Origin of the sequence: Peribacillus sp. NPDC101480 (assembly GCF_050277335.1) — a bacterium.
In the GTDB taxonomy this organism is placed as follows: domain Bacteria; phylum Bacillota; class Bacilli; order Bacillales; family DSM-1321; genus Peribacillus.
In genome coordinates this window covers 692,058-749,728 of record NZ_JBNNSB010000002.1, presented here as the reverse complement: position 1 = coordinate 749,728, position 57,671 = coordinate 692,058, and the positions used below count along the sequence as shown (strand labels likewise).

Here is a 57,671-nt window from a genome sequence, read left to right as displayed (position 1 = left end):
GAATTGGGTACAGAGTCTGCTGCGAAAACCATTAGCTATTTCGGTGCGTGGTGACTGGGACTGTAAATCATGTATAATAGGTAGTAAATAATAAATTTTGACGGATAAGGATGAATCTAATATGAATTTAAATCCTTCAACCCCCCAGCCACTATATATGCAAATAAGGCAAATGTTGAAGAATGATATTCAGAACGGTAAATACAAACCAGATGAACAAATCCCAACCGAAGCAGAGCTTTGTGAAACTTATAACGTTAGCCGCATCACCATTCGAAAAGCAATCGAGGAATTGGTGAAGGAAGGAACACTGACACGTATTCCGCGCAGGGGTACCTTTGTTGCATCTAATAAGTTTCATAATGAGTTGTTATCCATAAGTGGATTCTCAGAGTTTAGTCATCAGCTTGGGAAGATACCGAATTCCCGGATTTTAAGAAGTGAGGTCATAGCCGCACCAAAAGATGTTGCAGGTCATCTCCTCATTGAAGAAGGAAGCCCCGTTCTCGAACTAGAGCGACTCATGTATGTAGATGAGCGTCCGCTTTTCTACGATACCGCTCATTATTCGTTACTTCGTTTTCCGGATTTGGAAAAGAAGATTGCAAGGGATGAATCAACTTATAAGATCCTATTGGAAGATTACCATACCGAAATAGTCAGTAACGATAAAATTATAGACGTGATTGGTGCTACAAAAATCTATGCTAAATATTTAGAATGCGATATTGGCGCAAATTTATTTAGAATAGTGAAGATTGCTTTCGATGCAAACGACCAGCCTGTGCACCTCTCAACGTTCATGTGTGAAACCAACAAGGTCAATCTGACTGTTCATCGGGCAAAATAGGTCATGCCATTAATTTGGCATGACCTATTTAAACATCTAGTTTTGATTTTCCTCCTCCAATCTTTCTTCTTCGGTCATCGCATTTAAAATATCCTTACAATTAAAACATAAGATTTTCTTGTTATTTAACAGAATGCCGTTCAGGAAACCTGCCGTACAATATACATCACGTGCACAGCGAACACAAGAGCCAACTAGTTCATCCATCGATACATCCCCCTATTCAGGAAATGGTATATAGTTTGGTGTTCTATTTTGTATAAAGGTAAAGGCCAAAATCTTGCATAACGGAAGTGTGCCCCATTTGCCGTAACATGGTAGCTATATTGCCACGATGATATGATCCGTGAGTGACAACGTGTAATACCGATTCGGAAATGGTAGTTTCAAGCGACCCAGCATATGGGTTATCCACAACCATTACCTTTTCCATATCGACTGTACTCAGAAGTGCTTTGTTTCTTTCGTACATGTCCATAAATGTTTTTTTCATTTCCTCAATACTTTTCTTTTCCACCTCTTCTTTTAATTCACTAGAAGATGCCATTGCTTCATCCATACTTATACCAGAGATAATATCAAACCACGCGTAATCTGTGAGATAAATGTGAGACAACACTTTTGATACCGACGAAAAACCACTCTGAATTTCCTTATGGTAAACGTGTTCTGGAAGTTCATTTAACCGATCGATGATGACTCCATTTGCCCATGCGTGATAGTTATACATTTCTAATACTGGCTCGGGGTGATTCATTAAAAAACCTCCATATACACTAGTTTTTTCGGATTGGACAATTTATGCAGTAAGAACAAAGTATTCAGGTTTATTCAATGCAGTATATTCATTAATATGCTGTTCTATAATTTATATAACAATTCCTCCTTATGATTCTACGGGTATATGTGCTCCTTAAATGTAATACATATAAAATAAGAGGTTTTGAGATAATACGAACTACGAACATTCAGGTCATAAAATGAATAATAGTGGAGCATCACATATAGGCATTTTTTCTTGCAGGAAAATAGCTCCCTATATCGAACTGATAGTAAAGGAGATGGTAATATGAATCTGAGGATCAAATATAGGCTTTATATCCATGTAGACGGAAAACTTATCCCAGAACAGTATGACCGATACGAGATACTAAACGTCAGAGAAGGTATAGATCCAAATGATACTAAGGATTACCAAGAGCTTACTAAAAAATTGAGTAAGTCGATTAATCGGCCTTTAAATGAATTTGAAATAAAAAACTATGAAACAATGTAAGTGCATCCCCTCTGGAGGGAAACGAATATTTCATTTTCGAATTTTTTCTCCTTCATTAGAACAAAAATCAAAATATAAAAGTGAAAAACTGATTTTAAAAATGTAACGTGCTAAAGGCCCTCCCTCCTTAAATTTATAAGGAGGGAGAAGGTGTAATAGTAACCGAAAAAGAAAATCTTTGCTTTAAAAGATCAGCAATATAATTGAGCTCCGTTCAATGCAGAAGCACTGCCTGATAAACCTCTAAAAATATGTAATAAATCCAGCATACCCAAATAACGCCGGTTGTATAGAATTGCTGGGGGAGAGGCCAAGAAGACACAGACATGATTGAAGTGCATGATATATAACGCCAATTAAGCGCCCCATTTCTTGGAGCGCTTAATTGGCGTTTGCTCATTAAAGTCAGATATCCGACGAAAATAACAGATTTACAGCTTAGTTATTGAGAAATTGTTTCTGATTTTTTGAATAGTCGTTGAATCGCTTCATCCGGCTAGCATTTATATTTCAGAGATCTTAAAAATAAACAAAAATCTCCTTATTAACCTTGACTTTGTAATATTTATTTCATATTATAATTTATAATGAAATGTTTATTTTAATAATGAGAAAATTTACTATTGGTTAGAACAGGAAGTGTGAGAAGTTGGAAATGATGTTGGCCGAGGCAGTTTCTAGTGTGTACCTTGTCTGTCCTTCATCTTCTTAAAGTATGGTTGTTTAATCAATGCTATTTAAATGAAAATAATAATTTTTTAAAGGGGAAATTAATTATGATCCTGAAAAACAACTCTTTATTATCAGAAAAAACAAATAAATCAGCTGAACTATTTGAAAAAGCCTGTGAAGTGATTCCAGGCGGTGTTACAGCACATATTAAATACTTCCCGCCACATCCACTAATGATGGAAAAAGGAAAAGGCAGTAAGTTATATGATGTAGATGGTAATGAATATATCGATTATTTATTATGTTATGGAGCTCTTATTTTAGGTCATGGTCATCAACAGGTATTTGATGCTGTGACAAAACAAATGATAGAGTCTGGAACTACCATATTCGGTACGCCTCACAAGATGGAAACAACAATGGCGGAAAAATTGGTAGAGTTATATCCTGGTATTGAAATGGTTCGTTATACGAATTCGGGCTTGGAAGCTACACTTCTCGCAATTCGTACCGCGGTGGCTTATACCGGAAAACCGAAATTGGCGAAGTTTGAAGGACATTATCATGGAGGATATGATCAAGTATTAGTGAGTGTTAACCCTGATATGGATCAAGCAGGAAACGCAACAGCTCCTAAAGCGGTAGGAGAATCAAGAGGAATGCCAGATTACTATATTGAAAATACCATCATTCTTCCATTCAATGATTTAGAATCCACCGAAAAGATTTTACGTGCCTATGCTCATGAATTAGCAGGTGTTATTTTAGAGCCAATTCAAGGAGGGTTCATTCCTGCTGAACAAGAGTTTATGGAAGGACTTCGTAGAATAACAGAAGAACTTAATATAGTGCTTATTTTCGATGAAGTAAAAACAGGATTCAGGATATCAATTGGGGGAGCTCAAAAAGTATATGGCATTAAACCGGATATTACTACCTTAGGAAAAGTACTGGGAGGCGGATTCCCAGTAGGGGCCATCGGCGGTAAAAAAGAAATAATGATGATTACCTCAGCTAGAGGCGGACGGGATATTTTAACAGCTGGTGCAGATAATACAAATAAACAAAATCCTTTATATCATAGTGGAACATACAATGGTCATCCAACCATATTGGCTGCCGGTTTAGCAACTATTGACTTATTAGAACAAGAAGGAATAATGGAAGATTTGTTTGCTAAGACGCAAACTTTACGTAAGGAACTTGAGAATGTGTATAAAAAACATGGCTTAAACATGCAAACAGTCGGTATGGGCAGTATCTTTAACATTATCTTAGCCGAAGGTCCGATTAAAAATTATCGTGATATGAGCAGGGCAAATACGAAATTAAGAAAAGAAATTGACTATGAGTTATTAAAATTAGGTATTTATACTAAGCCGCTTAATCGTTATTCGATGTCTGTTGTACACACGGATGAAGATATACTTCGAACTGTGGAAGTACATGACGAAGCTATTGGACGGATCCTGAAATAATTCAGCTTAACTAAGTCCTAGATGAAAAGTAAATTATACAAGGCCTGATCAAAGCGATTTTTATTGATCTGGTCTTTTTTTATCCCACGATAATACTTGCAATTAACTTGACAACAAAGGATGAAAAAACCTATTGTTAAAATATAAAACATACAGAAAAGGAATACTCGATACTCCTGCAATACATAAATATAAATAAAGGGGCGCTCTTTTTAATGTCAAACGTCTATCAAAACATCGCTGGACAAATAGGGGAAATGAGCAAGTCCCACGTGAAAATAGCTACATATATATTAGAGAATCAAACGACCGTTCCTTTTTTTACAGTTGGAAAATTAGCAAAAATGGCAGGGGTCAGTGATGCCACTGTTGTGCGATTTGCAACCTCGCTTGGCTATTCAGGCTATCCAGAGATGCAGCAGTATATGCAGAATTCCGTTAAGCAGCAGCTGACAACGACAGAGCGATTAAAGATGTCCCAAAAGGTTTACAATAAAGAGTCTTCAGGGGTATACGAAGTTTTCCAAGATGACATCGCTAACATAAAATCCACTATGGAGAAATTGGATGAAGATGCATTCCATGATGCAGTGAAATGCTTATTACAAGCGAGAAGAGTATATGTTATCGCAAACCGCAGTGCGACCTCACTGGGTGTGTTTTTGGAGTATTATCTTCAAATAGTTCTCAATAATGTGGAACTCCTACAGTCATTAGAGAATTCATCGGAAAAGTTATATAATTTAAGTGAAAAAGATGTAGTTATTGGTGTCAGTTTTGATCGTTATACGAAAAGTACCATTCAAATGTTTTCATTTGCAAAGGAAAAAAATGCGACAACAATTGCCATTACTGATAATTTACTCTCACCGCTTATTCCTCATGCGGACATTCCGTTGACAGCATCCAGTCAGATGCCCAGTTTTATTGACTCTTTTGTTGCACCATTAAGCTTGATTAATGCTTTAATAATGTTTGTTGGAAAAGAAAAGCAGGAAGATATTCACGATCGATTGGAAGTTTTAGAAGACATCTGGAGTCATTTTGATGTTTTTCAAAAAAAGAAAATGCAATAGAAAAAAGCCTTACTTTTCCACACTTGGAAAAGTAAGGCTTTTTATTTAAGGCTCTTTTCGTAAAGATTGTTGTTTTTAAAAGAAACTATTTAAGGTTGATTGGAGCGGAAGTGCGAGACTCCTGCGGGAGCAGCGGGACAGGTGAGACCCCACAGGCGTTTACGCCGAGGAGGCTCACCGCCCGCCCCGCGGAAAGCGAGCATCTGGAGGGGAAATCAACCACACTGCACTACTTGGTAAATAGCAACAAAGTATGCGAAAACAGCCTTATTTAATCACAAAATGATCTGCCTTAGCTTATTTCAATGGAGGCAAATTACTGGATAGTTTACTTGACTCCTCTGTGCTACTGATGTTCTTTTTCCCGAAAAAATGAGTCAACACAATGATTACCACAGTTAGTAGAAGTGTTGAATATAGTTGGCTTCTAGTAGAATCGATAAAAGCCATGGAAATTAAAATGATGGAAATCCCCAAGATCGTCGCATATGTCAAATATGGGAACAACCACATCTTCACTTTCAGAGCATCAGGATTCTCTCTTTCTAATCTATTTCTCATCCTCAACTGAGAAATGGAAATAACCAAATAAACTAGTAATATAATCGCTCCTGATGAATTAACGAGAAACAGAAAAACTAATTCAGGCGAAACATAACTCATCACTACAGCAATATAAGAAAATATGGTAGCTGCAAAAACAGCTCTGGCAGGTACGCCATTATTATTCAACTTACTGAAATATTGAGGGGCATCCCCTTTTTTAGCTAAAGAGAAAAGCATTCGGGATGTTGTATATAATCCAGCATTTAGACATGATAAAACAGCAGTTAATACGATGAAATTCATGAGGTGAGCTGCAAAAGGAATGCCTAGATTTTCTAAAACAGCAACAAATGGACTCTGTAATACATTGGCAGAATTCCAAGGAAGTAATGTCACAACTACGGCTATTGAGCCTACATAAAAGATCAAGACACGCCAAATTGTACTATTAATAGCTTTAGAGACAGACTTAACAGGATCCTTTGATTCAGCTGCTGCAATGGTTGCTACTTCTGTACCGGCAAAAGAGAAAAATACAGTGATGACTCCCACGAAGACGGAACTTACACCATTAGGGAAAAATCCCCCGTTTTGTACGAGGTTAGATATTCCAACCGTCGATTCTCCTGAAAATCCGAATATATAAGATACGCCTAAAATCAAAAAGGCGATGATGCTCGCCACTTTAATCATGGCAAACCAATATTCAAATTCTCCAAAGGATTTCACTGAATAGATATTTGTTAAAGTCAAAGCGATTGTCAAGGCCAAAGCAAGAAACCATAAAGGAATACCTGGGTACCACATATTGATGATGGCTGCACCTGCAATGGCTTCAATGGCAATAACGACAACCCATTGAAACCAATAAAGCCACCCAACTGTTGTACCTGCCCAAGGGCCAATTGCGTCCCGGGCATATTCTGAAAATGAACCACTTGATGGATTCGAAGTGGCCATTTCACCAAGGCTCTTCATAATCAAGAACACTAAAACACCGGCAATTACATAAGAAACCAAGATGCCAGGCCCGACCTTATGTATGGCAGCGCCACTACCAACAAAAAGACCTGCACCAATGACGCCTCCGATAGCGATCATTGACATGTGACGAGAACTGAGTGATTGTTCTAAATCATTCTGTTGTTTTTTCATGTAAGACCTCCCTGAAAAATTTTGTGTAAAAGTTTACAATTACCCTAACCGAAACTGGATTGATTATAGTTTACACAATTTTTAGATTTTTTGAAATAAAAAATTCAAAATTAAACACTAAAAGAAATAATCATTGCTTAATTAAATGAAATAAAATATTATTAAATTAAACACAGGTTTCTAAAAAATCTGATAATTTTCATTTGCAGAAAAGGATGTGCTTTTGTTGATTAAGGTTGCTGCAGTTCAATTACAAGCGTTCCCTGGAGAAAGGGATAAAAATATTAAAAATTGTATGGAAATGGTTGTAGAGGCGGCTAAACAGGGAGCTGAATTAATCGTATTACCTGAACTTTGGGTGAGTGGTTACTATTTATCGAAGGAGCAATTCCAATCACTGCAAGAGGTTTCGACTGGAGAGACTGTTTCATTATTTCAAAAGCTCGCTAAAGAGTTAAAAGTAATACTCATCGTACCTTTTGTTGAGGGGGAAAATGGAAACCTTTACATATCCTTAGCTGTAATTGAGTCAACAGGGGAAGTCATTGCCACTTATCGAAAATCATTTTTATGGGGAAGAGAGAAGGAAATATTTACTCCTGGTGAGAAAGTCTATAATGCAATAGAAACATCGAAAGGAAAAATAGGTGTTCTTATTTGTGCAGATATTGAATTTCCTGAACCAAGCCGAATTCTAGCTCTTCAAGGTGCAGAACTTATTATTGTTCCTTCAGTATGGAGTTACGGAGCTGAAACAAGATGGGATATTCAACTTCCGGCGCGTGCGCTTGATAATACGGTTTATATTCTTGGCGTAAACACGGTTAATGAGGGAAGTTGTGGAAAGAGTAAACTTGTTGCTCCGACCGGTGAGGTCCTATGTGAAGCTTCAAGAACAGAGCAGAGTATTCTAATTCATGATGTGGATTTTTCAATTATATCCGAGGTCCGAAAAGAGGTACCTTATCTGGATGATTTAGACAAGAAATTGTGGCCAAATGCTTCGTTATTTGAATGGGAAAAATAGATTTTTCTCCATAATTCATTAAACGAATTATATGGGTCCATACTAGAATCTTATAAAAGTTTATTAAAGTCCATTTTTCAGTATTAAATGAAAAATGGACTTTTTTGTTTTATTAGGAATTATAAGCAAAATGATTTTTGAACCATGAATCGGTTTTCTCGAATTAACGTTAAGAACATATTAGATTACAATATTTCCAGTCTAAAGGTCAATGTGTTGATTCCTGTATAACTCCTTTAATCACAATTTTAGTTATTCAACCAAAAAATCAGAAAATTATTGTTTTTCTGAAATATACGTTTTATAATTTACCTAATAAACGTTAGGTGGGGATGAATTGAAAAGGCAAGAATTAATAGATGCAGCTCTTTTGCATTATTCATTACATGGATATCAAGGAGCTACCATGAAGAAAATTGCGGATGAAGTGCGAATAAAACCAGCATCCATTTATTTTTTTTATAAAAACAAAGAGGAATTATTTATCGCTGCATTTCAACATTTACTTGATAACCATTTAGCTGAAATGAAACGAATTTTAGCTGAAACAAGTTCACGATCTGTTGATCGGATATTTAGTGAAATGCTTCATGGGATCGTTAAATACCACAAAGATGATGAGCAAGGGACTATGGCATATATATCGTTGGTTACGTCACCCATTCCGGAAATTAAATTATATTTACAAAAGTATTTGTTACATTTTAATGATTGGATGGTCAGTTCACTTGAGGATCTCTTGAGGCAGAGTTATCCGAGTCTTTCTACTAACGAAGTGGACCAAATCATTAAGCAATTTGTTTTACTCGGGAATGGATTATTCTGGGGTATAAACTTGTATGAGGGACAGGATTTAATGGAACAAGTTCAGATTGCAGATCGATTCATCAGTTCCATGTTTAGAGATATAGAGAGGAAATATGGGCCACTGTCCAAAAGTGAATAGCCAAAAAGGAAGTGAATGTCTAAGGGGAACATATGAAAGTCTTTAAAACATGATTTCTAAAGATGGAAAAAGTAAGAAGATATCCACGGTTTGAAATAATATGAAGTAAAACAGTGGCAGAAACGGAATGGTTGCCTAAAAGGGGGTGATATAAATAATAAAATCATGACAAAGAAATAAAATTGGTTTAGCAGGTCTAATAAAAATAAAGGAGTGTATTCCAATTAAAATTAAAGTAATCATGCCGGTTATATCGGACATTTTTAATGAAGAAATTAGAAGAGAGATTAAATCTTATGTTTCCGAAAACACTGAAGTAGGAGTTTGCAATCTTGATTATGGACCTGAATCAATTGAAAGCGAATATGATGAAGCACTATGTATACCTAATTTCCTGGAAAAAGCAAAGCAGGCTGAAGAAGAGGGGTATCAGGGTGTAATTAGTGATTGTTTTGGAGATCCAGGTGTGAAGCCTGCAAGAGAAATATTGGATATCCCAGTTGTTGGACCGTGTGAGTCTTCCATGCTTGTTGCGAGCTCATTAGCAAAATCCTTTTCTATTGTAACGGTGCTGCCCAATGTTGTGCCTATGATTGAAAATATAAGCAAAACTCTTGGTGTAGATGGGAATGTCGCTTCTATTAGATATGTAAATATTCCTGTTCTGGAAGTTCAAGACAAGGAAAAGTTAAAAAATGCATTGATTGACGAAATGATAAAAGCGATTGAACAGGATAATGCCCATGCTTTAGTGTTAGGATGTACAGGCTTTATGGGGGTTGCAGCGGAGCTTCAGGAACGATTATCGCAAAAAGGTTATGATGTTCCAGTTATCGATCCCGCATTTGCAGCCACAAAGATGCTTGAAAGTTTAATTGCTATGGGAGTTAAACAAAGCCGCTTGACCTACATGACGCCACCTTCTAAACAGAGAGTAAAACGTTCATAGACTTTTAAGAGGATACTAAAAAGGTTTTATTCATATGAAAATAATTAACTGAATATTCAAATAAAAAACTGTATCCATCATACAAAAGAGCATTAAAAAGCAGGGAAATCTCCAAGTTGATTGATAAAGCTGAGGAGTAAATCATAGGGGGTGAATTTTATGGAAAATCATACAAAGTTGGGAGACGATTACTCTCTATCAAGAGTTCCGCAAAATGCGAGATTGCCAATGTGGGATATCATGATTGTCAGGGTTGGTGCCCTAGCTACACTTTCCCAATTTATGCTGGGTGCGGCATTAGGATACGGAATGACCTTTTGGCAGGCATTTTGGGCGATGATGTTTGGAAGTGTCATTTTACAGGTTATAAGTTTTCTAATCGGTTATGCCGGTGCACGTGAAGGCCTTTCAACTAGTCTTTTGTCACGTTGGACAGGATTCGGCAGGTATGGTTCGAGTATCATTGGCGCGGTCATCGCTTTTTGTACAATAGGCTGGTTTGGAGTGCAGAACACTGTTTTTGCTAATGGTTTGGTGGAAGCTGCCGGCGGCAAATTGACCCTCCCAATTGCAGCTGCCATAACCGGATTAGGCGTAACTGTACTGGTTATATTTGGTTTTAAACTATTGAGCATGACAGCCAAAATTACCGTTCCTGCCTTTCTATTAGTGGTAGGGATTGGCATCTATCAAGTTCTCGGTGATCATTCCATTTTCAGTTTAATGGGCACGCCACCTCCGGGAGAAAGTCTTTCTCTTGGCGTTGGTGCAACAATGGTTGCTGGAGGATTCATTATTGGTGCCGTAATCACACCTGACTTCAGTCGGTTTGCCCGAAACGGCAAGGATGTTTTTTGGATGACTACCATTGGTACATTAGTGGGTGAACTTGGGGTAGGAATGATCGCTGTGTTAATGGCCCATGCAGCAAAAACGAGCGATGTTGTCAGCATCATGCTGCAAACGTCTGGCTGGCTTGGCGCTGCAGTTGTCGTTTTTTCCACAGTGAAAATTAATAACGTAAACTTATATTCCTCTTCTCTTGGCTTTACTAATATTTTCGATTCTGTTTTTAAGATCAAGATGAATCGAGGACTCGTAACACTTGTAATTGGTGCTATCGGTACTTTGCTTTCCATTATGGGCATTCTCGATAGATTTGTAGACTTCCTTGTTTTACTTGGAATCATGATACCTCCAATAGCCGGAATTATGGTGGTTGATTATTTCGTGCTGAAAACGTATCGAAAAGCTCTTGATGAAAGCAGAGAGAAAGGAACATTGCCATCTGAGCCCGAAAAACTGAATCCAGTTACATTAGTTGCCTGGGCAGCAGGATTTGCAAGCGGCTATTATATTACAGTTGGCATACCATCTATCAATTCCCTTTTAATAAGCGGCATTATCTATTACGCAGGTGTGTTATTAATAAAATCTATCAAAGGGAAAAAAGAGAATAGGGATCATATCGCATCATAATTTTTGAAAATCGGGGGTTTGGGGAAATGAGGAAATTAGGTAAACAGGAAATTGAAGATATAGCAGTAGGTGCGGCTTTACTTGGAACAGGCGGAGGAGGTGATCCTTACATTGGTAAACTAATGGCTTTGCAGGCAATTGAAGAATACGGGGAAATCACATTGTTGGATGTGGATGAAGTTCCTGATGACGCATTAGTGGTTCCTTCCGCGATGATGGGAGCACCGACGGTAATGTTGGAAAAAGCTCCAAGTGGTGAAGAAGCAACAGCAGCTTTCGAAAACCTCGAATCTTATTTGGGAAAAAAGATTTTTGCAACGATGCCGATTGAAGCAGGCGGAGTGAATTCGATGGTGCCCCTTGCACTTGCTGCAAAGCTTGGCTTGCCTGTGGTGGATGTTGATGGGATGGGGAGAGCATTTCCGGAATTGCAAATGGTCACTTTTTATTTGGACGGAATTGCTGCTACTCCGATGGTGCTTGCGGATGAGAAAGGAAATACTTCACTGCTCTCAACCATAAACAATGTCTGGACAGAGAGGATTGCCCGTGCCGCAACGATTGAAATGGGCGGTTCCACAATGACAGCGATTTATCCAATGACAGGAAAGAATATTAAGGAAAGCGGAATTAAAAATATACTGACCTTAGAAGAACAAATCGGCAAAACGATCAGGCTTGCAAAGCAAAATAATGTTGATCCAATAAAAGAAGTGTTGAATAAGGCAGACGGGTTTGAATTGTTCCGTGGAAAAGTGAGTGACATCAACCGCAAGACAGAGTCGGGATTTGCTAGAGGTGTGGCAACATTTGAGGGAATCAATGAGTATAAGGGAGAAAAACTCGAGGTGCGATTCCAAAACGAACATTTAATTGCACAGACAGAAGAACGCTTGCTATGTGTCACTCCAGATTTGATTGCCGTGCTTGATGCAGAAACAGGCTTGCCGATCACTACTGAAGGGATCAGATATGGAGCAAGATGCGTGGTAATCGGAATGCCATGCCATCCAAAGTGGCGAACGGAAAAGGGAATTGAAGCAGTTGGTCCAAAATACTTTGGCTATGAAGTCGGTTATGTACCTGTTGAAGAATTAATGAAAAAAGGAGGGCTAGTATAATGGGCGTTTATCGAATAGGAATTGATGTCGGGGGAACCCATACAGATGCAGTACTTTTAGATCAATATAATCAGGTCATTTCGGAAACGAAATCACCGACAACGGAGGATGTTTCCATAGGCATCTATACAGCAATGAGAAAAATAATCGATGACGCAAAGGTTCCGAGGGAGCAAATTAAATATGCAATGCTGGGTACGACCCATTGTACAAATGCTATTGTTGAACGAAAGAGATTAAACAATATCGCCATAATCCGTATTGGTGCTCCGGCTACTTTAGCAGTTAAACCGCTTATCGGAGTACCTGATGACCTTCGCGCAGTCCTCGGAAAATACGTATACCTAATCCGCGGCGGACATGAATTTGATGGCCGGGAGATTGTTGAATTAGATGAAGCCCATTTGTATCAAATTGCCGAAGAAATCAAGGGGAAAGTGGATTCCATCGCGATAACTTCCGTCTTTTCACCTGTATCGCAAACACACGAACAAAGAGCAAGTGAAATTTTCAAAGAAGTACTCGGAGAAGCAATCTCAATTTCTTTATCTTCAGAAATTGGTTCAGTCGGTTTACTGGAAAGGGAAAATGCTACGATTCTTAATGCTGCTGTCGTGAATGTTGCTAAAACGACTGCGGACGGATTCATCAATGCACTGAAGAATGAAGGAATTGAGGCAAAAGTATTCTTTTGCCAAAATGATGGGACATTAATGTCAATTGAATATGCAGTTAAATACCCTATTTTCACTGTTGCTTGCGGTCCGACTAACTCTTTAAGGGGAGCATCCTATTTGAGTGAATTATCCGATGCAATCGTTTTAGATGTTGGGGGAACAACTACGGATATCGGTGTTCTCGTTCAATCGTTTCCAAGGGAATCTTCTTTGGCAGTAGAGATTGGAGGAGCCAGAACAAACTTCCGGATGCCTGATTTAATCTCGATTGGTCTTGGAGGAGGCACAATAATCCGCATAGGAGAAAATGGAGAGTTCACGATTGGACCAGACAGTGTCGGTTACCGACTGCCAGAAAAAGCCTTGATTTTCGGAGGTGATACTTTAACAACAACGGATGTTGCTGTGGCTCTTGGAAAAGTGGAACTTGGGGATGCTTCAAAAGTTGCTCACCTTGATAAGGAACTATTAAATAGTATCTATTTAAGCATGGTCAATCTGGTTGAAGAAGCTATCGATAAGATGAAAACAAGTGCTGCACCAGTGCCTGTCATTCTCGTTGGGGGTGGAAGCATCCTCTTACCTGAGGAATTAAAAGGTGCATCTGAAGTCATACGCCCATTACATTCAGGAGTAGCAAATGCCATTGGGTCGGCCATCTCCCAGGTTAGCGGGCAGATTGAAAAAGTATATGCACTAGCTGAAATAGGAAGGGAAACAGCATTGGAACAGGCAAAGGAAATAGCGATGTCAGAAGCGATCAGTGCTGGAGCCGATCCTCAATCGCTTGTTATTGTCGACATAGAAGATGTACCTTTAGCATATATGCCTGGGAATGCAACCCGTATTCGTGTGAAAGCCGCTGGTGATTTAGCCCAGTCTGAAATGAATGAAATGGTGTAGTCTAGGCAGAGGGGAAGGAGCTTTTCATTGTACGGAGGAAGCTTCCCTTTAGTTAAATAAGTGGAAAAAGAAAAGCGCTAAGGATAGTGGAATTGACGAATTATTGTACGAAAGTTAATGGGATTTCTACAAGAAAAGGTAAAAAAGGGCTTCCTCAGCTAATGCACTAGGTATAGTGCTCGGAACAGTAATTGGGCTTTTGAAAGAAGAATTCCAGATCATATGAAATAAACGGTGATAGTTGTAATTGTTGTGGCTGTTATAATTCATAGTCTCGACATGGCTTTGAAGATTAAAGACTTTTATATTGTAATTGTCAGTTTAGTAGTGTGCGCTATAATTGGGGAATGGATGAGGCATAAAAACTCCGCCCAGAACAATTATTATATAGCCACATTGATAATTCTATCTGTTTAATAAGATCTATGTAAAACTCTCTTGTATCAAGAGAGTTTTTTTGTATGAAAAGGTATTTAGCTAATATGGAGTTTTGTTAACGGCGAGCTAAAAAGAAGGGGAAAAGGATGATATGTTTTTAATGGAAATTTTTCACATTCTCTTTTATAGACTTGCCTTTACTTGGTCCTGTTTGCGGACTGTTGTTAATGCTTATGAAGATAAAAGCTGATGAGTAGGAGAAATTAGAGCTGATTTACAAAATCTTAACATTTGGTTTATGTGGAATTAATGTTTACTGATTATGATTAAACCGTAATAAACAGTAATGAACATTAAAGATTCCACACTAAATGGAGGTACTTTTTATGAATCGCACATTCAAGAAGAATTGTTACAAGTCTATTCAAGCTTTGATGTTAGGGGTGAGTGTACTGGGATTAGCTGCTTGTGGAGCTACTAATGAGGAGGCTGCTCCAGTGGTTAAGGATCCAAGTTCGTTAACCTTGAAAGAAATTGAAACAAAGGCAAAAGAAGAGGGAACCATTAATAGTGTCGGTATGCCTGATTCATGGGCTAACTGGGGCGAATCTTGGAATGAAGTGATGAAAAAATATACATTGGAACACAATGATACAGATTTGTCCAGTGCCGAAGAGATTGCCAAAATGGAATCTGAAGGAGAGAATGCAACAGCCGATATCGGCGATGTAGGGATGTCCTTTGGGCCAATCGCGGAACAAAAAGAATTAACGATGCCATATAAAACTTCCTATTGGGACGAGGTACCTGAGTGGGCAAAAGATGACAATGGAGATTGGGTTGTTGGCTACCAAGGAACGATTGCATTCTTTACTAATAAAGAATTAGTAGATAACCCGCCTAAATCTTGGGATGACATATTAAAAGGGGATTATAAAGTAACAGTTGGAGATGTTCAGCGTGGTACACAGAATCAAATGGCCGTACTTGCTGCCGCTATCGCTAACGGAGGTGATGAAACAAATCTCCAACCAGGAATTGACTATTTTGCTAAGCTTGCCAAGCAAGGCCGCCTCAGCTTGACTGATGCCAAGCCGGCTAACATCGAAAAAGGGGAAGTGGAAGTTGCACTTGTTTGGGATTTCAATGCTCTTGGTTACGCTGACCAAATTAACCGCGATCAATTTGAAGTGACCATTCCAAGTGAAGGTTCAGTCGTAAGCGGCTACGCAACCATTATTAACAAATTTGCAAAGCATCCGCATGCGGCGATGGCAACTAGAGAATATATCTTAAGCGATGAAGGACAAATTAATTTAGCTAAAGGATTTGCCCGTCCAATTCGCGATGTAGAACTTCCGAAAGAAGTAGCTGAAAAAATGGTTCCAGAAGAACAGTACAAAAATGCAAAACCAATTGAAGATTACAAAGCTTGGGAAGAAACGGCTAAAAATTTACCTCAGATTTGGCAAGAAGAGGTGTTAGTCCATGTCAAATAAAGTAATAGCAATTGTTGTTGATGGTATGAGATACGATAAAGCATGCGAAGCGCTGGGATTTATTCAGCATTTAGTCGAAACGAATCAAGCGTCACTTTACAAAGTTAAGTCGGAGCTTCCAAGTCTTTCCCGTCCATTATATGAAGTGTTGTTAACAGGTACGCCGGCTTCAATAAATGGGATTACGTCCAATCAAGCCGTTCGTTTATCTACTGAGAAAAGTCTCTTTCATCTTACGAAAGAAAACGGGTTAAGAAACGGAACAGTGTCCTATTACTGGGTAAGTGAACTTTATAATCGTGCGCCATTCCATTTTATTGAAGACCGTGAGCAAGAAGATGAATCCAATCCAATTCAATACGGAAAATTTTATTGGGACGATGACTATCCAGATAGCCATGTGTTAATGGATGCAGAAGCTTTACGCAGAAAGTATGACCCTCACTTTTTATATATTCATCCGCTCGGTGTAGATGTAAAAGGAGAAATTTTTGGCTCGGAATCAAAAGAATATCGTGAGCAAATCCTAAAAATGGGAAGCTTGTTGGCACAACTATTGCCAATTTGGATCAAAGAAGGTTACCACATATTAATTACATCGGATCATGGCATGAGTGAATATGGCAACCATGGCGGCATAACTGATGGTGAACGTGATGTACCGCTCTTTATCATTAGTCCAAAAGTTGAGCCTGGCATTTATGGTGAAGTGGTTCCGCAATTAGCTTTTGCACCGCTCGTTTGTGAACTATTAAATATTAAGCCGTCCGATAAAATGATTTCATATCAATTTCCAGGTTTGAAAGGAAAAGTCACCCTGTAAAAACATTAATTGATGATTCAAGATTGACTGGAATTGGTTTAACGAATGTACTGTTAGACCAATTCCCAAATTGTTAGAGAACATAGAGGAGCGAGAAGTCTTGCGAAAAATAAAAAAACAAAAAATTTACTTATTAGCTCTTTTACTGCCATTTATTATGTTTGTGATTGGATTTGAGATAGGACCATTAGTGGCAATGATTAAAAACAGTTTTTATGCAGATGATGGAATTCAAGTTACGATTGATCAATACTTAACCATATTCAAAAGTGAATTTTACTTACAAGCCATTAAAAATAGCCTGGTCATTTCCTTGTTTTCTGCTATAACTTCTGTGATTGTAGCAGTCATTGCAGCCTATTCGTTTACAAAGTTCTCTCAAAAAATACAAAACCGACTACTGATGGTTACCAATATGACGTCGAACTTTGAAGGGATTCCCCTTTCATTTTCATATATTATCTTACTTGGAAACAATGGGTTGTTTACGTTGCTATTTGCCAAGATTGGTTGGGACCTGTTTGCAGATTTTAATTTATATTCCTGGACAGGCCTCATTCTTGTTTATATTTATTTTCAAATTCCGCTTGCCGTTATGCTCATTTACCCGTCTTATCAAGGAATTAGGCAACAATGGAAAGAAGCATCTTCATTATTAGGAGGGTCAACATTTTCATTTTGGCTTCGGATAGGGGTTCCAGTTCTTTTACCTAGTATTGTAGGTACATTCAGTATTTTGTTTGCTAATGCGATGGGAGCCTACGCAACAGCCTATGCATTGGTGGGCAGCAACTATAACATATTGTCATTGCAAATTGCTTCTCTAGTTGCTAGTGATGTTGCATTAAAGCCACAGCTAGGTAGTGCATTGGGAGTCCTTCTAGCAACGACCATGATAGGGGCGATGTGGTTCAATGAACGAATGATGCGTAGAGTTAGGAGGGATTTACGATGAAGTCTTCATTGACATTTCATAAATTGTTTGTTGGATTACTAGTTATATATTTATTAATTCCGCTTGTAGGAACACTTTTATTCTCGATTGCTGGTAAATGGGATCATACGATTTTACCTGAGAGTTATACGCTGAAATGGTATATTGAATTGTTTCAAGATGAACGGTTTTATGATGCTTTCCGACGAACACTGTTTTTAATTGTCATGTCTGTAGGTCTTAGTGTTGTTATTATGCTTCCGACAATTTTTATTATCACGGTATATTTCAGTAAATGGGAAGGATTGCTCCAAGCCGCAGCCATGCTTCCTTATGGAGTTCCTCCGATTGTTGGAGCCGTTGGATTAATCAAGCTATATTCTGCTGGACCGATTCAAATTGCCGGAACACCTTGGATTTTAATTGGTGCTTATTTCATAACCATTCTACCATTTATGTATCAAGGAATTCGTAACAGCCTTCGTACGCTTAATGCTGTACAACTTGTTGATGCAGCTGAATTACTCGGTGCCACAAAATTCCAAGCCTTTCGTACGGTGGTGTTTCCAAATATTATATCTGGAATTTTAGTGTCTACCTTATTATCTGTCTCTCTTTTATTTAGTGAGTTTGCTTTTGCCAATTTGCTTGTCGGGGGCCGATTCGAAACCCTTCAAATTTATCTGTCCGACAAACTAAACAGCAGTGGTCACTTAACAAGTGCAATTGTTATTACCTATTATTCAATGATTTTACTTTTAACGGGGACTGTATTAAAGCTTACGTTTAGAAACAAAAGAAATCCTGTCGGGTCAAAATAAGAAGCGAATTCCTTCATTTTTTTAAGAAAAATACCGTCATAAAATACTACTTTAGAAGGTGAAAATTAATGAGCTATGTAACCATCGAACAAGTGACTAAGGGATATGACAATCAATTAGTTTTAAATAATATTTCTTTAACATTAAAAAAAGGTGAATTTGCTACACTTCTTGGGCAAAGCGGGTGCGGAAAAAGTACATTATTACGTTCCATTGCGGGACTTGAAGACGTTGATGTAGGAAGAATCTTAATTGATGGAAAAGATATTACTGATTTATCACCGCGTCAGCGTGAAGTCGGAATGGTGTTTCAGTCTTATGCGCTTTTCCCGAATATGAATGTTTTTGATAATATCGCTTACGGCCTTAAAATGAAAAAGGTGAAAAATCTTAAGTCAAAAGTGAAAAATATGATTGATATGGTTGATTTAATAGGAAAAGAAGAGTCTTATCCTCATCAATTATCTGGTGGACAACAGCAGAGGGTTGCTCTTGCCCGTGCGCTTGTCATGGAGCCAAAAGTACTGCTTCTGGATGAGCCGTTAAGCGCATTAGATGCTAAAATTAGAAAAAGTTTGCAAAAAGAATTAAAGAGAATACAGAAAGAATTAGATATCACAACTATTTTTGTTACACATGATCAGGAAGAAGCAATGACGATGTCTGATCGAATTTTTGTCATGAATAAAGGACAAGTTGTTCAATCCGGTTCTCCTTCAGAAATTTATACTTCTCCAGTCAATACATTTGTTGCAAAATTTATCGGGAATTATAATGTCTGTAATATGGAAGTTTTCCGAAAACTTGTTCGTACCAAAGAATTAAAAGGGAATGAAGTTGCCATTCGTCCAGAAGTTTTACAATTAGTTTCTGTTGGTGTGGACAGCTTGGACTTACAAGGGAATTGGGGGATTAAAGGATTTATTAAAGATGTTTCCATGGCAGGTAATGTTTTAAGATATGAAGTAGAAACAGAGGAGTGCGCTTTTCATGTAGACTATCTTCACCACCGTGGGGAAATGTTTGAGCAAGGAGCACGCGTTCAAATTCTTGTACCGAAGAAAGAATGCATTATGTTATAAAGTATTGATGATTTAGGGGGAGAAATATGTCTGTTTTGCCTGAAGAAAGAAAGAATGAAATTTTAAAAGAACTTAACAAAATGGGAAAAGTAAAAGTAATAGAATTAGTTGATCAATTTAATGTTTCAGAGGAAACGATTCGACGCGATTTGATGATATTAGAGGAAAAAGGACTGTTAAAGAGGGTTTACGGTGGAGCGATTAAAACAGTCTTTGAATTTGAGGAGCCTCCATTTACACAGCGTACAACGGTGAATCAAGAAGCGAAAATCAAGGTTGGGAAAAAAGCGGTGGAACTCATTTCCAACGGAGATGTGATTGCCATTGATGTAGGTACAACCATGCTTGAATTTGCCCAGTGTATTGAAAATAAAAAAGACATTACGATTTTAACCAATTCTCTTCCTGTGTCGTCTGTGTTGACTGAATTGCTCAATCAAAATAAGTTTACAGGACAAATTCTATTACTGGGAGGACAAATTGATCCAAAGCATCAATCTATATGTGGGGGTCTCACTGAACAAATGTTAAATCAATTTAATATCGATAAAGCGTTCATTTCAGCTGGCGGTGTTTCCATTCAAAGTGGTGTTAGTAATTATCATTTACGTGAAACATTAGTTTCACGCAAAATGGTCGAGGTATCAAAGCAAGTCATATTGCTAACGGATTACTCTAAAATTGGTGTCGACACCTTTTGTAAAGTTTGTCCTCTAGAAAAAGTAGATGTGATTGTCTGCGAGCAGCCATTTCCAGAGGAATGGAGAAATGATTCAAAATTAGAGGAAGTCAATTGGATTCAAGCATAGCCCATAAAAGAGATGGAAGAGGGAGTACTCTCTTTTTTTGATAGCAGCAAAAAAAGCTAGAAAGAAAATTTAATAGATAGAATGAAAAGGAGCTATATAGCATGAGTTTCATTGCGATAGACTTAGACGGAACATTATTAAACGACCAGAATGAAATTAGTGAAGAAAATATAAAGGCGATTCAATATGCCCAAAATAGAGGCTTTGAAGTAGTTATTTCAACAGGACGGGCTTATTTTGACGTTCAAACAATATGTGAAAAAGCCGGGATATCCCCATTTGTAATCGGGACAAATGGAGCAACCATTCATTCAAAAAGCGCAAAGTGCATTTCTTCTATTACGATAACTAAAGATCGTGTTGAATCCATTCTCCAATGGTTAGATGAACGGAATTATTATTACGAAGTGTTCACTGATAAAGCCATCTATACTCTTAAAAAAGGAAGAGAACATTTCCATAACGAGATTAAAAGTTTGAAAAGCGCAGATTTGAATCCAGATATGAAAGAATTAGTTGAAATAGCGGAAAGGCAATTTGACCAGTTTGGATATGTTTTAGTTGAAAACTATCATGATATCTTAAAACAGGAGGAAGAATTCTATAACATTTTAGCATGTTCTTTTGATGAAAATAAATTAGAGGAAGCCTGGAACCAATTCAAAAAGTTTGATGAGTTGATGGTCGTTTCATCTGCTGATCATAACATTGAAATTACCAGTAAAAGAGCTTCAAAAGGAATAGCCCTTGAAAAATTGGCTTACTTGATGAATGGCTCATTAGATAAGGCAATGGCAATCGGGGACAGCAACAATGATTTATCCATGTTCCAGAAAGTTGGATACAGCGTAGCGATGGGAAATGCAAAAGATGTCATAAAAACTGTTTGTACAAAGACAACCCTTAATAATGATGAAAATGGGGTAGCTTATGCAATTTATCGATATATGGAGAACTTCGTGGTTCAAAAATAAGTGTCAATGCCAAAGGAGAGAGCGATAAAATGGCATGGATATATATCATAATGGCAGGACTTTTGGAAATTGTCTGGGTGATTGGTCTTAAACATTCATACGGATTCACCAAAATTATACCTAGTATATTTACGGTAGTTATTATAATCTTTAGTTTCTTTTTACTTTCAAAAGCTTTACATTCAATACCCTTAGGAACTGGTTACGCCATTTTCACTGGATTGGGAACGGTTGGAACTGTAGTGATTGGGATGCTTTTTTGGGGTGAGACGATTAATCCACTGAAAGTATTTTTTATGGTTTTAATTTTATTAGGAATAATTGGAATAAAAGTAAATCCAGCAGAGCCTAAACATTAAAGGAAATGAACTGATATACAAGGTTAGGGGATGATTCAATGGCTTGGTTTTTTCTTATTATTGCCGGATTTGCCGAGATTGGTAGTGTTATTAGCCTGAAGCGTGCAGACGGCTTTAAAAAATTGCTCCCCTCTGTAGCGTGTCTTTTTTTGGGTAGTTTAAGCTTTTATTTTCTATCCTTGTCATTAACTTCACTTCCAGTGGGTACTGCCTATGCAATATGGACCAGTATCGGCTCAGTTGGGAGTGTTTTAGCAGGAATGATCTTCTTTAATGAACCTAGAAGTTTAAGATTAAACCTATTCATTATTTGTATCATTGTAGGCGCTATAGGTATTAAAATGACTTCTGGACATTAATCGAAAAAGACTTTTTGAAACAGCTAGATAAAATCGTAAACAAGAAAAAAGAAAATCAACAAAAAAATTAAATAATTAATTGAAGGTGGGGAAAAAATGAAAATTGGATTAGAAACAGAAAGCTATCACTTGCAATTTATTACAGGGCGAATGGATATTTTCGGTTTTATCAGAAAAACAGCTGAATTGGGATTAGACGGAGTCATGATCAATATTGTTCCATGGCCAGGGTTGTCAGGATGGGGCACTTTAGAATCATTTGAACCGGAATATTTAGAGAGAGTAAGAAAAGAAATTCAAAAGTATGGATTTTTCGCTGAAATAGACACAAATGGAAGCGATCCGGAACATCTAAAAGAAGTCATTAAGGCAGCACATAGAATGGGAGCGGATGTGATTCGTACGTATACATGCTTGGGAGAGTATGATCCGGAAAGATTGAAAAAAGCACCAGGAGATATAAAAAAAATTGTACCACTATTGGAGAAATACAGGATAAAACTAGCTGTGGAAAATCATGAGGAAGAGTTAACAAATGAGGTTATCCAAATAATAAATGAAGTAAACAGCCCTTGGGTTAGTGCTCATTGTGATGTGGGAAACGGAATGATGGCATGGGAGGATCCGGTTGAAGCTGTAAGAAAATTAGCGCCATATGCATTCACAACCCATTTTAAAGATCATATTATCATTCATGATGGCGAGGATTATAGGGTATGTGGTGTACCAGTAGGGACAGGCAATATTGATACAGAAGAGTGTTTTAAAATACTTGTTGAGAAATCTACCCTAACTAGAATCAACGTTGAAATGTGTTTTCCATATGCTGTTAATTTTAAGAGAGAGCTTGGTGCTGGCGGAGTCTTTGCGGTTGGAGAAGGAGCTTTCAAAGTCGAACAACCTCCATATGATTTAAGTGTCATTAAACCATTGGATTACTATTATCCTCCAAAAGAACTTTTAGAACAAATGATTGAAGATCAAGAAAAAGGTACAGTACAATCGGTTAAGTATACCCTTGCCTTACGGGATAAATATTGCCGATAAATAATATGTAGAAGCAGGGGTGTTGTATAATTCTGTTCATATAATAAAAATTATTACAGCAGTACTTGCTATTGGGTTGATAGAGAGCCACTTTTGATTGCCAACATTACTGTCACTTTGCTTTACGAATTCCGACACACGGTTATTTAATAAGTGTCGCTTGTCTTGTTATAGTAACGGATACGTAGTTCATTATGACATTAAAAAGCCCCTCTCAATTAAGAGAGGGGCTTTATCTAATTCTTTAGTGAATTTTTGGCTATTTCTACACTTTTACTGATTCAGTATTATACTTATGATGTTTCATCCTGCCGTGAATTTTTTTGTAAAAGATCACGGATTTCCTTTAAATATTGCTCGGATGCCGGTACCGCATCCAATACCTCTTCCTCGTTCGCTTGTTTTTTTCTAATAAGAGAATTCGCTATCTTCATAAACATGAAAATCGCAAATGAAATGATCAAGAAATCAATCACAGCTTGGACAAATTTACCGTATTGAACAACAGCTTTTCCAACTGTGATAGATAACGAAGAAAAATTGACCCCACCTAATAAAATTCCAATTAGCGGTGTGATAATATTATCTACTAGTGATGAAACGATCTTTCCAAAAGCAGCACCCATTACTACAGCTATCGCAAGATCGAGAACGTTTCCTTTGGTAATAAATTCCCTGAATTCCTTTAACATTGTAACTACACCTTTCTTATTTCAATTGATAAAAGCATATCAGAAACATGGTGAAAATTAAATAGTGTAAGAGGCATCCATAATTCAAAAGATAGGACCATCCATCCGTTTAATCCGTTAATATAATGCCAATCACGACACTCCGATCAAAGGAGATAAAACGCTATTTTCCATTCGAAACCATTAAAGAGCCGCTATAATAAAACGTCTTATTGAAGAAGGATTTAAGAAAGGTCTTGGAACAAAGCAAAAAAGTAATGGAAGGGCAGAGTGGGAACGACTAAGGCGTCAATTTTCAATGTCACGTAAGGCCGTTTTCACCAACTTGAGGAAGGGGGTGAATATAAATGTTTTCGTTTGGCGATAATTATATTATTGTACTACCCCCTAAGTGGTACTCCTCCATTGTTAAAAGCCCTTCTCTTAATGAGAGGGCTTTTTTGTTTTGGGATTTGTTAAATGGTATTTGTTAATATGAGGTATTTGGACTGAACTTAGATCGATTTGGATTTTTTATACTTCTTTCCAACCAACAATATCAGAGGGGAACCTATAATGCTTGGAAGAAACCAAAAAATTAATGGGTTCCATTCATTGAAGATAGTTATATTGGATACATTTACTACAAGAATTGCTGTACAAATAGCGATATAGGAACCGAGCATCCCGCTAATATGAGATACAGTCCAGTTTTTCCATTTCTTCTTACCAGCTACATAGCCTATAAATGCGAAAGAATATGAAAATATTCCAATGAAAAATAGATATGCGCTGCTTTCCCAATTCAATATTGCCATAGTCAGGGATGTGACAAAGACTACAACATATGCACTGTGATAAATTTCACCACAAATTGTATGCATACCTCTTTTTTTCTTTGAAGACATAGCACCTATTCCACTAATAAGACATATTGCTCCAGCGCAAATGTGAATGAACAGAATGGTCTTAAAGATAAGCAATCTTCCCTTCGTTAAATAATCTTTATCAAAATGTAACAGATTATATATTTATTTTATTATAATACAAATATTTACCAAAAATATGAATGTTAATTTTCAAAGAAAAAATCAATTCAGTTATGGCAGATGAGTTTCTATACAATGAAGCATCCTTTGCAAAACGGTCAGGCGCTGTATTTGTTGCGGAAAATCGTCAGTGAATCTGGTTTTTATGTGTTAATTTCTATATTTGGAATAAAGGGTCAGTGCAGTACTCAAAAGGGAAGTGTGTATCGTCCTTTTTGAAGATAAAGCAGGATTTTACGTTTCTTTTGAAGAATGTTTTGACGAATGGGGGTGGAATAAATGCGACAAGAGATTGAACAGGATTTAACTAAAGAAGATATTTTTAGAATGATTGTTAAGCACCTTGATGTATTTCCGTTGACTAGTCTAGAGGCTATCAGAGAAGTGATCAGGAGTTCATTAAATCAAAGAGGCTTGATAGGGGGGATGACCACACAAACAGGAGCCGCTACATATAACCGGAAAATATCAGACCAGGATATCCAATTAATAAATGATTGTATTTGTGACCTCTTAAATAGCCGCGTTATCCAACCTGGTATTAATGAAGTCAATCAGGATTTACCATGGATTTCTGTATCTGATAAAGAGAAACTTGAAACATTAGTGAATTCCCTGTCTTAACTTTTTACATATAAAAGCCCTTCTCTAAATCGAGAGGGGCCTATTTTCTTTATCCGGCAATTTTCCATATCCTTCATACTCAATTAATTGTATTTTTTAACCTGTAAGATGGGATTCAAACATATCGATGATTTCAAGGAAACGTTCGGCCTCACGGAAAACGTGATCAGCCAATAGTGGATGAATGATGCTCTTGATTTTACATTCTTCGATTAAATCCCTGGCGGTTTTCTTAAAGTCTCGAAGTGATACGACGGACACACGGTTCTGATCTAGAAATTGATCCAGAAGAGGGGCCGTTTGAGATTGCGGTTTCATGGACTCTAAGTCTACGGCTTGAAAGACTAATTGATCAAAATCGTTACTAAAGTTTCGCGCCATATCCACCAGCTTTCTTTCCGATGGATCAAGGAGATGTCCAATGAATTTTGCATGATCCGCCATTATTCTTAAAAAGAATACATTTTCCTTGATGATGGCATCTGCAAGTGGTTTCAATTTACCTTCATTTAATTCTATTAATCGTTTTCTAAAATAATTGGCTTCTCTGCTTGTATGGTCGACTAGAAGTGGGAAGTTGTTTGCACCAGGCAGTTTACAGGTGAGTATTAATCCTAATACCTTCCTTTTAAACAAAAATATGCCTGTGGCAGCTTGTTGCACCTCCGCGTTAAATCTTCTGATTTGTTCTGGATCAGCTTGATTTGTAAATGAATGGGATTGCTGTTCTATCCGTTCAAATAAAAGATAAAACTGATTAGCTTCCTCAATTAACTGTGTATCTTCACATCTAAAACCTAGTCTTAGAAATAAAGAGTGTTCCTTCATTATTCTTGACCAAAAACGAATCTCATCTAAGGAGCGTTCAACAAACATTCCAGAGTTATTCCTCATAGCTTCCTGTGCGTTCTCACTCATAACTAAGGCCCCCTCTTAAAACATAACCATCATTCAATCTTATTAACAAGGGGACAATAGTATTCTGCTCAATTTGCAAATTGTATCATTACGGATATCCTTATAGCACCTCAAATCAATTGGTTCTTGATGTTCAAGGTGTGTAAAAATTCCTGAACGATCGGAGACTGTACTTTGTTCGGCAGTACTTCAGGGTAATATCTAAAAAACCCTTAGAACTAATTCATTTCTAAGGGTTAACATCCAGTACATTAAGTTACAGTGATAGTCATTTGTCACCAAGTTCATTTATTTTTTTCGTAAGCTCATTAAACCTCTTATCGAGTTCTGTGTACGCTTTATCATTTGGCGTCATAAAGCTAAGCTTTCCCAAAACTTCCTGTCTTTCTGTTTCAAGTGTTAATCGCAGTTCTTCCAAATCATCTCTTTTGGAGGATGATGATTCATACAATTGCTTTTGTATGCGATTATTCGAAATGACAAGTTTGCTGCTTGTCGTTTTTTCGAGAAAATATCTATCATGCGAAACGACGATAAGCGTTCCAGTATACTGTGCTAAGGTTTCTTCAAGTTGTTCCCGTGAAGCTAAGTCCAGATGATTTGTCGGCTCATCCAAAATAAGCACATCTTTTTCTTTCAATATATATTCCATTAACTTACATTTCACGCGTTCACCCATACTCATATTCTTAATGGGTTCTGTCCAATGAGACGCCGTGAAGCCTAAATGCTTCATTAAAGTTTGAACGTTCCCTCTCGACTCGAAAGTATCTTTATGAAAAAGCTGGGCGGGTGTAAGTTCAAGTGGTAAATCAAACACTTCTTGCGTCAAATAGCCTATTTTTGCAGATGGTGAAATCCATACATCGCCCGCAAAAGTTTCATGTCCAAGAATTATTTTTAATAATGTCGTCTTTCCGCTGCCGTTTGGGCCTATAATGGAAATCTGCTCACCATGCTGAATCGTGAAATTGACGTTTTTAAACAGTGTTCGCCCGCTAAAAGTCTTAGTTAAATTCTTAACTTCCAAAAAACGTTTTCCCGTCTTGTTTTTTGTTTTAATTGAAAAGCGTACAGTATATTCTGATTCAACAGGTTCAGCTTTTGCTTTTTCAAGCTCTTTTTCAAGACGCTTTTGTTTAGATTTTACCTGTGCATCCATTCGCTTCGCTTTCACACGATAGTATTCCTTAACTCCTTCCTTTTTCGTCGATTGTGAATGGGCTTTTTTTGACCAGGAAGTGATTTCATTCATTTGTCCCTCGATCCGTTCAACCATTTTTTGCTGTTTTTCATATTCACGTTGTTGTGTAAGTCTTTTCTGTTTGCGAACCTCCATATAACTAGAATAATTCCCTTTGTGCTCAATTAGCTTTTTATCTTCAATCGACCAAATTTTCGTTGCAACAGCATTCAAAAAATAACGATCGTGCGAAACAAAAATAATGGTACCTCTATAATTCTTAATTTGTTCATTGAGGAATCCTAAACTAGCCTCATCAAGATGGTTCGTAGGTTCATCTAATAGTAAAAGGTCTGCACCTTTAGAAAGCCCTTTTGCTAGCCGGGCCTTGATTTTTTCTCCTCCGCTTAATTGTAGGAAGTCATGGCTTGGTACATGCATTTTATCCAGTAATTTAACTTCGGTAGGCGTTTTATCTTCTGAAGAATGCGACTCGACTTCTTGTTCAACCATAAAAACTTTCAAGTCTTGCTGCAGCCATTGGATTTTTCCATGTGCTGGCTCTAAACCATTGTTAATTAATTGCAGCAACGTAGATTTACCGGCACCATTTTTGCCAATGATACCGATGATTTCCCCTTGTTGAACACTAGCATTAACATTTTCAAAAATGTTATGGTCCAATACTTCAAAGCTGATATTGGTTAACTTTAATAGTTCTTTCATATAATTATCCCTCTCCTTAAAGGGAGAATAAAAAAAAATCCTCCCAGTTCTATGGAAGGATTAGCCGTACCTGTGCATTATCAAATAAGAGCTATTTTCATGATAGCTCTACAATTTATAGAAAATGGGCAGACTAATCCTATTTCGTATGATTTGAAATATGTGATTTCAAATTTTGAAAATAAGATTAGTTAATCATCGGCCACCCATCATCCCTTCTGATATTAATAAAATCAGTATAGCATAAAATAATCTTTGAAACCAAAAGGAAGCAGCATTATACTTTTACATCATTTATATTTGTTTTAACTCAATCAAATATTTTATTATAAGGTGGGCAGTAGGACTGAATATTTCCTATAAAACTCATAAATATTTACCACCATAGGATTGTTTCCTTGAGGAGGTCATTAATATGGAATATATAAAGGGAATCGATGTTTCACATTGGCAAGGTGCTATTGATTGGGAGGAAGTTGCAAAGGAAGGCGTGAAGTTCGTGTTCATTAAAGCAACAGAGGGAACGAGTTATTCCAAGCTATCCTATTTCAAAGAAAATGCACCACAAGCATTGTCAGCGGGATTGAAAGTCGGGGCCTATCACTATGCGAAGTTTGCAACTATTGCACAAGCAAAGGCTGAGGCTGCTTATTTTTTAGATTCTATCAGCTCTTTTGCTTTAAATTATCCTGTTGTTCTTGATCTTGAAGAAAATAAAAAAAAGGCAAAGAAAAAAACGCTGACAGATGCAGCAATCGCGTTTTTGGAGGCTATTGAAGAAGCTGGATACACGGCTATGTTGTATACTGGTAAATACTTTCTCGAAAATACTTTAGATGAATCAAGGTTTACGAAATACGCTTTGTGGATTGCCAGATACAACAGCACGTTGGGACGTAGCACAGATATATGGCAGCATTCTGATTCAGGTAAGGTAAGTGGGATCAGCACAAAGGTGGATTTGAATATAGCCTATAGGGATTTTACAAATACAATAAATACTTTTAGGACGCACAACTCCCGTGCATTGAAAACTGAAACAACCACAACTTATACTGTAACAAAAGGCGACACACTTAGCTTCATTGCAAAAAAATATAAAACAACAGTAAAATCTCTTGTTAGTCTTAACGGAATTAAAGACCCCGACAAAATTAATATCGGTCAAAAATTAAGGTTGAAATAAGTAAAGGCTCTTCTCATTACGAGAGGAGCTCAGTTTTTAATGAATATTATATTTCTTTAAGTTCGTCAATTGCTACGTCTGATCTTTCCTCTAATGGGCCTCTTAGATGTACTGTAGCCGTTCTTCCATCTTCATTTAAATTATCAATCCATACTGAAGTGCCATTATATCTCACCTCAATGTCAGATGAAGAAGAAAGAATCTGTTTTACACGCTTAGCATCCATATAAATCCCTCCCTTAATTAGTCTACCTATTATTTGGGAAAAGCCATAATTTTATTCATTTGATTAATATTGCAACTAAATCATAAAAAGCGCAATGATGTTTAACTTTCATATTTATCTGCCGTGACTTTTTTTAAAAATTAAGCATGTAAAGATGAGAATTCTTAATCTTAAAAATATTGAGTTTATCTGATAGAATGGATAGGATTGTAAATAATTTTTTGAGGTGATGAATTTGAAAAAACGCAGGCTTCTGGCAGCCTTTTTAATACTTATTGGCTCCTCCGTTATATTTACATGCGTTCAGCAGCCAAGTGGAGCCAACGCCGCCAAAGACAAACTCAATATTAAGAAGCTCGACGTCGATGAATTTTTTGCTGAACGTGAAGGTACTTTTATATTACGTGAAGTGAAAAAAGGTAAGACTTTTATCTATAATAATGAACGGGCCGAACAAAGATTTGCGCCGCAATCGACTTTTAAGGTGCCTAATGCACTTATCGGATTGCAGGTCGGTGCCGTCGAGGATGAATATGACATTAAATATTGGATGGCGTGAAAAGGGAAATTGAGATATGGAACAAGGATCATACGCTTGGGTCTGGTTTAAGGAACTCCGTTGTTTGGTATTATCAAGCAATGGCCCGTGACATTGGAGAGGGTCGAATGGAGGAATGGATTCATAAGATTTCTTATGGCAACCAAGATATTAGTGGAGGGATAGATCAGTTTTGGCTAAGCAGCTCACTCAAAATTTCTCCTATTGAACAAGTGGATTTCATGGCAAATTTATATGGAGAGAATCTTCCTTTTGATAAGGATGTCATGAAAACCGTTAAAAGGATGATGATCCAGACTGAAGGGGACAGCTATACACTTTACGGAAAAACAGGGCAGGGGACAAACATTGGCTGGTATGTTGGTTTTATTGAAACAAAGGGAAGTGACTATGTTTTTGTAACGAATATCTCCGGTACATCGGCAGAAGCTAGGGAAATCACAAGGGACATTTTACAGAAATATCATTTAATGGCTGAATAGGTTTTGATTTGGTGATTGCCGAAGTGAGAAGATAAAAATGCCAATGTAACTTTGGCTAAGCAAAAAAGAATATAATATAGAGCTAATGGATGCTTACTATCAATAGGTGAGTTGCTTCGTTCAAACAGGGCTAACGGGACGGAAGGTTTGAATAAGGAAGTAGGTAAGATGGGACAATATTGGAGGAGAAAGTGTTGTTGGGTTTGAAGTCATATACGCATTCTTATACATGCTTTTAGGGGGGTATCATGGAACTATCGTTATTATTGGAATATGGCTGGGTATTAATCATTCTAATTTTTTTAGAAGGTTTATTATCTGCTGATAATGCATTGGTTTTAGCAATCATGTCAAAGCATTTACCACAAGAACAGCAAAAAAAAGCGATTAATATTGGGTTGCTTTTGGCTTTTATATTTAGGATTGGTGCAATCTTCATCATTTCGTACCTTTTCCATGTTTGGCAAGTTCAAGCAATTGGGGCTGCATATTTGATTTTCATTGCATTAAAGCATTTACTAAAAAGGGACCACGGTGACAAAGAAAAAAAAGGGAAAAGCTACCGTATGACCGTTGCGCAAATTGCATTAGCTGATATTGCTTTTGCTATTGATTCCATTTTAGCTGCAGTCGCTCTTGTCATTGCCTTGCCAGATACACCGATGGGTGATATAGGAGGTATGGATGGGGCTAAATTCATTGTTATTTTATTAGGAGCAATTGCAGGTTTAATCGTCATAAGGTTTGCTGCAGGATACTTCGTTAAGATACTGACGGAGCGGCCTAGCCTCGAAACGGCAGCCATGTTGATCGTTGGTTGGGTAGGGGTAAAGTTATTGATGCACACCCTTGCGCATCCAGCCGTGCACATTATTTCTCATGATTTTGTTGAAGGACCGATTTGGAATATAATCTTTTGGTCAGTCATGCTTCTTATTGCAATAGGCGGATGGTTTTTATCTGGAAAAACAGTGAAAAACGATAAGCAAAATGACTAATGTTATAAGAATCAATAAGAGTTTAAATAGTTCATTAATTCCCTTATTTTAATAAATGAGCTCCTTGGGGTTATTTTTTGTTAACGTTATGTTTGCCAAATAAGAATTTTAGTCCGACTTCAAATTTGAACTGCACCTCCAATTGTTAGACATCATTCTAACAATTGGAGGTGCTTTTTTGCCATTGTTGCCATTTACCAGGGCCTTCCCGGCGGCAGTATTGCCTTGTTTGCCATAATCATTATCACCCTTATTTTTCTTTCAGCTACTCTAGACTCTTCGTCATTCACAGTAGCAAGCGCAGCATCAAAAAAAGTTGTCATTTGATCAAGAGCCAGCCTGGATGGCACAAAATATTTTGGGCTTTGGTCATAGAACTTTAGCGTTTTCCATGATGTTTGGTGAAGGACTGCATGCTCTTCAATCAGTAGTAGTCATTACCTCCGTTCCACTCATCTTAATTATGGCGATGGCATAGATATCTCTCATTAAATGGATTAAAGAGGATCAAGCAGAAAGCAGAAAGCAGCAGTATAGAAAAAACTATCAATGAAAACCTATAAAGCCGCTAAAAGTATCATTCATACTCGGAGGATACAGTATAAGGGATAAACGCCAACAGGCACCAGCTTAAAAACAGCTGGTGCCTGTAGTGCGTTCGATGAGACCGTACAAAACTTTTCTGATTTGTAAACAAAAAATGTCTCTCTAAATTATTTATCGCAAAGCCATAAATGGCAGTTGATTCAGCGGAGCTTATTGACGGGAGGGGACGTTCAATTACCTATCTGTCCATTAAAGAAATGATGCACCGTATGAATAAAAACAAAAATGGCTTCTCATATTAAAAGAGAGGGGATGTGTCACATGATAAAAAGTATATCTACTTTTCAAGCAACAATGGTACTGATTCTATCTATTGGGTTGATGAACCATGTTATCGTTTTGCCTTCACTGCTTGGTGCATCCGGAAGAGATTCATGGATAAGTACTTTAGTCACCGGGATGCTTTTTTTATTATGGCTTCCCATGGTTTATTGGATAATAAATAAAACAAAACAGCAGCATATCATTGGCTGGCTTCATACTCACAGTCACCCGCTCGCCGCCTGGACCATAAAAATCCTTCTTTTCTTCTATATTTCATTAAACTTGTTTGTCACTTTATATAGCACATTTTCCTGGGTAAACAGTACTTATATGATTCAAACGCCAGAATATATATTATTTATACCTTTCATTATCCTATGTTTTATTGCTGCAGAGGCTGGAATCAAAACAATAGCCATTGCCGGAGGATTGGTTTTACCCCTTGTTGTGGCACTTGGATTTATGATAATGACGGCAAATATACAGTATAAGGATTACTCCTTGCTTTTCCCTATTTTTGAAAATGGAATTACACCTGTTTGGGACGGGGTCGTAATACTAGGTGGAGGTTTTACAGAGATATTTCTTCTCGTTTTGATTCAACAGTTTGTAAAGACAGATATAAAGTTCAGGAGTTTACTTTTTTTAGGTTTATTTCTTTTGTTTATCAGTATGGGACCCATAATAGGCTCCATTACAGAGTTTGGTCCGGTACAGGCTGCAAAAATCAGCAATCCTGCATACGCTCAATGGCGGTTATTAACCATGGGTAAGTATTTGAACCGGCTGGATTTTTTATCAATATACCAATGGCTTTCAGGTGCATTTATCCGTGTATCGTTATCGATATTCCTAATGGGGGAACTATTTCAAATTAAATCAAAGAAAATAAAAAATATTGTATTGCTTGCTATATCAGTCTCCTTAATCATTGCGCTTTGTATACCAATCGACATTCCAGCATACAGGGATTTTACGGAACGATATTATTTTAAATTGAGTGTGATTAGCATTTTGGTTATAACCTTTTTTATTAACATGGTCATTTTTTTGAAAGAAAGGGTGAAAAAGAATGGAGCCTCTATTGAACAAGTCAAATAAGGGGAGTTCTTCGGAGATCCAACTAAAGACGGAGTATTTCAATGAATTATTCGGAATGAGCTCGGATGTAAAATTCAAAAAGCATACCATTACATCTGAAGGGAAAACCGATCCGCCCCTTATTTGCACTTTGATTTATTCAGAGGTGTTGGTCGATGTCAAAAAGTTGTGGGAATCAGTAGCACGGCTTGAAGGTAGTGTATTCATAAACTCTAAACTGAAGGAAGAAGATGTTATAGAGGATCCTCAAGACGAATTTAAAGTAAGCAGGGTTTTCCCTTCCTCCACTAAAAAAGAAGATGTGGAGGAAAACGTATTTTCCGGGATGGTCCTGATGCTATTTGAAGAATTGGAATTATTATTTATGTTTTCCCTACCAAGCATCCCGAATCGGAGTCCCGAAGAAACAAGTAGTGAAATTTCCATCCGAGGTCCACGTGATGGATTTATTGAAGATATCTCTGTTAATTTAGGGTTGATCAGAAAAAGATATAAAACGGCATCACTCGAAAATCAAGCATTTACCATTGGCAAAAGGAGCAAGACAAAAATCAATTTATTATATGTGAAGGATGTTGTAAATCCAGAAACCATTGAAAAAGTAAAAAGGAAAATTTCCTCAATAAATACAGATATCTTGTTGGGAACTACTGAACTTGAAGAATTTTTATCAGGCAGTAAGTTCAACCTGATCCCGTTTTTTGATTATACAGGGAGGCCGGATTATGCTGTAGCCAGTTTAAATAATGGGCGCTTTGCCATTTTAGTGGATGGGTCACCAACTGCCTTAATTGGACCAGGTAATATTACATTATTGTTAAGGGCGGCGGAAGATCGTCATACTCCATCTTACTATACAAATTTCGAATATTTCTTTCGCATTATCGGACTGGTGATATCAATATTCCTGCCAGGTTTTTATATAGCACTAATATCATTTCAATTAGACCAGCTCCCCTTCCCATTTTTGGCGACGATAACCGTATCTAGATTTGGGTTGCCTATATCACCTCAACAAGAGGCCTTCTTGATTTTGGGTTTATTTGAGTTGTTTCGAGAGGCAGGGATCACACTCCCCAAAGCAATCGGTCAATCACTGGCCGTTGTGGGTGGATTAATTATAGGGGATGCGGCAATTAGAGGCGGGATTACATCCCCGACGATGTTGGTGGTGGCAGGTACCACTGCGGTAGCCACCTATACATTAATCAATCAATCTTTAGGTGGAATTGTAAGCATGGCCAGGTTTTTTGTATTATTTCTCTCTTCTGTTTTAGGTTTATTCGGATTCTTTCTCGGCGTTTTCTCCATTGTCCTTTATTTATCAAGGCTGCAGATTTATGGTTTACCTTACTTAGCGCCTATATCACCACTATCCTTGAAAGATCTTCTAGGGGGCGGTGTCTTTGTGAAGCCATATCTCTTTAGAAAGAAACGAGCCGAAATGCTGAAAACCAAGGACAGAACAAAAGGAAATCGCTAATGAAAATGATCCTTAGATTTATACTATTCGTAATGAGCCTTGCTCTTTTAAGTGGCTGCTGGGATGCCAAGGATATTCAAGATATTCAATATATAAGTGCAATGGGAATAGATTATCAGAATGGGCAGTATGTCATTTATGTGCAGGTGACGTCTTTTGCCGGTGTGGCTAAACAAGAAGGATTGGAACCAAAACCAACACCAGTTTGGGTCGCCAAAGGGCGAGGGAAAACAATGAACGAGGCCATGAATGACATTTATAAAAGGTCAAACCAGTATATTTATTGGGCTCATGTTAAATTGATCATTTTCTCTGAAAGCTTACTAAAACATGGATTGGACAACGTAAACGATCCCATTTTAAGATTTCAGCAAATTAGGGAAACAACTTGGTTATATGGAACCGATGATTCCTTAGAAAAGATCCTCTTTGTCAATAGTTTATTCGGCTCTTCAGTGCAAACAAGCATTTTCAATCCGGATGATATTTATAAATTAAGATCCTTTGTCGAACCCATCCGGATCCAAAGATTTTATACACAAAATTATGAAACAGGAATGACAATAAAACTACCGAAGATTTCGTTAAAAACTGAGGTGTGGAAAGCAAAAGAAAAATCACAGAACACCGTAAAACTATCAGGGACCTATTTTATTAAAAATAATCAGCTAAAGGGGGAGATAGCAAATAAACATCTTGGGGGGATGAGATGGTTAACAAAATCAACGGTAAGGTCCCCAATTGGAATAAAAATCAACAAAAACAAAAATGTTCAAATATCTCTAATGAGGCCAAAATTCAATATAATGCCTATCTATGTAAAGGATACAGTCGAATTCGATATTTCAATTGAAGTAGAAGGTGCCGTAACGGATATGGAAGAAAACATCTCCTTACACCATCTTAAAGAAAAAATACAGGGGGCATTAGAGAAAGAAATTAGGGATACGTACAAATATGCTCTTGAAAAAAATATAGACATCTATAATTTGGAAGCAGTTATCTACAGAAAGGATTTGAAAAAATGGAAAGAAGTTTCTAAAGAGGATTTTAGCCTTAATGAAGGATCCATCCGTAATATTCAGGTGGATAGTGCTATTAATATAACAGGCGATTATAAATATGAGTACATGAATTGATACCTTCAAAAGTGGATTGCAGGCTGCCATGACAGAATCTTTCTTCAAACCCGTTTCCAATGATTATGATATGGCAGTCACTGTAAATGATATATTCAACAACTAACTATGTATGGATTTATTTTGACTTACACAACGATTAAAGGTAACTCGATTTTACTTTAATAGACCTAATCGAAATCCATAGACTACGACTTGTGTACGGTTCTTGGCTTTAAACTTTGTCATTAAACTGCTTACATAATCCCTTATAGTATGCTCGCTTAATTGCAATAATTCGGCCATCTTTTTATTGTTATACCCCTCCGCCAGCAAATTTAAAATCACGGATTCCCGTTCCGTCAATTGTTGATCGGTATAAATGGATACCTCATCATCCTTTCTTGATAAATATAAGCCTAACCGTTTTCCGACCTGTTCAAGTAATGTCAGTTCATCTTTTGAATAATCGAATTCCTCGCCTAATTGATCAAAGGTCAGCCAGCCGAAAACTTGCTGGTCATGAACAATCGGTACAAATATGACAGTTGAAAGATTAAACAACGTTATATGTTCCTTTTTAATATAATGATTGGGATTCTTTAAAAATACAGGCTTTTTTGAATTGAAAACAAAGGATTGCTTCAAGCTGAGTTGTCCTCTCATGCTTTGAACCTTAGGCAGCTCCAATCCAATGGTGCCGTAAAATTGATTGGACCAAGGAATATAAGCATAAAAAACACATCTTTTATAGTGAAAGAACTCTTCACATTTTTTTAGGATATGAGCAAAATCCTTAATTCCTGATGAGTTAATTAGAAGCTCATCTAATTGGTCCAATAGTTGCAGTCTTTTAAGTTCAGCATTTTCTTCGTGGGATTTTGAAAGTTGCATGGGTTCGACATCCATCCATTTGTTATAGCTATGGATGAGGTGAGAGAAAATGGATAATAAAAACATTAGAATGGAAATGGTATTGGCATGTTTCAGGTTGGCCATTAAGGTAACGATGGACTTTTCAAAGATCAATCGGAACATGCTGAAATGGTTCACATTTAAAATGGGCAACTGTGATTGAAGCCATGTTTCCAGATACTTATCGTATGTTTCATTTATGTCTACGATGTTTGGAGCGGATAAAAATAGTAGAAATGATTCCAGTAATGTTTGAATCATCTTACGTTCATTTTCTAATATAAGGGGCTCTAGATTCAAATAAATATTGATATTGTCTTCAATCTGTTTGTTATGACTTTTTATGAATAATATGAATTGCTGAAACGATATCTCTTCATAAGCATTAGCGGGCTGGGTCATACGAGTCTCTTCTCCTTAAACAAAATACCCCTATATAAGGGGGATACTTACCCTATTATTATACGGCATATTATAGGATAGTATTTCAAATTGCGAGGAGTAAAATAAAGGCATAGACAGACAATGAAGCTTTTTTTAGCGGCATTCCATTTAAAGTGGTGGACAATTGTTAAAGTTAGCTTTATTTACTTGTCTAGGGAGAACCTCTACTCAAGGAATCTGTTGCGTAGAAAATAAGAAAAGGGGTAATATGATGAGACTTGAAAACAAAGTGGCCATCATTACAGGCGGGGGTACAGGAATAGGGAAAGAAACAGCTTTGTTATTTGCTAGGGAGGGAGCAAAAATCGTCATCACTGATATAAACCAGGAATCCGGTGACCAAGCTGTGAAAGACATTCAGGCAATTGGCGGAGAGGCGCTATTCATCCGTCATGATGTCAGCAATGAAGAAGATTGGGAAAGGGTTGCAAAGGAAACGATTAATACTTTTGATAAGGTGGATGTTCTGTTCAACAATGCGGGTATTTATATCATTAAACCGGTTACGGAGATTGAACTGGAGGAATGGAATCGTCTCATGTCGATTAACGTGACCGGCGTATTCTTGGGAATGAAGCATATTATGCCACTGATGGCGAAACAAAATATAGGTTCAGTCATTAACGCTTCTTCCATTGCAGGCTTGATTGGCGCCCCTGGTCATGTTTTATACGGTGCAAGCAAGGGAGCGGTTCGGACAATGACTAAAGATGCTGCCATCGAGTATGCTTCAAAAGGGGTCCGTGTAAACTCGATTCATCCAGGATATATCGATACCGGGATGGCGGACTATGCATCTGAACAAACTGGCAGTACAAAAGATGAATTGGGTAAAGAATTCCCGTTGGGACATCTGGGCAGCGTCCAAAATGTGGCGAATACAGTGCTTTTCATTGCCTCGGACGAATCTTCCTATACGACGGGTACTGAATTTGTGATAGATGGCGGAGCGACTGCACGCTAAAAAAACTACATTTCTAACGGATATTAAAAACTAAAAACCAAGGAGTGTTTAGAGATGAGATTAGAAAATAAAGTGGCAATCGTAACAGGGGGAGCAAGCGGGATTGGAGCAAGCACGGCTCAATTATTTGCAGAAGAAGGAGCAAAGGTGGTCATTGCCGATTTTGCTGATCATGGACAGGCTGTGTCAGAAGAGTTAAATGGAAAAGGGTATGATACTCTTTTTGTTAAAACTGACGTGACGAATGAAAATGACGTAAAGAATATGATCGAAGAGACGGTTAACAAATATGGAAAACTGGATATCATGTTCGCAAACGCAGGAATTGCAAGAGACGGAAACATTCATGAGTTAAGCTACGAGCAATGGCAAAAAACGATTGATATTAATTTATCCGGTGTCTTCCTATCCGATAAATATGCGATAGAGCAAATGCAAAAACAATCTACTGGCGGCGCCATTGTCAATACAGGCTCCATCCATAGCCATGCAGGGAAACCGGGGGTAACAGCCTATTCTGCTGCGAAAGGCGGGGTCAAACTGTTAACACAAACGTTAGGTTCGACTTATGCGAAAGATGGCATTCGTGTCAATGCAGTTTGCCCTGGATATATAGATACACCACTTATTGCCGAAGCACAAGGTGAAATAAGACAAGGTTTGATCGATTTACATCCAATCGGCCGTTTAGGCAGGGCGGAAGAAGTGGCGAAAGCCGTTCTCTTCCTCGCAAGTGACGATGCATCATTTGTTACAGGTACAAGTCTTATTGTGGACGGCGGATATACCGCAGTATAAATTTTAAGGATTATTCGCTCGGTCTCTCAATCAGTCAAATTAGGTTTGAGGTGCCAATCAATAGAGCTTCTTCTGTAAGATGAGTGGTGTTCATACACCCAAATCATACTGGAGGGCTTTTTTTTTTACATATAAATGTATAAGGATTTAAAATGTAGATATAGTGATACATTCCGAAACCCTACCTTTTAGTTACATAATAATCTATCAATTTATATTTATTGTTATTTTTAGAAAATATTGAAAATTATAAATTTAAATGTTTTAATGTAACTATGCCTTTTATACTGGTTCGGACGACGTGATGTTAACACCACTAGTAAAATGGGGTAAATCTATTGTTTCATTAAAGAAAGGATGTGTCATTTTACTCCTGATTGACTTGTAAGTATTTGCCCTATCTATTCAGTATTTCCATCTGTCAGTTTGCCAAGTTAGTACTATGACGAAATGAAGTGGATTTAAAACCAAAAAAAGGGAGGGACTTTATTTTATGATAAAAATCGATCTTTTATTTAAAAATGCAAATGTGCTGACTCTAGATAACAGGAATCGCCGGGCTAGGTCAATTGCTGTAGCAGATGGGAAAATTGTCGGGATTTGGGATGAGTGTGAGCCACCTAAAAGTGCAGTGGAGATTACAGCAAGTACTGATATTGTAGATTTAAAGGGCTCCACCCTAATTCCAGGCTTTATCGATACTCATAACCATATTTTAATGTATGGATTAACGATGGGACAGGTGAACTGCGGTACACCGCCCAATCAATCCCTAAAAGATATTTTAGAGGTGATTGGTGCAAAAGCAAAAGACACTCCCGATGGCGAATGGGTAAAGGGATATGGCTATGATGATACGCTTTTGTATGAAAAGCGCCATGTTACACGGAGTGATTTAGATAAGGTTTCGCCAAATAATCCTGTAGTCATCACACACACTTCAGGGCACTTATCCGCAGTAAATTCGCTTGCCTTGCAATTCGCAGGTTTAACTGATGATGTTTCTGATCCCCAGGGCGGACATTATGGACGGGATGAGAACGGAAGACTTAATGGGGTAATTTATGAACCAGCGGCAATGGCACCAATAAATAATCACATACCGCAAATGACAATTGGGCAACAGGTTGACATGATAGGAAAGGCTTCAAAAGATTATGTCGCTCAAGGAATTACCACGAATACAGATGCTGCAGTTGGATTTAATAATTTGGAAGATTTAGAGGCTCATCTTAAAGCGGCTGAACAAAAAATTAATCCGATGCGAACGAGATTGATGATCATGCATCAGCAGCTTCGTGAAGGAGCGCCATTCGGGGGTTATTCTCCAGCTCAACTGGATCTGGAACTCAGGGAAAGGTCTGGGGGACGGGTTAAATTAGATAGCGCAAAAATGTTTCAGGACGGCTCCATACAAGGATTAACAGGAGCTTTACGTCTTCCATATTATCAAAATCAAGATGTATACGGAGATCTTATTCATCAGCAGGAAGCATTTAATGAAGAAGTCTTAGACCTGCACAGACGAGGATTTAGGATCACAACGCATGGAAACGGGGATCGTGCGATCGGCTCGATATTAGCGGCATATGAATTTGCTTTATCCAATAGCCCTCGTACAGGGCATCGCCATAGAATCGAACATGTCCAAACCGCGACCACCGAGGACATCATGAAGATGAGGGAACTTGATGTAGCCGGATCCTTCTTCATCAATCATGTATATTATTGGGGAGACAGGCATAAACAAATTTTCCTGGGTCCGGAGCGTGGAAGGCGTATAAGTCCGTTAGCTGAAGCTGTTGCACACAATTTATTGTTCACCCTGCATTCCGATTGTCCAATTACCCCAATCTCACCCCTATTTTCAGTATGGGCTGCAGTTAATAGAATAACGAGAGAAGGTCATGTTTTAGGCCCGGAACAGCGTATTGATGTAGAAACAGCTTTAAAGTCGATGACTATTTTTGGCGCAAAACTAAATTTTGATGAGTCACGATCAGGCAGCATAGAAATTGGAAAACAAGCAGACTTTACCATTCTCGAGACTGACCCTACAGCTGTTCATCCAGAAGAAATTAAGGACATAGCAATTCTGGCCACCTTCATAGATGGAAACCCAGTATATGGACAAGAAAAGGTAAAGACTACTTAATTTCTTACCGGAAATTTACTGCGTATAATCAAAAAAGGAAATCCTATATGTTTGACTTAAGAGAACCGATTATCTTTGAACCCGCATCCTCGACATTAGATACTCCATGATCTTGTTTCCTTAGAGTTTAAAGAATCGCGATGAAAATTAAAGCTAAACTAGGGGGCTATGCTAGTGAACAAATTAGCATTCGGTCAAAATCCAAAAATGATTTTGTTATTACTTTTTGCAGGTAATTTGTTCTCGGCACTGGATCGCTTTGTCATTAATTATGGGATTGTCCATATATCCGATGACCTCCAATTGAGCGCATCCTCCACAGGTCTGATATTAAGCGTCTTCTTTTTAGGATATGCGATAATGCAGATCCCCGGCGGCTGGATGGCCGATCGTTTCGGCGCTAGAATCGTTCTGATTGTCTCTGTCTTTAGTTTTACCATTTTTACCAGTCTGACAGGATTGGCATGGTCTTTTGTTTCGTTGCTGGTCATTCGTTTTATGTTCGGATTGGGGGAAGGAAGTTTCTTTCCTGCTGGGGCCAAAATGATAGCAGTGTCCATTGCGGAAGAAAAGCGATCCCGGGCAATGTCTTTGTTTCTTTCCGCACTCACTGTTGCAGGTGTCATTTCACCCATTCTAGCAGCCACTCTGCTTGTTAGTATCGGATGGAGGATGATGTTTGGCATTATTGGGATTTTCGGGTTTACGATTGGGTTGCTATATTTGTTCTTTTTAAAACCAAGAGTAGGGAGTCAGGGCCCGCGAGAAGTAGATTCCTTAACGGAAGTTCCTGTCAAAGGTTCTTTTATTAAGCTGTTTAAAACCCCCTTGGTCCTTAGTTTGATGGCTGCCTCGTTTGCATATGGTTTCATCAGCTGGGGAGTGATGTCATGGATGCCGACTTACTTGGTGCAGGAACGTGGCCTGAATTTAATTTCCATGGGTCTTTTACAGATGATCCCTGCAATAGCATCGGTGGCTTTCTATATTATCGCCGGTTATGTACTGGATAAAGTGAAAGTTGGTCGGGAAAAATGGATAGGGGGCTTTAGTGGATTAGGTCTAGCATTATTCGTGTATCTCATGTTTCATGCAGAAACGGTAACGGGAGTTATCATCTATCAATCCATTATACCTATATTTTCCGCAGCCTTATCCACTATCATTTTTAGTCTGCCGCTAAAGTATTTACCGGAAGCAATCGGAGGTTCTGCAGTGGGAGTGGTCAATTTAGGGATGCAAGTGGCTGGCTTCATCGCTCCTTTAACGATCGGTTTTGTCATAGACGCTTTCGATGGATCGTTTAATGGAGCTGTTTGGTTATTGGTTTCATTCGGAGTCGTTTGTTTTATCGCTTTTATGACCTTGAAATCGGGTAAGGAAAATTCCATATCAGAAAATCCACAAACAATTCCAGCTGTAAAATAGATTGCTATAAATGAAGGCAAAAGTGGGCGTTAGAATTTATAAAAGTTTGTTCGAAATGGTATATAGAGAGTGAAATAAGTCTGCCAGCTACTATCTTGAAAAGCCTGATGTTACTGAATTCAGTTAACAGGGCTTTTTATTTTTTATACGATATTATCAATATATTCATACAGTAAGGCCAGGGTATTTTTCATGATTAAAATATACAATTTTTCCATGTGCTGCAATTAATCTATTTGGAGTAGTGTTAAGACCTATATCCGGTGAAAGGAAAATGGATGTACTAGTGGAGTCCGAAGGAGGCACTGAAATCTAAGTTTTTATTAATGTATAACTTTGGTAAAATTAGTTTATAAAAATAATCAATGTTCTTAGGGAGGACACAAATGAAGGTAAAAAAAATACATCATGTAGCAATAATTTGTTCCGATTATGAAAAGTCAAAGAACTTCTATGTAAATATTTTAGGGTGTGATATCGAGAAGGAAACATATCGGTCAGAAAGGAAATCGTATAAATTGGATCTTATCGTCGGAGGGGAATATCAGCTGGAATTATTCTCATTTCCTGATAGCCCCCATCGTCCTAGTTATCCTGAAGCTAGAGGGCTTAGACATCTTGCTTTTGAAGTGGAAGATATTAATCAAGCGATTGAAGATTTAGAAAACGAAAACATTCCAGTCGAACCTATCCGTGTTGATGAGTTAACAGGAAAAAGGTTTACTTTTTTTTGTGATCCGGATGATTTGCCTCTAGAAATATATGAAAAGTAGGATGAGGTTACCTCTATTTTTTAAGTTGATTTCAAAGATGAATACGATGATTTAAAGAGGTTACTTATATCAATTAAACCATGAAGATTCCCTATGATATGTCGATACCATTAAGTTTGATCCACTTGTATTCCATATTTCGATGAGAGCTGAAATAATCACCGGCTATACTATCTGTAGATCGGTCATTTAAATATGTCAGGAGATAAAAAAATGAATGTTTACAAATTTACAGTGTTGATACTTTTAACGACATTTTTGATGGGTTCTTCTTTTGCAGTAGTTAAAATTGGTCTACCTTATTCATCTCCATTATTATTAGCAGCATTACGCTTCACACTTGCCGGACTCATAATGGCGATGATCGTAATCTTTTTAAAAAGACCGCATCCAAACTCTAAAGGGGATTGGATAAAAATGCTCATTATCGGAACTTTTCAAACAGCCGGAGTAATGGGGTGCATTTTCCTGAGTTTACGCACGATTACAGCAAGTGAATCCTCCATTCTTACATTCACGAACCCGTTGCTTGTTGTTGTTTTCGGTACGATCTTTTCACAAACACGCTATAAACTATATCAATGGATTGGTGTTTTATTAGGATTAGTCGGAGTAATTATAACGATGGGAGCGCAACTTGAATTTAAGGTTGGTATTCTTTTCGGCATTCTTTCTTCTGTTTTCTGGGCGATTTCCACATTATTGGCGAAAAAATGGGGAGCGATTTCCGATACATGGGTATTATCTGCCTATCAGATGCTTTTTGGCGGTTTACTGCTTTTACTTAGCAGCTTTATTCTTGAAAAACCATTTTTCATACTGAATGGCAATTCGTTGTTCATTTTATTATGGTTAAGTATCATGTCATCGATCGTGCAATTTGCTGTTTGGTATTACCTTTTACAAAAGAGTGATCCAGGTAAAACAAGTGCCTTTTTATTTTTGGCACCTTTCTTCGGTGTTTTATCAGGGTGGGCACTATTAGGTGAACCGATATACACTTCACTCTTAATTGGCGGACTGTTTATCATCATTGGCATCTATCTTGTAAATAGCAATTTCCAAAAGGAAAATAAATTAGTTAAAAGAGCTTTATAGTAATCGCATGGATTTAAGCCGCTAAAGACAGAAAATCCTTCATGATGAAAAAGAAAAGAGCCTTTTTCTTTTTCATCATGAAGGATTATTAAATTATACCTCTATACAAAAAACTTCTTTAAATCCTTCTTTCCCTTTAGGTGTTACTTTTACTGCGCGAATAGATGGAACACGGACTATCCAGCCTAAATCAAATAAATGTGTAAGGAGCCCATTCCCTAAAGCTCCGCCAAGATGATGGTGACGTTCACTCCAATCTAAACATGAGTGGGAAAATGAACGGCGTTTTCTTCTTAAAACAAGTAAATCGATGCCGAATTCAGAAAAAAAGTGATTTCCTTTGGGTGTAACTGTAAACTCTCTCTCTTCTTTTTTCAAATATCCGGCCTTCAACATCGATTCAGTTAATTGGACTCCCAGTTTTCCTGCCAAGTGATCATAGCAAGTTCTGGCTTCCTGAAGCATTTTAACTTGGCTTGATTGTTTTAACGACCGAACTTGAGGAGGTGGGGAAATGGCAAGAAACGATTCTAAAATATGCGCAATTTCTCCATTTGCTAGCTGATAGTAACGATGTCGTCCGTGTTTTTCAACTTTAACAAGGTTACCTTCCACTAATTTAGAAAGGTGAAAGCTGGCGGTTTGAGGTGTTATTACAGCCATCAATGCTAATTCACCTGCAGTATGAAAACGCCCATCCAGTAAACTTGCAAGTATTGTTGCACGTGACGTTTCTCCTAGGAGGGAGGCTATCTCCACCATATTTGGATTTATACTCACAATAATTACCAACCTTTCTAACGATATGTAGCTAAATTTTAGTTTAAATAAGCTGAATGCTATGTAATTAGCAATTAAAACATGTAAACTTATTTTTCTATTATACAGTACACTGCCTTAATGAAATTCGGTAATTCACGATTCCTGCTTTAATTAAATTTGAAAAAGAACCCTACAATAAAAGTGGATAGTGTTTATTTCGTATTTTTTCGGAGCATATATGCAGAAATGATAACGTGGCATTAAAGCAATGCATATGAAACAAGGATAACTTCACCAACATGTGAAGACTGCCCAAAATCATAAAATTCATCTATAAATTATTTAGATGCTAGTTAATCCTCACTCGAAGGAAATTAATGTTCTTTGCTTTTAGTGAACGTTTTTTAACATAACTTTTTTAAACGGTCAACTGTGGTTTTAATTTGGAAGCAGGAGAAGTGTTTATAGGCTAACTAGAAATAAGAATGAAATGGGAAAGGGTAAAGCCCAGGTGTCAAGGACATTACATTTTGAGTCGTTTCTACAAGGATTTTATTGATGAAATGAACGAGATAAATTGGGGGCATCCGTTAAATTGGGTGCTTTTTTTATTGGGGAGAAATTATGAAATCAGGAGAGGTTAAAAAGAAGACTGTATATGTATAGAAGAAAGACTGTTTATCCTTTGGATAAGCGTTTTTTAATGAAGTATATTCTTTGTAAACTAGGCATACATTCTTACATGTTCACTAACAGTAAACGTTCCTTAATAGTCCCTTTTGTCGAATTTAGTAGTCAAATAGGAGGGAATGAAGAGTATGAAAATATCAGACGTTGGATTTAAAGGTCAAGTTTTTGGATTTATAAAGTTCACTCCTTTTGTGGAAAGTTTTTTGTCTGGAGATTTATATATGAATAATTTCAAAAAGTATATTGATATAGAAAGTGCTTCAGGTGAAAAAGGTGTAGGAGACAAATTTGAAGCAGCTCATGTTTTTACGGAATTAACAATGAATTTCTTTACTCAAGATACCAATGAATTAATAATGTCGGGGCGGACTAAAAAAATGAATTTCAGAAAAAATATAAATAAAAAAAGACCATTATATTGTATGTTTGCAATTGTCGGCGATATGTTAAAAGTGGTTAAGGAGGATGAAAAATATTACTATACCAAATTTGATTTACCTAATGAACAAATCGATAAAATGATCAGGGAGTTCGGAGATAGCTTAATTTTTGTTACCCCATCGCAATTTATTGACAGAATTACTAGAACACTCAATGAAAAAGGTTATGCTTACAGAGGGGGTTTGGTAAAATATGATGATTATAACATCAATTCCTCAGCTAGGATGAGCTCTTATAAAAATCAAGGGACTGATATTTATTTTTGGAAAGATAAATACTTTGAAAATCAATATGAATATCGCATAGTTCTCACAGATCAAGAAGTTGATGAAGCCTTAATTGTGAACATAGGTGATATTTCAGACATTAGTACTATTTTTAATGCAAATGAATTTTTCAGTGATAAATTTGAAATAAGATTACGAAAGAAAGGAAATCTAAGCATCCATTAAATTGGGTGCTTTTTATTTGCAGGAGGGATAAAGAAAATATTGAGCTCTTTAAAGAATTAAATAGAAGAGTAAAATTAACCGGAAATTATAGGGTTATCACTTGATATTCAAAAGCCCAGCATGATTTTGCTACGTAGCTCCATATTTATATTTATAAAACCTACCCGTGGTAAAGACCTAATTATCTTCTGAATCTGGAATATTTATAAACCACACAGTTCAAACCAATACTAGTGAATGTAAATGTGTTTATCATAATTCTTGTTATAGTAATTATTAAAAAAAGAGAGCGCCGTTCAATAGAGTACAAAATTCAGCAAAACCACTCTGAATATGACGACTTTCTTCTATATTATTTGTAGGGAAAGTAAGTATTTAATGCCGACCTTATGGCTTTTATTTTTAACAGCAAATTACTGGAAATCTGATGTGAATTCGTGTAATCTACAAAAGTATGTTTTTTTCCAAATCGTAAAGGGGGACCATAATTGAGTTCAACAAATCGTAAACAGACAACAATTGTTGCTCTTTTGCTTGCGGGTACATTCATTGCGATCTTGAATCAAACATTAATGATTACCGCCATTCCTCCTGTAATGGAGGAGATGAATGTTACGGCAAATAGTGCACAGTGGCTAACAACCGTTTTTATGCTGGTTAATGGGATCATGATCCCTGTTAGCGCGTTTTTACTGGAGCGCTTTACCACCAGACAGCTTTTCCTTTCCGCGATGGGGATTTTTGCTATTGGTACGTTGGTAGCGGGGCTAGCTCCAAATTTTGGTATGCTGCTGCTAGGAAGGATGATCCAGTCGAGCGGAGCCGGAATTATGCTCCCGTTAATGCAAACAGTCTTCCTAATGATTTTCCCTGTTCATAAACGGGGTGCAGCCATGGGACTGGTCGGGCTGGTCATTTCCTTCGCGCCGGCTATTGGTCCCGCTTTGTCGGGCTGGGTTACGGAGACCTACTCATGGAGGGTGTTATTCTTTATCATTCTTCCAATTGCTATTATTGATATCATAGTTGCGTTCTTCGCTTTAAAAAATGTAACAGAAGTTACACGGCCAAAAGTGGATGTGCTTTCGATTGTTTTATCTTCTGTAGGTTTCGGTGGATTATTGTATGGATTTACAGCGGCTGGTAATTATGGCTGGTCAGACGAGAGTACCATCATATCCCTAGGAATTGGAACAATTTCACTTGTTTGGTTTATCAAAAGGCAATTGCGACTGAAACATCCAATGCTGGAGTTCCGTGTGTTCACGTATTCATTATTCCCGATTGCTATTATTATAGGAGCCATTACCTTTATGGGTCTGATTGGTGCCGAAACGCTCATCCCGCTATTTATGCAAAACATGCGAGGATTTACTGCGTTTGAAGCTGGATTAGCCATACTTCCTGGAGCACTTATTACCGGAATAATGTCACCGTTCATTGGACGTATTTTTGACCGGATTGGGGCCAGGTGGCTGGTTATTGGCGGATTACTCCTCATAACCGCTTCCTCCTTTACTTTTATGGATGTTGGTCCTTCGACAAGTTTTACATTTATTATGGTAATGTACAGTATTCGGATGTTCGGATTAGCCATGGTTATGATGCCTGTTTCAACGGCCGCCTTAAACCAGCTGCCTAAACGGTTAATCGCCCATGGTGCAGCAATGGATAATACGATGAAAATGATTGCCGCATCTGTAGGTACTGCAATACTTGTTACTGTGATGACATCAGCTACCGAAAATGCTCAGCAGCGTCCCGAGATAGTACATCCTGATATGTATGGCGCGCAAATCTCATTTATTGTCATCGCTGTACTTTCATTAATTAGCTTCCTCATTTCTTTTAAAATAAAGGATAAAAAATCAGCAGGAAAAGAGTTCGGGGAGAAGAATTAAATATTTGAATATGAGTTTTTTAAACTAAATATTAGAACTCCATTTTTTAACTTGTTATGAACATTTTCCAACGCCGCCCCTGGTGGCTTTCCCTCCCAGGCCCTATCATTCCTTCGTCATGCCTACCTAAGGGATTCTAAAAAAGAGGGAGAACAAGTCATTCAGATGATTTGTTCTCCCTCTTTTATTTTTTTCTTTCTTTATAAAAAAAGTAAACATACATGAATTAGATGTAGGTGTGGAATTATCTTTTATTAAATCTGGACTATTTTTCAAATCCTTAATCTTTTAACCATTTTCGAAACTGGATCTTTTAAGAGCGCGCCAAAAATCACAAAAACCCCTCTGAATATGAAGATTTTCTTCTATTATATACTACTCCCCAAACCACAAATGAAGCGCATGGCGTTCTTTTTCAAAAACTTTCTCCAAATATATCTCTGAAGTGGAAAGCTGCTCATGGCCCAGACTCTTCATAATCTGATAGACTTCCACTCCATTTAAGTGAGAAATGATGGCAAAAGCATCCCTAAAGGTATGAAGACCTAAATAAATCCTACATTTATTTATATGAGATATAATTAGTATGAAATTAGATTCTGAAAATTATAACAATATTTTATAATTCAAATGTTAAATCTTAATGATTGTATAAGAGAAATTTATAAATACTTATTTAAGACAACATTATATATTTTGATAGATATAGGAAATAAATAGTTAGTCATGAAATAGAAAGACATATAACAATAAAAGATAAAAGGTGAAGAGACAAATGATGAATAAACTAAACCATTAAAAAAACACGCAGACTGCATCTGATGAAATGGGGGAAACGGTTTATGTTCTCCAAACATGTACGGAAGAAGAAGACCCAGAGAGTTTTTACTACTTTAAACAATTTGAAAAAAAAGAAGGCGAGATTTTGGAAGTGATCGAACAGACACGTCTCCAATATCGGGTAAAATTTGGCCAAGCGGAAGCAGTCTTGTATCATGAGGAATTGAAGAATGGGAAACAACGGGATGTTCCAATAACAGGAACGGATAATCAAGAAGGATGGGAGGGGGACAAAGTGGAATGGTATACACAAAAAGAAGTAGCTGATTTATTAGGAGTTTCCAAGGCAACTGTCTACCATTATGGAAAGCAGAAGAAAATCATAAAAATTCAGGATCCACATCGATTACATAAAGAGGCCCGTTATGAAAAAGCGGAAGTGGATCGACTAGTCTATGAAAAACAATCTTTCCCTACTGGTATGAGTCCCAATGATGTTGCAAAGAAATTGGGATTATCTGTTCAAAGTGTTTATAAATATATACAAGATGGTTCAATAAAAGCTGAGGCTGTCCCTTATGGTGATGAGAGGACGATCTATGTCATATCAGAAACAGCATATGAGGAAGCCGCCGGATTACTGAAACCATCTGAATCCCAACGCCCAAAACGATTTGAGTATTATTATCCTAGTCACGGTATTGTCTTATTTCAGAAATTTCATTCAAGCAAGGTTGCTGAAGCACGTGTTATACGGAACAAGGACAATGAATGGGGTTTTTACTTACCCAATATTCAAAAATGGTTGCCATTTGAAGAAGGAATAAGGGAGTATCAGTTAAAGTCGGTCTATTCCATTCATCAATCCACTTTTGAGTATAAAGGCTATGTAGAGCTAGAAATTCCGAAGGATGCCGTTGTCTTTTATCCTTTCGTGGACTATTTATATGAAACATGGGGAATGGAAAACATACGATTGAGGGAACAGGATCACACGATCCTACTCTTCATCCGAGCAGGAGAAAGACCCTTAACGACAAAGAGTTTCTTTGCAGCTGATATTCTGCCATATTTAATAAAAGGAGACATCTACAATGAAGAGGGTCACCTGATTTTTCGAAGTTCCTATCGAAAAACTAGTTTGGAATTACCTATTGATCTATTAGAAAGTATGACAGAGTTAGCTGAACAAGAAGGAATCAGTTTGAGTAAGTGGGTGGAGCAAAAATTATCATCACTACTAAAGTGATATTAATGAAGAAAGGAGTTTTTTGCTTCATTTAAATACATATATATTATCGAAACTTAGGGTTTTTGTAAATAATGAAAGCGAGATGTATTCATACAAGATTTTAAAACTAGCGCTTAAAAATGAACACATGGAAAACGCTCTACAACAAAACGAATGAACCATTATCCATGAAATAAAAGTTAATTTGGTTGTAGAGTGATTCTCTGCATAGCTTTTCAAAAAAAGTATTGATTGTAACTCTTAGTTAGCTCCAGGTTGCTTTTTCTAGGCATCGACAATGAGTATTAATCTTTTGTTAACTAGTAAAATATTATTTTTTAGTTATTGTAATGTTTATTCGAATTCCCCTTTTAGAAAGGTGGTTTTTTCGTGTATTTAAGATTATATCTATGATGCTTTTTTAGTATTCTTAGCTAAGACAATTTACCAATTCTATGGAGTTTCTAATTGACCATAAAAAATACAAATCCTAAAAAGAAAAATTGTTGCTAATAACTTTTCTCCTTAAAGAAAACCGTAAGGAAATTTCACTATTTTTCTTAAAGAAATGACTTTATTTTGAGTCCTACCTTTTTTCATGATAGGAAATGCAGTTTGTAAGCAATTTTTTACAATTTACACTTATTTGACGATCACATGAAAGAGGAGTGAATATGTAATTTCAAATGTATAATATAGTTATTTGATATAGGATATAGGACACAACCGAAAGTACATGGATAAATAATCTTACATAGTTATAAACTGTTTTGATGTAAAAGTTTATTCAGAGTAGAATTAACTTGCTCCTTATAATCAGTAAATAATGTTTTTGTTTCCGTAATAAATTCTTTTCTAGATAGGTTCTTAGTTTTATTATCATTAATATTTATTAAAATTCTTTTGGCCTCAGTATATAATGTCTGATCAGACCTAGCTGCATTGGGTAGGATGTATCTAACTAATGTGTCTTCCGCAGAATCGATATCGTCTTCCATAACTATAGTATCTATTTCAGATAAAACACTTGTAAGATATTGTATTTTTTTTGTTTCCATTTCGTCAATTATAGTTTGTTGACGCGATTCTATAAACTCTGTCAGTTTAAACTTAATTGAATCAATATCTCTTTGAGCTGCAGTGAAAATTTGTTGGTGCAAGTCTTTCATATTAAGTTTCTTGGGTCCTTTGATAGATAACTTCTTTAAAATATAATAAAGTAAATGATAATAAACTTTTTCGTAGTCATTTTCACAATTACCAAACCCATGGTCTTCAAGAGTTTTAGTAATTGCTTTTCCACTTTCATCAAAATCAACTTCATCAATTCTTAACGAAAATTTTTTTATAACCTTTCCAAAGTCTACCTCAGTAACGTTTTTTAAATAGTCATGTACTTGTCCCCATTTTTCACTTTCACATTCATTCTTCTCCTTCAATTTTTCTTTCAATATAAGAAGTATCTCTTTTATTGCTGATTTTTCATTTGAAAGTGAAAGTTTATTGTTATATATATTTTTCCATACTTCTAAGCCTTTGGTAGAATCATGTTTACTTACCTGAAACCGGGATCCTCTTTCCGTTCCTATATGTGCATTTGTACAAAAAACAAAAGATAGGTGTTCAATTGTGAATGAATTTGCCTTTAAATGGTAAATGAAATTTAATATTGCTTCAAACACTTCTTTATTTCTTAAAGTAATGCTTCCATCAATATGTTTAATCTGTATTAGTTCTCTTTTTTTTGAGGGGAAAGTGATTATATCTAAATCTTCTCCATGTTCTAAATCTATAGATTGGTCATCTTTTAATTTAATCCAATCTAAAATTGATATATTTGCTTGATAAAAGTATCCTCTAATGGTAGCCCAAGCATCTCTCTCTAACCTATCGACAATAAACAATTACATCAACAACCTTTCAACATAATATTCGAATATCTCACGTTTCGTGTTCTTTAGTTCTTTAACATTACTAAAATAAAAACGTTATGTGAAGACTAATTAGCTTTTGGCTACAATCATTCCCCTGTTATTGCAAATGAACATGTTAATTATAAAATATTTTTGTTAGAAAGCCAGTTAGTTTTAATCCCGCTATCTCTTGTTAGGGAATATATGTTGAATGCCTAACGCATATACTTTACATTTATCCAAACCTATTGTTATCTGCATTTGTTACGTTGCAAAATGATCAGGAAAAAGTTAATGGCGGTGCATCTTGCGTAGACATTAAATTGGTAGATAAAAATAACAAAAATATTAGTTTATCTGTTAATGAAGAAACCCTAAATGATTTTTATTGTATGATAATGAAAATAAAGTCGTTAAATGACTATTTAACATAAAGAATACCCAATATGATTATAGGAGAGATTTAAGTAATCTTCATATGTTGATTTTGAAAACCACTAGGTTTTTTCTTGACCCAACTCATTTCCCAACTTAGGGTTTTTGTATAAATAATGAATGGGAGATGTATTCATACAAGATGTTAGCACTAAGCGTTCAATAATGAACACATAAAAAAGGCTCTACAAGAAAATGAATGAACCATTATCCATAAAATAAAAGTTAATTTGGTTGTAGAGTAATTCTCTGCAAAGCTTTTCAAAAAAGCAAAAACAATATTATTGTAGATGTGGTAAAATCTACATATATAGTTTTTCCTAATTTAAAATCATTCAGAGTGTTTAAGTAAATAGTGTGGAGGTATAGATTTGATTAAGGTAAAAATGGAAAAACCCAATTATGATATAACAGATATTCGGAAAAATATAATGATGGATAAATCATTTCAATTGCCAAAAAACGTGATGGCTGAAAGAAAAAAAAATATCTTTAAGAGTTTTAATTACAAATGTGCATACTGTGAATCTAAATTAGATTTCGGCTCTGACATTGATAATTATCGCCCAAAGAGTGGTGCCAGAAATTCTGACGGGACGGTTTCAAAAGAACATTATTGGTGGCTTAAATTTGAATGGGATAACTTACTACCGGTTTGTATAGAATGTAACGCAAATAAAAGTAACCGTTTTCCAGTGTTATCAAAGAGGGTAGATCCTGGAACATTTGAATATAAAGAACTAGCAAATGAATTACCATCTTTATTTCACCCATACTATGATGATTCAGAAAAATATTTGTTATATAGTGAAGATGGGTACATTTACTCAGATAACCAACGAGCCCTAATAACAATTGAAACTCTAAATTTAAATAGAATTAGTTTGGTTGATCAAAGAAGAAAAGAATACAGGATGCTACATGCGAAATGGACTATGCTAGTAGATTGTTATTCCAGAACATTAAACAAAAATAGTATTGAAAATACACTACTTTTAGAGAAGATGATTCTGGAAATAAAGTCAAAATTAGAAGAGAAAGAAGAATTTTGTGGTCTAAAAAGACAATTTATAAGATTATGGATGCGTGCAATTCCTTCACTAAAGGAATTATTAGTTACAAGAGTACCATTTTTTAATTCTTTTTACAATAAATTTCCAGAAATTATAATGAGCGAGAATATCACAGAACTAAAATCTTTTCGTGATTGGGAAAGAGCAAAAGATAATTATGATATAAAAAAACAAGGTGATCGTAAAAAGTATTTCAGTAAAAGGCGACATATTGAAAGAGTAGTAATTAGTAATTTCAAAACAATTAAAAAGTTGGATATAGTTATAACTCTTGGGAAAAGTAATAAATATTCCGCACCTTGGTTAATGCTCCTCGGAGAAAATGGTACAGGTAAGTCAACAGTTTTACATGCAATTGCTTTAACCCTAATGGACAAGGAATCACGTGAAAGATATGTTAAAAATGCTGCTAGTCTATTAAAAGCTGGAACTGAAGAAGGTTTTGTTTCAGTATACTTAAGCGGGAGTTATGAACCTATTACTATTAATTTCTGCAAAGATAGAAAGGATTTCTTTGGAGATAATAACAGTGCTCAAAGAGTAATAATATTGGGTTATGGCTCTACTAGGTTATTACCAAAACGAACATCACGAAAAAAAGATCATTTCGGTGTATTACGTGTGGATAACTTGTTCAATCCTCTGTATTTTTTAGTTAACGCAAGTAAGCAATTATTTCAGTTAGAACATAATGAATTTCAAGACTTTATTCCTGTTCTAAAATCATTGTTATTATTAAAGGATGTTTCTATAGAAAAAGATCAAAAACTTACAAATAAGATAATCCTTAACTATAATAATAAGTATAAAGTTGCATTCGATGAATTAAGTGATGGCTATCGCTCAATGATAGCTTTAGCAGTTGATATAATAATGGCATTACGTTATTTAAATTGGAATCCTGATGATGGTGAAGCTATTGTATTAATCGATGAATTAGATGCGCATCTTCATCCTCAATGGATACTTCAGATAGTTACACGAATGCGTAAAACGTTTCCTAACATTCAGTTCATTGTTACTAGTCATGACCCTCTATGTTTACGTGGATTGGAACAGGATGAGATTGTAGTTTTACAAAAAGATAACGAGGATGAAGTATTCATTGAAAGAGAACTCCCACCACAAGAGTTTCTTGAGGTTGACCGCCTATTGAAATCGCAGTTTTTTGGATTAAATGACACACTCGATCCTGACGTAAATGCTGGTTTTAAAGAATATTATAGGCTATTAGGTCTAATTAATAGGAATCGTGTAGAAGAGGAGCAATTGAAAGTTCTTAAGAAGAAGCTTATAACTAATGATTATTTAGGAAAAACCCCTAGAGAACAAATGATGTATGAAGTTATAGATGAATATATGGCGAAAACACAATCTAATCCTATAAAAAGTCTTGTAAATTTAAAAAATGAAACAAAGAGAAAATTACTTGAAATTATTACTTCGGTGGAAGGAGGACAGGGTCCTTCAGATGATTCACATTAAAAGATCCATTACACCAGATTGTTTATTAGAAAATGGTATTTCAGATGGTTCACTTGAGACGGAAAGGGCAATATATCATTATACTAGTGGGAAGACTGAGGATTTCAATTTCGAAACATATAAAAAAGTTAAAACAGAACTAAAGACAATGTTTTCTGGTAAATGTGCTTACTGTGAAAGTAAGATTGAGCATGTGCAGTACATGCATGTAGAGCATTACAGACCAAAGGGGTATATTCAAGGAGAACCAAAAGGGTCGCCAGGTTACTTTTGGCTTGGCAATAAATGGGAGAACCTACTTTTAGCATGTGAAATTTGTAATGGACAGGGATTTAAAGGCAATCATTTTCCATTAAAAGATTCTAAAAAACGAGTTAAAGACCCTGCAGGAAATATCTACCAAGAGGAACCTCTTCTTATTAATCCATGTGAAGAAGAACATCCTGAGGACCATATTATTTTTAAAGAGGATGGAGATATAAAAGGAGTTAGTTTAATAGGGTTACATTCCATAAAGCATTATGGATTATATCGTGAAGATTTGAGGAAGGAAAGAGCAAGGCATATGCATGAATTAAATATTTTTTTAATAGCTTTAGCAGGCCTGATTGAAAGCTATGATAAAAACAAGAGCTCATTAGCAGAAGAAGGAATAAGGGAGATAATAAAAACATTTAAGTTAAAAAAAGATAATGAAGCTCAGTTTGCCGGTTTGTCAAGACAGTATCTTCATGAAAAGGTATATGATTTATTATAAAACATGGTTATTTTATCTAAATGTATTCAGTATAAAATAGCTTTATAGAAATGGTGTAATTAAGTAATCATATTGACTTACATTACTCCATTTTTATAAAAAAATTAGAAACAATAGCCTTAGTATGCAAAGGACAAAGATTCTACTAGTAAGAGAGTGTAATGATCCTAATTATCTCAGTTAAATCAAATTTTAGAGGTGGAGAATTTAAAAAGATTATGGATGTTTATTTCTCTAAAACAGTACAGATGAAGTTTTTCCGATTGGTTTAGTTTTAGGGGAAATACACAAAAACAGGAACCCCTTTTTGAAAGGATAATCATAATCTGTATCAAAAACTGAGAATTACCGAAATGGTAAACTTAAAATATTACCTATATAGAAGAATAACTCTCGGAAGAAAAAGGGAGTACTCAAAAAGGATTTGATTTTTGGTCGAAGAAAGATTAAAGGTATTTGAAAATCAAAATAGTTTGTCTGTCGTCAGATTAAGAGACGACCAGTGTTAACTCTTATAAGTTATTTTTGTTATTCAACAAAAGGGCGCGTTTGTGTAATAAGCACAATAGCGTTGTAAGGTGAAGATTAGTGAGATGCTAACTTTTTGCTAACTTTCAGTTTTTGAAACAACTTTACTTCACCAATTAGAGGAGACCTTTCGTAAGTTCACTGAACTTATGGGAGGTCTTTTCTTCGATATTTTTTGTCATATGAGCGTAAATGTTCATCGTCTTGTTTATAT

Annotated in this window: 50 protein-coding genes and 2 pseudogenes (2 of these 52 cut by a window edge); 40 read left to right on the top strand and 12 right to left on the bottom strand. The window is 36.6% G+C overall.

Features of this window, described 5'->3' with window-relative positions:
- Both frlD and ACQKMF_RS10985 read left to right on the top strand, forming a co-directional pair.
- Positions 1–54, top strand: the end of a protein-coding gene (frlD, locus tag ACQKMF_RS10990) for a fructoselysine 6-kinase (RefSeq protein WP_421162018.1). It extends 729 nt beyond the left edge of the window; only the last 54 of its 783 coding nucleotides appear in the window; its start codon lies beyond the left edge, outside the window; the stop codon is at positions 52–54.
- Positions 55–121: 67 nt separating this feature from the next.
- A complete protein-coding gene (locus tag ACQKMF_RS10985) occupies positions 122–850 on the top strand; it encodes a GntR family transcriptional regulator (RefSeq protein WP_101221531.1) in 729 nt (242 codons plus the stop codon).
- Between the two features lie 36 nt (positions 851–886).
- On the opposite strand, the gene ACQKMF_RS10980 is transcribed toward ACQKMF_RS10985, so the two are convergent.
- Complete coding sequence (locus ACQKMF_RS10980) at positions 887–1,057, bottom strand: hypothetical protein (RefSeq protein WP_427573107.1); 171 nt, start codon at positions 1,055–1,057, stop codon at positions 887–889.
- 43 nt (positions 1,058–1,100) lie between these two features.
- Positions 1,101–1,607 carry a DinB family protein gene (locus ACQKMF_RS10975; protein WP_427573105.1) on the bottom strand — a complete coding sequence of 169 codons (507 nt, stop codon included), beginning with the start codon at positions 1,605–1,607 and terminating at the stop codon, positions 1,101–1,103.
- A 312-nt stretch (positions 1,608–1,919) separates the two neighbouring features.
- Here ACQKMF_RS10975 and ACQKMF_RS10970 point away from each other — a divergent pair, with 312 nt between their 5' ends.
- The 3 genes from ACQKMF_RS10970 to ACQKMF_RS10960 all read left to right on the top strand — a co-directional run bounded on the left by ACQKMF_RS10970 (position 1,920) and on the right by ACQKMF_RS10960 (position 5,352).
- Positions 1,920–2,126 (top strand): hypothetical protein, encoded by a 207-nt coding sequence (locus tag ACQKMF_RS10970; RefSeq protein ID WP_048678486.1) that lies wholly within the window; start codon positions 1,920–1,922, stop codon positions 2,124–2,126.
- Positions 2,127–2,902: 776 nt separating this feature from the next.
- Positions 2,903–4,276: an aspartate aminotransferase family protein gene (locus ACQKMF_RS10965; protein WP_427573103.1), complete on the top strand. Its 1,374-nt coding sequence runs from the start codon at positions 2,903–2,905 to the stop codon at positions 4,274–4,276.
- 215 nt (positions 4,277–4,491) lie between these two features.
- On the top strand, positions 4,492–5,352 hold the full coding sequence (locus ACQKMF_RS10960; RefSeq protein WP_427573101.1) for a MurR/RpiR family transcriptional regulator: 861 nt from the start codon (positions 4,492–4,494) through the stop codon (positions 5,350–5,352).
- A 297-nt stretch (positions 5,353–5,649) separates the two neighbouring features.
- On the opposite strand, the gene ACQKMF_RS10955 is transcribed toward ACQKMF_RS10960, so the two are convergent.
- A complete protein-coding gene (locus tag ACQKMF_RS10955; protein WP_427573099.1) occupies positions 5,650–7,053 on the bottom strand; it encodes an amino acid permease in 1,404 nt (467 codons plus the stop codon).
- Positions 7,054–7,270: 217 nt separating this feature from the next.
- On the opposite strand from ACQKMF_RS10955, the gene ACQKMF_RS10950 reads away from it, so the two are divergent.
- The 16 genes from ACQKMF_RS10950 (at position 7,271) to ACQKMF_RS10875 (ending at position 23,240) form a co-directional block, all read left to right on the top strand.
- Entirely contained in the window at positions 7,271–8,080 is an 810-nt protein-coding gene (locus ACQKMF_RS10950) for a nitrilase-related carbon-nitrogen hydrolase (protein WP_427573097.1), read from the top strand.
- Positions 8,081–8,417: 337 nt separating this feature from the next.
- A complete protein-coding gene (locus ACQKMF_RS10945; protein ID WP_427573095.1) occupies positions 8,418–9,026 on the top strand; it encodes a TetR/AcrR family transcriptional regulator in 609 nt (202 codons plus the stop codon).
- Positions 9,027–9,267: 241 nt separating this feature from the next.
- Positions 9,268–9,975: an aspartate/glutamate racemase family protein gene (locus ACQKMF_RS10940; protein ID WP_427573093.1), complete on the top strand. Its 708-nt coding sequence runs from the start codon at positions 9,268–9,270 to the stop codon at positions 9,973–9,975.
- 159 nt (positions 9,976–10,134) lie between these two features.
- Positions 10,135–11,454 (top strand): purine-cytosine permease family protein, encoded by a 1,320-nt coding sequence (locus ACQKMF_RS10935; protein ID WP_427573091.1) that lies wholly within the window; start codon positions 10,135–10,137, stop codon positions 11,452–11,454.
- Positions 11,455–11,480: 26 nt separating this feature from the next.
- Complete coding sequence (locus tag ACQKMF_RS10930; RefSeq protein WP_377331647.1) at positions 11,481–12,575, top strand: DUF917 domain-containing protein; 1,095 nt, start codon at positions 11,481–11,483, stop codon at positions 12,573–12,575.
- On the top strand, positions 12,575–14,155 hold the full coding sequence (locus ACQKMF_RS10925; RefSeq protein WP_427573088.1) for a hydantoinase/oxoprolinase N-terminal domain-containing protein: 1,581 nt from the start codon (positions 12,575–12,577) through the stop codon (positions 14,153–14,155). Before ACQKMF_RS10930 ends, ACQKMF_RS10925 begins: the two co-directional genes overlap by 1 nt.
- 764 nt (positions 14,156–14,919) lie before the next feature.
- Positions 14,920–16,032, top strand: coding sequence for an ABC transporter substrate-binding protein (locus ACQKMF_RS10920; protein WP_251543804.1), 1,113 nt, complete (start codon positions 14,920–14,922; stop codon positions 16,030–16,032).
- Positions 16,022–16,855 (top strand): alkaline phosphatase family protein, encoded by an 834-nt coding sequence (locus ACQKMF_RS10915; protein WP_427573086.1) that lies wholly within the window; start codon positions 16,022–16,024, stop codon positions 16,853–16,855. Before ACQKMF_RS10920 ends, ACQKMF_RS10915 begins: the two co-directional genes overlap by 11 nt.
- A 100-nt stretch (positions 16,856–16,955) precedes the next feature.
- Positions 16,956–17,810: an ABC transporter permease gene (locus ACQKMF_RS10910; protein ID WP_098936008.1), complete on the top strand. Its 855-nt coding sequence runs from the start codon at positions 16,956–16,958 to the stop codon at positions 17,808–17,810.
- Positions 17,807–18,610: an ABC transporter permease gene (locus tag ACQKMF_RS10905; protein ID WP_034313149.1), complete on the top strand. Its 804-nt coding sequence runs from the start codon at positions 17,807–17,809 to the stop codon at positions 18,608–18,610. Before ACQKMF_RS10910 ends, ACQKMF_RS10905 begins: the two co-directional genes overlap by 4 nt.
- A gap of 68 nt (positions 18,611–18,678) precedes the next feature.
- Complete coding sequence (locus ACQKMF_RS10900) at positions 18,679–19,692, top strand: ABC transporter ATP-binding protein (RefSeq protein WP_427573083.1); 1,014 nt, start codon at positions 18,679–18,681, stop codon at positions 19,690–19,692.
- A gap of 26 nt (positions 19,693–19,718) precedes the next feature.
- Positions 19,719–20,501: a DeoR/GlpR family DNA-binding transcription regulator gene (locus tag ACQKMF_RS10895; RefSeq protein ID WP_034313142.1), complete on the top strand. Its 783-nt coding sequence runs from the start codon at positions 19,719–19,721 to the stop codon at positions 20,499–20,501.
- 101 nt (positions 20,502–20,602) lie between these two features.
- Positions 20,603–21,475, top strand: coding sequence for a Cof-type HAD-IIB family hydrolase (locus tag ACQKMF_RS10890; RefSeq protein ID WP_427573081.1), 873 nt, complete (start codon positions 20,603–20,605; stop codon positions 21,473–21,475).
- A gap of 29 nt (positions 21,476–21,504) precedes the next feature.
- Entirely contained in the window at positions 21,505–21,834 is a 330-nt protein-coding gene (locus ACQKMF_RS10885) for a DMT family transporter (protein WP_427573079.1), read from the top strand.
- A gap of 38 nt (positions 21,835–21,872) precedes the next feature.
- Positions 21,873–22,193 carry a DMT family transporter gene (locus tag ACQKMF_RS10880; RefSeq protein ID WP_034313134.1) on the top strand — a complete coding sequence of 107 codons (321 nt, stop codon included), beginning with the start codon at positions 21,873–21,875 and terminating at the stop codon, positions 22,191–22,193.
- 96 nt (positions 22,194–22,289) lie between these two features.
- On the top strand, positions 22,290–23,240 hold the full coding sequence (locus ACQKMF_RS10875) for a sugar phosphate isomerase/epimerase family protein (RefSeq protein ID WP_427573077.1): 951 nt from the start codon (positions 22,290–22,292) through the stop codon (positions 23,238–23,240).
- Between the two features lie 293 nt (positions 23,241–23,533).
- On the opposite strand, the gene mscL is transcribed toward ACQKMF_RS10875, so the two are convergent.
- A complete protein-coding gene (mscL, locus tag ACQKMF_RS10870) occupies positions 23,534–23,932 on the bottom strand; it encodes a large conductance mechanosensitive channel protein MscL (protein ID WP_427573075.1) in 399 nt (132 codons plus the stop codon).
- 494 nt (positions 23,933–24,426) lie between these two features.
- Entirely contained in the window at positions 24,427–24,819 is a 393-nt protein-coding gene (locus tag ACQKMF_RS10865) for a DUF2306 domain-containing protein (RefSeq protein WP_427573074.1), read from the bottom strand.
- A gap of 420 nt (positions 24,820–25,239) precedes the next feature.
- Between ACQKMF_RS10865 and ACQKMF_RS10860 the strand changes: the two genes are divergently transcribed.
- Complete coding sequence (locus tag ACQKMF_RS10860) at positions 25,240–25,584, top strand: hypothetical protein (RefSeq protein ID WP_427573072.1); 345 nt, start codon at positions 25,240–25,242, stop codon at positions 25,582–25,584.
- 96 nt (positions 25,585–25,680) lie between these two features.
- Here the strand turns inward: ACQKMF_RS10860 and ACQKMF_RS10855 are convergent, their stop codons facing one another.
- Complete coding sequence (locus ACQKMF_RS10855) at positions 25,681–26,502, bottom strand: DUF2935 domain-containing protein (RefSeq protein WP_101221560.1); 822 nt, start codon at positions 26,500–26,502, stop codon at positions 25,681–25,683.
- 268 nt (positions 26,503–26,770) lie between these two features.
- Entirely contained in the window at positions 26,771–28,411 is a 1,641-nt protein-coding gene (gene abc-f / locus ACQKMF_RS10850) for a ribosomal protection-like ABC-F family protein (protein ID WP_427573069.1), read from the bottom strand.
- A 415-nt stretch (positions 28,412–28,826) separates the two neighbouring features.
- Here abc-f and ACQKMF_RS10845 point away from each other — a divergent pair, with 415 nt between their 5' ends.
- The gene (locus ACQKMF_RS10845) at positions 28,827–29,597 is read left to right on the top strand and encodes a GH25 family lysozyme (RefSeq protein WP_427573067.1); all 771 of its coding nucleotides are present in this window, start codon (positions 28,827–28,829) and stop codon (positions 29,595–29,597) included.
- Positions 29,598–29,643: 46 nt separating this feature from the next.
- Here ACQKMF_RS10845 and ACQKMF_RS10840 read toward each other — a convergent pair whose 3' ends face one another.
- Positions 29,644–29,823, bottom strand: coding sequence for an H-type small acid-soluble spore protein (locus ACQKMF_RS10840; RefSeq protein WP_034313120.1), 180 nt, complete (start codon positions 29,821–29,823; stop codon positions 29,644–29,646).
- Positions 29,824–30,052: 229 nt separating this feature from the next.
- Between ACQKMF_RS10840 and blaOXA the strand changes: the two are divergent.
- The 6 genes and pseudogenes from blaOXA to ACQKMF_RS10810 all read left to right on the top strand — a co-directional run bounded on the left by blaOXA (position 30,053) and on the right by ACQKMF_RS10810 (position 36,455).
- Positions 30,053–30,864: pseudogene (gene blaOXA, locus ACQKMF_RS10835) on the top strand (class D beta-lactamase).
- A 248-nt stretch (positions 30,865–31,112) separates the two neighbouring features.
- Positions 31,113–31,862, top strand: a complete 750-nt coding sequence (locus ACQKMF_RS10830; RefSeq protein ID WP_402941989.1) for a TerC family protein — start codon at positions 31,113–31,115, stop codon at positions 31,860–31,862.
- Positions 31,863–32,205: 343 nt separating this feature from the next.
- The gene (locus tag ACQKMF_RS10825) at positions 32,206–32,340 is read left to right on the top strand and encodes a hypothetical protein (protein ID WP_427573065.1); all 135 of its coding nucleotides are present in this window, start codon (positions 32,206–32,208) and stop codon (positions 32,338–32,340) included.
- Between the two features lie 389 nt (positions 32,341–32,729).
- Complete coding sequence (locus tag ACQKMF_RS10820) at positions 32,730–33,833, top strand: endospore germination permease (protein ID WP_427573063.1); 1,104 nt, start codon at positions 32,730–32,732, stop codon at positions 33,831–33,833.
- Positions 33,817–35,316, top strand: a complete 1,500-nt coding sequence (locus ACQKMF_RS10815; protein WP_427573061.1) for a spore germination protein — start codon at positions 33,817–33,819, stop codon at positions 35,314–35,316. The genes ACQKMF_RS10820 and ACQKMF_RS10815 overlap by 17 nt, the downstream gene beginning before the upstream one ends.
- The gene (locus ACQKMF_RS10810; RefSeq protein ID WP_427573059.1) at positions 35,316–36,455 is read left to right on the top strand and encodes a Ger(x)C family spore germination protein; all 1,140 of its coding nucleotides are present in this window, start codon (positions 35,316–35,318) and stop codon (positions 36,453–36,455) included. The genes ACQKMF_RS10815 and ACQKMF_RS10810 overlap by 1 nt, the downstream gene beginning before the upstream one ends.
- 156 nt (positions 36,456–36,611) lie before the next feature.
- On the opposite strand, the gene ACQKMF_RS10805 is transcribed toward ACQKMF_RS10810, so the two are convergent.
- Positions 36,612–37,751: a LuxR C-terminal-related transcriptional regulator gene (locus ACQKMF_RS10805; protein ID WP_427573057.1), complete on the bottom strand. Its 1,140-nt coding sequence runs from the start codon at positions 37,749–37,751 to the stop codon at positions 36,612–36,614.
- A 253-nt stretch (positions 37,752–38,004) separates the two neighbouring features.
- Between ACQKMF_RS10805 and ACQKMF_RS10800 the strand changes: the two genes are divergently transcribed.
- From ACQKMF_RS10800 to ACQKMF_RS10775, 6 genes are all read left to right on the top strand, one after another.
- Positions 38,005–38,757 carry an SDR family NAD(P)-dependent oxidoreductase gene (locus ACQKMF_RS10800; RefSeq protein WP_427573055.1) on the top strand — a complete coding sequence of 251 codons (753 nt, stop codon included), beginning with the start codon at positions 38,005–38,007 and terminating at the stop codon, positions 38,755–38,757.
- A gap of 54 nt (positions 38,758–38,811) precedes the next feature.
- Positions 38,812–39,555 (top strand): SDR family NAD(P)-dependent oxidoreductase, encoded by a 744-nt coding sequence (locus tag ACQKMF_RS10795; RefSeq protein WP_076368734.1) that lies wholly within the window; start codon positions 38,812–38,814, stop codon positions 39,553–39,555.
- A 493-nt stretch (positions 39,556–40,048) separates the two neighbouring features.
- A complete protein-coding gene (locus ACQKMF_RS10790) occupies positions 40,049–41,710 on the top strand; it encodes an amidohydrolase (protein ID WP_427573053.1) in 1,662 nt (553 codons plus the stop codon).
- Positions 41,711–41,884: 174 nt separating this feature from the next.
- Complete coding sequence (locus ACQKMF_RS10785; RefSeq protein ID WP_402942003.1) at positions 41,885–43,138, top strand: MFS transporter; 1,254 nt, start codon at positions 41,885–41,887, stop codon at positions 43,136–43,138.
- Between the two features lie 386 nt (positions 43,139–43,524).
- A complete protein-coding gene (gene gloA2 / locus ACQKMF_RS10780; protein ID WP_063592929.1) occupies positions 43,525–43,911 on the top strand; it encodes an SMU1112c/YaeR family gloxylase I-like metalloprotein in 387 nt (128 codons plus the stop codon).
- Between the two features lie 213 nt (positions 43,912–44,124).
- Entirely contained in the window at positions 44,125–45,009 is an 885-nt protein-coding gene (locus ACQKMF_RS10775) for a DMT family transporter (protein WP_427573050.1), read from the top strand.
- A gap of 93 nt (positions 45,010–45,102) precedes the next feature.
- Here ACQKMF_RS10775 and ACQKMF_RS10770 read toward each other — a convergent pair whose 3' ends face one another.
- A complete protein-coding gene (locus ACQKMF_RS10770; RefSeq protein WP_063592931.1) occupies positions 45,103–45,789 on the bottom strand; it encodes an ArsR/SmtB family transcription factor in 687 nt (228 codons plus the stop codon).
- 800 nt (positions 45,790–46,589) lie between these two features.
- Here ACQKMF_RS10770 and ACQKMF_RS10765 point away from each other — a divergent pair.
- The 3 genes from ACQKMF_RS10765 (at position 46,590) to ACQKMF_RS10755 (ending at position 51,284) form a co-directional block, all read left to right on the top strand.
- Positions 46,590–47,354, top strand: coding sequence for a hypothetical protein (locus ACQKMF_RS10765; protein ID WP_063592933.1), 765 nt, complete (start codon positions 46,590–46,592; stop codon positions 47,352–47,354).
- Between the two features lie 488 nt (positions 47,355–47,842).
- The gene (locus ACQKMF_RS10760) at positions 47,843–49,255 is read left to right on the top strand and encodes a DHA2 family efflux MFS transporter permease subunit (RefSeq protein ID WP_427573047.1); all 1,413 of its coding nucleotides are present in this window, start codon (positions 47,843–47,845) and stop codon (positions 49,253–49,255) included.
- Positions 49,256–50,081: 826 nt separating this feature from the next.
- A complete protein-coding gene (locus tag ACQKMF_RS10755; protein WP_427573045.1) occupies positions 50,082–51,284 on the top strand; it encodes a helix-turn-helix domain-containing protein in 1,203 nt (400 codons plus the stop codon).
- 740 nt (positions 51,285–52,024) lie between these two features.
- On the opposite strand, the gene ACQKMF_RS10750 is transcribed toward ACQKMF_RS10755, so the two are convergent.
- Complete coding sequence (locus ACQKMF_RS10750; RefSeq protein ID WP_427573043.1) at positions 52,025–53,170, bottom strand: hypothetical protein; 1,146 nt, start codon at positions 53,168–53,170, stop codon at positions 52,025–52,027.
- Between the two features lie 815 nt (positions 53,171–53,985).
- On the opposite strand from ACQKMF_RS10750, the gene ACQKMF_RS10745 reads away from it, so the two are divergent.
- Complete coding sequence (locus tag ACQKMF_RS10745; protein ID WP_427573041.1) at positions 53,986–56,172, top strand: AAA family ATPase; 2,187 nt, start codon at positions 53,986–53,988, stop codon at positions 56,170–56,172.
- Positions 56,159–56,929, top strand: a complete 771-nt coding sequence (locus tag ACQKMF_RS10740) for a hypothetical protein (protein ID WP_427573039.1) — start codon at positions 56,159–56,161, stop codon at positions 56,927–56,929. The genes ACQKMF_RS10745 and ACQKMF_RS10740 overlap by 14 nt, the downstream gene beginning before the upstream one ends.
- Positions 56,930–57,573: 644 nt before the next feature.
- Here the strand turns inward: ACQKMF_RS10740 and ACQKMF_RS10735 are convergent.
- A pseudogene (locus ACQKMF_RS10735) lies at positions 57,574–57,671 on the bottom strand (tyrosine-type recombinase/integrase); its annotated part runs 109 nt beyond the window's last position; the annotation flags it as partial.

Bases quoted from the DNA above. Each gene is read 5' to 3' on its own strand.
- ACQKMF_RS10930 (WP_377331647.1), top strand. From the start codon at position 11,481: ATGAGGAAATTAGGTAAACAGGAAATTGAAGATATAGCAGTAGGTGCG.
- ACQKMF_RS10935 (WP_427573091.1), top strand. From the start codon at position 10,135: ATGGAAAATCATACAAAGTTGGGAGACGATTACTCTCTATCAAGAGTT.
- ACQKMF_RS10855 (WP_101221560.1), bottom strand. From the start codon at position 26,502: ATGAGTGAGAACGCACAGGAAGCTATGAGGAATAACTCTGGAATGTTT.
- ACQKMF_RS10895 (WP_034313142.1), top strand. From the start codon at position 19,719: ATGTCTGTTTTGCCTGAAGAAAGAAAGAATGAAATTTTAAAAGAACTT.
- ACQKMF_RS10810 (WP_427573059.1), top strand. From the start codon at position 35,316: ATGAAAATGATCCTTAGATTTATACTATTCGTAATGAGCCTTGCTCTT.
- ACQKMF_RS10940 (WP_427573093.1), top strand. From the start codon at position 9,268: ATGCCGGTTATATCGGACATTTTTAATGAAGAAATTAGAAGAGAGATT.
- ACQKMF_RS10820 (WP_427573063.1), top strand. From the start codon at position 32,730: ATGATAAAAAGTATATCTACTTTTCAAGCAACAATGGTACTGATTCTA.
- ACQKMF_RS10975 (WP_427573105.1), bottom strand. From the start codon at position 1,607: ATGAATCACCCCGAGCCAGTATTAGAAATGTATAACTATCACGCATGG.
- ACQKMF_RS10980 (WP_427573107.1), bottom strand. From the start codon at position 1,057: ATGGATGAACTAGTTGGCTCTTGTGTTCGCTGTGCACGTGATGTATAT.
- ACQKMF_RS10755 (WP_427573045.1), top strand. From the start codon at position 50,082: ATGGGGGAAACGGTTTATGTTCTCCAAACATGTACGGAAGAAGAAGAC.
- ACQKMF_RS10800 (WP_427573055.1), top strand. From the start codon at position 38,005: ATGAGACTTGAAAACAAAGTGGCCATCATTACAGGCGGGGGTACAGGA.
- mscL (WP_427573075.1), bottom strand. From the start codon at position 23,932: ATGTTAAAGGAATTCAGGGAATTTATTACCAAAGGAAACGTTCTCGAT.
- ACQKMF_RS10805 (WP_427573057.1), bottom strand. From the start codon at position 37,751: ATGACCCAGCCCGCTAATGCTTATGAAGAGATATCGTTTCAGCAATTC.
- ACQKMF_RS10775 (WP_427573050.1), top strand. From the start codon at position 44,125: ATGAATGTTTACAAATTTACAGTGTTGATACTTTTAACGACATTTTTG.
- ACQKMF_RS10920 (WP_251543804.1), top strand. From the start codon at position 14,920: ATGAATCGCACATTCAAGAAGAATTGTTACAAGTCTATTCAAGCTTTG.
- ACQKMF_RS10925 (WP_427573088.1), top strand. From the start codon at position 12,575: ATGGGCGTTTATCGAATAGGAATTGATGTCGGGGGAACCCATACAGAT.
- ACQKMF_RS10955 (WP_427573099.1), bottom strand. From the start codon at position 7,053: ATGAAAAAACAACAGAATGATTTAGAACAATCACTCAGTTCTCGTCAC.
- gloA2 (WP_063592929.1), top strand. From the start codon at position 43,525: ATGAAGGTAAAAAAAATACATCATGTAGCAATAATTTGTTCCGATTAT.
- ACQKMF_RS10890 (WP_427573081.1), top strand. From the start codon at position 20,603: ATGAGTTTCATTGCGATAGACTTAGACGGAACATTATTAAACGACCAG.
- ACQKMF_RS10960 (WP_427573101.1), top strand. From the start codon at position 4,492: ATGTCAAACGTCTATCAAAACATCGCTGGACAAATAGGGGAAATGAGC.
- abc-f (WP_427573069.1), bottom strand. From the start codon at position 28,411: ATGAAAGAACTATTAAAGTTAACCAATATCAGCTTTGAAGTATTGGAC.
- ACQKMF_RS10840 (WP_034313120.1), bottom strand. From the start codon at position 29,823: ATGGATGCTAAGCGTGTAAAACAGATTCTTTCTTCTTCATCTGACATT.
- ACQKMF_RS10865 (WP_427573074.1), bottom strand. From the start codon at position 24,819: ATGTCTTCAAAGAAAAAAAGAGGTATGCATACAATTTGTGGTGAAATT.
- ACQKMF_RS10970 (WP_048678486.1), top strand. From the start codon at position 1,920: ATGAATCTGAGGATCAAATATAGGCTTTATATCCATGTAGACGGAAAA.
- ACQKMF_RS10795 (WP_076368734.1), top strand. From the start codon at position 38,812: ATGAGATTAGAAAATAAAGTGGCAATCGTAACAGGGGGAGCAAGCGGG.
- ACQKMF_RS10765 (WP_063592933.1), top strand. From the start codon at position 46,590: ATGAAAATATCAGACGTTGGATTTAAAGGTCAAGTTTTTGGATTTATA.
- ACQKMF_RS10900 (WP_427573083.1), top strand. From the start codon at position 18,679: ATGAGCTATGTAACCATCGAACAAGTGACTAAGGGATATGACAATCAA.
- ACQKMF_RS10860 (WP_427573072.1), top strand. From the start codon at position 25,240: ATGCGACAAGAGATTGAACAGGATTTAACTAAAGAAGATATTTTTAGA.
- ACQKMF_RS10965 (WP_427573103.1), top strand. From the start codon at position 2,903: ATGATCCTGAAAAACAACTCTTTATTATCAGAAAAAACAAATAAATCA.
- ACQKMF_RS10875 (WP_427573077.1), top strand. From the start codon at position 22,290: ATGAAAATTGGATTAGAAACAGAAAGCTATCACTTGCAATTTATTACA.
- ACQKMF_RS10915 (WP_427573086.1), top strand. From the start codon at position 16,022: ATGTCAAATAAAGTAATAGCAATTGTTGTTGATGGTATGAGATACGAT.
- ACQKMF_RS10825 (WP_427573065.1), top strand. From the start codon at position 32,206: ATGGCACAAAATATTTTGGGCTTTGGTCATAGAACTTTAGCGTTTTCC.
- ACQKMF_RS10830 (WP_402941989.1), top strand. From the start codon at position 31,113: ATGGAACTATCGTTATTATTGGAATATGGCTGGGTATTAATCATTCTA.
- ACQKMF_RS10885 (WP_427573079.1), top strand. From the start codon at position 21,505: ATGGCATGGATATATATCATAATGGCAGGACTTTTGGAAATTGTCTGG.
- ACQKMF_RS10905 (WP_034313149.1), top strand. From the start codon at position 17,807: ATGAAGTCTTCATTGACATTTCATAAATTGTTTGTTGGATTACTAGTT.
- ACQKMF_RS10740 (WP_427573039.1), top strand. From the start codon at position 56,159: ATGATTCACATTAAAAGATCCATTACACCAGATTGTTTATTAGAAAAT.
- ACQKMF_RS10880 (WP_034313134.1), top strand. From the start codon at position 21,873: ATGGCTTGGTTTTTTCTTATTATTGCCGGATTTGCCGAGATTGGTAGT.
- ACQKMF_RS10985 (WP_101221531.1), top strand. From the start codon at position 122: ATGAATTTAAATCCTTCAACCCCCCAGCCACTATATATGCAAATAAGG.
- ACQKMF_RS10790 (WP_427573053.1), top strand. From the start codon at position 40,049: ATGATAAAAATCGATCTTTTATTTAAAAATGCAAATGTGCTGACTCTA.
- ACQKMF_RS10845 (WP_427573067.1), top strand. From the start codon at position 28,827: ATGGAATATATAAAGGGAATCGATGTTTCACATTGGCAAGGTGCTATT.